Genomic DNA, 57,671 nt, shown 5'->3' with positions numbered 1-57,671 from the left:
AGGGCGTATGAGATGAAACTCGACCGGATCGACGTAAAAATCCTTTACGAACTGCAGAAGAATGGCCGCGTCACGAATGTGGAACTCGCCGAACTGGTCAATCTGTCGCCGAGCCCCTGCCTGATGCGGGTAAAGAAGCTGCAGTCGGAGGGCTATATCGAAGGTTATTCGGCTCAGATCAACGTCAGCAAACTTGGGCAGACGCTGACTGTGTTCACCGAGATCACCCTGAAGAACCATCGGCAGATCGATTTCGCTCGCTTCCTGGCGGCGATCGAAAAAGTTGACCAGGTGATCGAATGCCATCTGGTTTCGGGCGGCTACGATTATCTGCTGAAATTCGTCACCGCCGGGATCGACGAATACCAGACGATCATGGAGCGCCTTACCGATATGGACGTCGGCATCGACAAGTATTTCAGCTTCGTCGTCCTGAAATCGCCGATCATCAAGGCCCACATGCCGCTAACCACCTTGTTTCCGCATTAGGGCTATTTCAGCAAAAGTGAGCAGTTTTTGCGTCACTCATCAGTCCTGCGCGGATACTGCTCTCTCTGTCGCAGGTTGTTCTCCCTATAACTCTAAGCTTCTACCGGTTGGAAGGACTTGCGACAAAATTTCGGCCTTACCTTCCAAAGCCATGTTCGCTGCCACTTGCTGGGCTCCTGCCGCGGAGTCGAGGCTTTCCAGCACGACCTGACCCGGTGGGCGCTTGATCTGGCAAGCGCCCAACTCTGGTTTCGAGGAGGGCAGAGCAGTTTGCTGCCTAATTTCTTGAAGCAAATCCGACCCGAGAAACTTCGCGTTAGAATCGTCGCTCAGTGCCGGCAATAAGCCCGCACCAGTTCCGGATCCTGCTGGAGCCCGTCGAGCCAGGCCGGATCGAGCGTTGGCACCGATGAGAAGAGCAGTTGCGAATAGGGGTGTTGCGGCGCCTTCACCGTCAGGGATGTGATTTCCTCGACCTTCCGGCCTCCATACATCACGACGATCTCGTCGCAGATCGCCTCCACCACCGAGAGGTCGTGGCTGATGAAGATGTAGGAGAGGCCGAGTTCGCGTTGCAATTCCTTGAGCAGGTCGATGACCGCGGCGGCGACCACCGTGTCGAGCGCCGAGGTAATCTCGTCGCAGAGGATCAGCTTCGGATCGGCGGCGAGCGCCCGGGCGAAGTTGACACGTTGCTTCTGGCCGCCCGAGAGTTCGCCCGGCCGGCGATGGCGCAGGTTGCGGGGCAGGCGTACCATGTCGAGCAGTTGATCGATCCGGGCGTTCCGCGCCTTTCGATCCATGCGGTGGTAAAAGACCAGAGGCCTGTCGAGAATGTCCTCGACCGATTTTGCCGGGTTGAGTGCGGTATCGGCATATTGGAAGACGATCTGCATCTCGCGCAACTCATCACGCGAACGCTCGCGCGCGTTGCGATGCAGTTCCGTGCCGTCGAAGACGATCTTGCCGACCGCCGCCGGCAGGATGCCGGCGATTGTGCGGGCGAGCGTCGACTTGCCGCAACCGGATTCGCCGATAATGCCGAGATTGCGGCCTCTTTCCACCTTCAGGCTCACATGCTCGACCGCGCGAACGAGCGGCAGGCCGTCAGCCTGGCGCTGCCCATAGCCTGCGACAAGACCTTCGATGCTCAGCAGGGGAGCCGTCGCGGGTTCGGCGAGGCCAGTTGCGCCGCGCGGTTTCGGTTCGAAGGCTGCGAGCAGCTCCCTGGTATAGGGGTGCTTGGCATTGTTGAGGATTTCGTCGGTGGTGCCGGTTTCCTGCGTCTCTCCGCCTTTCAACACCACGATGCGGTCGGCGATCTGCGCGACGACGGCAAGGTCGTGCGAGACATAGACGCCAGCGATACCACCCTTCTTCATCACCGACTTGAAAGCCCGCAGGACTTCGATCTGGGTCGTCACGTCGAGCGCCGTCGTCGGCTCGTCGAAGATGACGAGGGTCGGGTCGCCGATCAGCGCCATGGCGGCCGCCAGACGTTGCAGCTGGCCGCCGGAAACCTGGTGCGGATAACGGCTGCCGATCGTCTCGGGTTCCGGCAGGGACAGCGCCCGGAAGAGCTCGACTGCCCGGGCACGCGCATCGTCCGGCGACATCAGCTGGTGAATACGCGTGACTTCGATCACCTGGTCCATGATCGATTTGGCCGGGTTGAACGCGGCAGCCGCCGATTGCGGGACATAGGCGACTTCGGTGCCGCGCACCTTGGCGCGCTGCTTCTCGCTGAGCGTGACCATGTCCTTGCCACCGACCGAAACGCTGCCGCCGGAGATGCGACAGCCCGCACGCGTATGGCCCATGAGGGTCAGGGCGATGGTTGTCTTGCCCGAGCCGCTCTCGCCGATCAGCGCGACGATTTCGCCCTCGGCAACATCGAGGCTGACACCCTTGATGATCTCGACGCGACGGCCGGAATCGGTGGTGGCTTCGACCTTCAGGTCACGGATTTCGATGAAATTGCTCATGACACACTCCGGTCGCGGATTTTCTGCGGCAGGTTGTCGATCAGCAGGTTGACGCTGATCGTCAGGCTGGCGATGGCAAACGAGGGAAACATCACCGCCGGCGCACCGAATGGCAGGCCGCCGATATTCTCACGCACCAGCGCACCCCAGTCGGCATAGGGCGGCTGGACGCCAAGGCCGAGGAAGGAAAGCCCGGAGAGCAGCAGAACGATGAAGACGAAGCGGATGCCGAGATCGGCAAGCACCGGTCCGACGATGTTGGGCAGGATTTCCGAGCGAATGAGATAGAGAGTGCTTTCGCCGCGGATGCGCGCAACCGTGATGAAATCCATCGCATTGATGTTGACGGCGAGCGCCCGGGCGAAGCGGTAAGCGCCGGGGATGTAGATCACCGACAGCGTCATGATCAGCACCGGGACCGAGGAGCCGACGGCAGCGACGACCACAAGGCCGAACAGCTTGCTCGGGATGGAGTTGAGCGCGTCGAGGAAGCGGCTGAGGATCGTGTCCAGCCAGCCGCCGGCGACTGCTGCGATCATGCCGAGCACGACGCCGCTGAAGCAGGCGATCGTCACCGCCGCCAGCGAGATACCGACCGTGTAGCGTGCGCCCATCAGAATCCTTGAGAGCATGTCGCGGCCGAGATAATCGGAGCCGAGCCAGAGTTCCCGGCTCATCGGGCCGAAATAGTCGAGATCGATGATCTCGCCGACGGGGTAGGGGATGATCCATGGCGCGAAGATCGCGACGAGCGCCCATAAGAGGATCACAGTGAAGCCGATCGCGCCGACGATGTTGAAGCGATAGCCAAACCGGGTTCCCGACAGCCGGCCGGAGGTGGTTTCGGAACTGGTCATGGTCATCGGAGCCTCGGATTGGAAAGGATGGCGATGATATCGGCGATGGTGATCAGCAGCAGATAGCCCAGGCAGAAAATCATCGCGCAGCTCTGGATCAGCGGCAGGTCGCGGGTGGCGACGGCATCCAGCATCAGTTTGGCGATACCGGGATAGTTGAAAATGGTCTCGACGATGATGACGCCTCCGAGCAGATAGGACAGCGAAAGCGCAACGGCATTGACGATCGGACCCAGCGCATTGGGCAGTGCATGGCGAAAGACGATGCGCGGCCGGGAGGCGCCCTTGAGCAATGCCATCTCGACATAGGGTGTATTGAGCGTCTCGATGACAGCCGCCCGCGTCATGCGGATCATCTGGGCCGAGACGACGAAGGTGAGGGTGATCACCGGCATAGCATAGACGCGCAACAGATCGGTCAGACTGTGGACCTCATTGGCGAAAGAAAGTGCCGGCAGCCATTTCAGATAGACGGCGAAGATGAGCGCTGCTGAGGTCGCGACCATGAACTCCGGCACGGAGATGACGCCGATGGTGATTACCGTGACGATACGATCGTAAAGGGTGCCGCGCAGCATCGCTGCGGTGATCCCGAGCGTCAGCGCAATCGGCACCGAGAACAGCGCGGTGACGCCGGCAAGTTTCAACGTATTGACAAAGCGGCCGGCGATGAGAGCGGCAATCGGCATTTCGTTGGCATAGGACGTGCCGAGGTCGCCTTGCAGCAGCCCGACTAACCAGCGCAGGAAACGAAAGAGCGCCGGTTCGTCGAGATGCATGGCCTTGCGCAGGCCTTCGACGGCTTCCGGCGTGGCGGCTTGACCGAGCAGGATCGTCGCCGTATCTCCAGGCAACAGCGTTGTCGCGAAGAAGACGGCGAAGGAGACGATCACCAAGGTGATCACGGCGACGAGCAATCTGCTCAGTACAAGGGATAAGACCTGGCGGTTCACGGGCGTCTTCCCTTTGCGTTCGAGTTAAGTTCCATCAATGCAGATGGAGGAACTGGCGCGCGGCTGCAGCCCCAGTCTCCTTTGCTGTATCAGGCTTCAAGCCAGACATATTCCGCGAAAGCGTATCCCATCTGGCCGCCGAGCGGGTTGGCCTCCAGGCCCTTGAGCTTGGCAGTCGTGGCATCGACGTTCGAGATATAGGCCGGAATGATTGTACCAGCTTCCTGGGCGACCATGCCCTGCATCTCGTTATAGATCGTCTTGCGCTTGTCTTGATCGAGAGAGCCGCGCGCCTCGATCAGCATCTTGTCGAACTTCTCCGACTTGTAGTGGCTTTCGTTCCACGGAGCGTCCGAGGTGTAGAGCAGGGAGAAGAGGATATCGGGGGTCGGCCGCGGGTTGATATTGCCGAAGTGGATCGGCGCCTTGAGCCAGTAATTGTCCCAGTAGCCGTCGGAAGGTACCCGCTGCACGTCGAGCTTCATGCCGATTTCGGCGCCGGCCGCCTGGATGATCATGGCCATGTCGATCGACGAGCTCGCCGCATCGGAAGCGATGATCGGGATGGATTGGCCAAGCACGCCGGCCTTGTCGAAGTGGAACTTCGCCTTCTCAGGATCAAAGGCTCGCGCTTTCAGCTCTGCGTCATGATAGAAGTTCGCCGGTGAAACGGGTTGATCGTTGCCGACTTCACCGAGACCGCGTAGCGCCGATTTGACGATCTGTTCGCGGTTGACGAGATACTTCATGCCCTCGATGAAGTCCCGCTTGTTGCCGGGCTCCATATCCAGTCGCATGTTGAGATTGGTATAGTTGCCGGACGTCGTCTTCGACAAGGTGAAGCCGTCGCCCTGGGCCTCGACGAGGCGCATAGAGCGCGGATTGATCGTGGCTGCGAGATGGATGTCGCCCGCAAGCAGTGCGTTGACGCGGGCATTATCGTCGCTGATGGCGAAATATTCGAAGGAATCGACATTCGGGCCGGATTTCCAGTAATTCTTGTTCTTGATCCCGACGGACCGGACGCCCGGCTCGAAGACTTCCTTGACGAAAGCGCCGGTGCCGTTGGCCTTGGTGAAATCGGTCGTGCCGTCGGAAACGATCATGAAGTGATGCATCGACAGGATGGTCGGCAGGTCGGCATTCGGGCTGGCGAGTGTGATCTCGACGGTTTGTTTGTCGACCGCTTTGAAGCCGGTCATCTGGGCGGCGATCTTGGCGACCTTCGAGCCGACGGCCGGGTCGAGATGGCGCTTCAGCGAGAAAACCACGTCATCGGCGGTCAGCGGCTTGCCGTCATGGAAAGTAACGCCGTTCTTCAGCTTGACCGTCCAGGTCTTCGCATCCTTGGACTCGATCGCTTCGGCAAGCTCCATCTGCGGCGTGCCTGATTTGTCGAGGAAGGTGAGGCGGTTATAGAAGGAGCAGCACCGGACATAGTCGGTAGAGAGCGACGCCTTGGCGGGGTCGAGCGTATCGGCCGTGGAGGACGACCAGCCGGCCGCCTTGAGCGAGCCGCCGGAAACGGGCGTAGCGGCAAGCGCCTTGCCGGCGCGGCCAAGCACGAGCCCGCCGGCAGACAGGGCCACGCCGCCCGCAAGCATCATATGCAGCAACTCGCGACGAGTGGCGCCACGACGGATGGCGGTTTCGACCATGGCGTCGTCGGACCTGGTCCAATTGGTGATTTTGTCGTTCATCTCATTCCCCTTTTCTTCTGTGGCGGGCTGCCCGTTGCGGGCAGGCCCGATCTGCTTTCAAAGTCAGGCGCGCGCGGCGGCCACGGCATCGGCAAGGCCGGCCATGGAGGTGAAATGGTAATCGGGTTTGGTGAATTCGGCCGGTTCGATCGTGCCGCCGTAACCCTTCACGGCATGGCGCCGCTCGATCCAGCAATTGGTCAGCCCGAGTTTCCTGGATATCCCGATATCGTGGTACTGGCTCTGGGCGACATGCAGGATGTCGTCCTTCGAATGTCCTTGCGAGACGACGTAGTCGAATACCTTCTCGAAGAATGCGGGATCGGGTTTCTCGGTCCCCGTATCATCCGCGGTGAAGGCGGCATAAAAGGGATTGCCGAGTTCCTTCTCGAAGAAATCGAATGCCCAGCGGCGGGCATTGGTCATCGCCACGAGGCGGTAATCCTTCGCAAGACTGGCCAGTGCCGCGGCACTGTCTGCAAAACCCTTCCAGCTCTTCGCCGAGTCCCGCAGTCGTTCGCCATATTTTTGCTCAGTGGGCAGGCCGAGCTTCGGCGCGATCGCAAGGTAGACGCGCACGAGGTCGTCCGGAAAGAGATCGGCATCCTTGGAGTAGCGGGCTGCGCGGTAGAGGCTAAGCGCTTGCTCGCCGTCGACTGTGCTTCCGACCTCGGCCGCGATTTCGGCGAAGCAGGTCTTGAGGCCGCCTTCGAAGTCGATAAGCGTGCCGACGACGTCGAAGGTCATGTATTTGAATTCCGAAAGGCTCTTGCTCACGTGAATTCCCCAGTGTTCGGCTCCGATGGGAGCTCGGCTTCTCGAAGAAGAAAATTCTGTTCCGCTGGCGGGGTCATTGTCCCGCTCTTGTATGGGAAGGCCCGCATCTGCCGGGATCCAGGCCTTTCGTTGTCTTCAGTTTGTCACCTGCACTGCGCCGGATTCGCCGAATAGACGCCATGAGGCGGCACAAAATACCGAATCTGACGGTTTCCCGATATTCTCAGGCCTGCAGCGCCCGACGCACATCCGGGTCCTCCAGCGTCTCGTCCAGTGTCATGCGGGTGCGCTCGACGATCGCGTCGATCTCCGTTTCGGTGCAGCAGAGCGGCGGCGCATAGCCGAGCACACCATTGCCGAAGGCGCGGATGACGAGGCCGTTCTCCCAGGCGCGATCGAAGATACGGCGGGCGGGTTCGGCAGATGCCGGCAACGGCGTTTTGTTCACCTTGTCGACCACGAGCTCGACGGCGGCCAGCATGCCGCGGCCGCGGACATCGCCGACGAGCGGATGATCCCTCAGCGAATCCAGGCCCTGCATCAGCCGCGCACCGGCCCTGACGCCGTTTTCGAGAAGGCCGTTTTCGTAGAGTTTCAGGACTTCGAGGCCGACCGCGGCGCTGACGGGATGGGCCGAATAGGTGTAGCCATGGCCGACGGCGGCGGCACCCGCGCCTTCGGCAATCGTTTCATAGACGTGATCGGCCATCAAGACAGCGCCCATGGGGACGTAGCCGGAGGTGAGGCCCTTGGCGGTCGTCATGAAATCGGGCACGACCTCATCCTCGCTGCAGGCAAAAAGCGGGCCGGTGCGGCCAAAGCCGGTAATCACCTCGTCCGCCACGAAAAGGATGTCCTGCGCGCGGCAGAATTCACGCATGGCTTTCATCCAGCCTTTCGGCGGAACCAGCACGCCGCCCGAGCCCTGGATCGGCTCGACATAGAAAGCGGCAACGCGTTCCGGCCTGATCGCCTCGACCTTGCTTTTCAGCGCCGCAAGCGAGGCTTCGATGATCGCCTGCGGATTGTCGCCCACCGGGTTGCGATAGGCGTAGTGAGACGGAATTTTATGCTGCCAATCGAAGGGAACGCCGAAGCCGGCATGGAATGCAGGCAGCGCGGTCAGGCCCGCACCGACCGTCGAGGAGCCATGATAGCCCTGTTCGACCGAGATGAACTGATCGCGCTGAGGCTGCCCACGGGCATTCCAGTAGTAGCGGATGAAGCGGATCGTGCTGTCCACCGCATCGGAGCCGCCGAGCGTGAAATAGACGTGGTTGAGATCGCCAGGCGCGCGGTCGGCGAGTTCGCCTGCAAGCCGGATCGCGGGCTCGGAGCCGAGGCCGAAATAGGCCGTCGCATAGGGAAGCTCGCGCATCTGCCGGGCCGCCGCCTCGACGATGCTTTCGTGGCCGTAACCGGCATTGACGCACCAGAGGCCGGCGAAGCCGTCGATCAGCTGCTTGCCGGAGGCGTCGGTGACCGTCGCGCCCTTGGCCGAGGCCAGCACGCGCACGCCAAGCTTTTCATGGCCGCGATAGGAGGCGACAGGATGGATGAGGTGGGCGCGATCGAGTTCGATGAGGGAATTGCTGTACATGGAGATCTCCGGATCAGCCGAGTGCCTGGCTGGCGAGGGCAAAGGTGGTGACGGCCGGTTCGGCGGCGTGGTGGACGAAGGGCTTTTTCATGGTGATTCCGCCGCCGACATGGGCGAGCCCGTGTTCGGCGAGCCATGGCGAAAGCCCGGTCTCGGCCGTGGTGTCGACCCTGAGGAACCGTCCGGGCCGTCTGGCGATGAAATGTTCGATGAGTTTCCTGGCCTCGCCGACGTCGGCGGCCACCACGGGTCCGATCACTTCGCCGCGGCCGAAGGGGCGCAGGCAAGCGAAGCCCGAAACGTGGCCGTCTCGGCGAAGGACGGCGAATGCGCCGATCCCGGCCAAATAAGAGAGCAGCCCTTCGCGGTCGGCGCCGAAGGCAAGGCGGTCGAGTGCCGCGATAGCAGGGAGGTCGGCGTCGGTGGCGGCTTGCGTTTCCGCCGGCGCGGCGATGTCTCCGGCAAGGCCCTGATGTTGCGCCACGGTTCCCGTCTCGTGGAAGCCAAGCTTCTGGTAGAGCGGCAGGCCTGCCGTCGTCGCCACCAGCCTCAGCGGCCGGTCTCCGGCGATCAGCAGTGCGGCGTCCATTAGCTTGCGGCCGAGGCCCCTGCCGCGCATCGTCTCGTCGACGATGACCATGTTGATGGTCGCACAATCTTCCTTATACGGCGTGACGAGGACGGTGCCGACGACCTTGCCGTCCTCGACCGCAACCATCCCGTCGCTCAAGGCGAGCGCCAGCTGCCAGTCTTCCGTCCGATGCGGCCACCCCGCCTGTCTTGAGAGCGCGACAGCGGCTTCCAGATGGTCGGGGCCGAACGGGACGATTTCGATCTGACTTGCTTGCATGGGGGCGTCCTTCATATCGTGCCCGCCAGTCTGCCGGAGCGCCGGCGGGCAGATCGTCTGAAGGCCATGGTTCAGGCAGTATCTTATGGCTTTGCTATCATCGGCCACCGCATCTTATGCTAGAACCGACCGATGTTCATCGGATCCAGATCCTGTCAGTGCATCATCGCCAGTGCTGCCGCAAAGAAGTCTTCGCCTCCGAAGTTTCCTGATTTCAACGCCAGAAGCATATCGCCCTGGGCATTGCCGACCGTGCGTAGCACCGGCACGCCGGGCGCAATCTCCGGGCCGATCAGAAATGCCGGAATGGCAAGCCTGTCGACCGCGGCGCCTGAGGTTTCGCCGCCCGCGACCACAAGCCGCCGCACGCCCCTCTCCACCAGTTCGGCTGTGATGATCGACGTCGCGGTCTCGATCGCGTGGCCGGAGGCTTCCCGTCCATAGAGCGATTGCAGCCGGGACACGGTTTCAGGCGAAGCACTCGCAGCGACCACGACGGGGCCGGCGGAGATGCGGTCCCCGGCCCAGGAAATCGCCGCGGCGATCTCATCCGGACCGGCAAGCAGCCGCTCCGGGTCGAGCCGCAGGACGGGCATCGACCGTTCGGCGACGTCGAGCTGGTGGAGCGTCGCCTTCGAGCAACTGCCGGCAACGATCGCGGAAAGCCCGCCCACGGGGCGAATGGCGTCCGTCGTCGGTGCTCCGGCGGAGGATATCCGGCCGGAGCGGACGAGCGCGCGGGCCAGGCCGAGGCCGAGGCCGGACGCACCGGTGGACACCGGTGTTTCCAACGCGACTTCGCCGAGCGTTTCAAGATCGCGTTCGAAAATCGCATCGGCGATAACAGTGGTGATGCCTGCCGTGCGCAGGCCGTCAAGCCTCGCCTTGACGGCATCAGGTCCGGCCGCGATGGCTGTGAGATCGATCAGCCCGACGGCATTGCGCGACTGGCGGGTCAGAACCCGCACGAGATTGGCGTCATGCATCGGATTGAGGGGGTGGTCCTTGAGCGGGCTTTCGTTCAGCGGCTGTCCGCCGACGAAGAGATGGCCGAGATAGACGGTGCGTCCCGTTTCCGGAAAGGCGGGTGTCGCCAGCACGCCGCCGCCGCCGGCCGCCTCGCTCAAGGCCTCGGTGACCGGACCGATATTGCCGGCATCGGTGGAATCGAAGGTCGAGCAAATCTTGTAAAGCACATGGCCGGCACCCCGCTGGCGTAGCCATCGCTCGGCGCTCGCCGCCGCCGTCACGGCGTCCGAGGCGGGGACGGAGCGGATCTTCAGGGAGATGACCACGGCGTCGACATCCGGCAGTGCCAGCGACGGATCAGGGATGCCGACCGTCTGCACCGTGCGCAGACCGTTCTTCGTCAGCGTGTTGGCGAGGTCGGAGGCGCCCGTATAGTCGTCAGCGATTGATCCGAGCAAAATAGCCATCGTCTAGCTCCGTGCAAAAGGTTTGAACCAGCCAAGACCGTCCAGTGTGTGGCCGCGCGGGATGTATTCGCAGCCGACGAAACCGTCATAAGCCAGGCGGTCGATTTCGCCGAACAGATAGGGATAGTTCAGTTCCTCCCCATCCGGTTCGTTGCGTGACGGCACGCTGGCGATCTGGATATGGCCGGTGATCGGCAGCAGGCGTCGCAATGCCATGGTGACGTCGCCATGGATGATCTGACGGTGATAGATGTCGAACTGGAGCTTCAGGTTCGGCAGATCGCATTCGGCAATCAGCCGCTCGGCGGCGCCGAAATCGTTGAGGAAATATCCTGGCATGTTGCGCCCGTTGATCGGCTCGAGCAGCAGATCGATGCCTTTTTCCGCAAGCCGCCCGGCAGCATAGGTGACGGAGCGCCGATAAGCGGAGGAGGCGTCTTCGTCGTGACGGTCGGCGATGCCTGCCATCAGGTGCAACCGCCTGACGCCCGTTGCCGCCGCATAGTCCAGTGCCCGCTCGACATCCTCTTTCAGCGCATCGAACCGTCCTGGAAGAGCGGCGATGCCACGTTCGCCTGCTGCCCAGTCGCCCGGCGGCAGGTTGAACAAGGCCTGCTGCAGATTGTTGCGCGCAAGCCGTTCGGCGATTGCCTCCGGCGTGGCTTCGTAGGGGAAGAGATATTCGACGGCGGCAAACCCGGCATCGGCTGCGGCGTCGAAGCGGTCGAGGAACGCCCATTCGTTGAACATCATCGTCAGGTTGGCGGCGAAAACCGGCATATCTAGCGTTCCTTTTACAGGCTCTGCGGCTCTTTGGTGGAGCTGGGCAATTCAGCGCCGGAAAGCTTGGCATAGAGCCGCGCCAGCGAGGAATCGTCGTCACGGCCCATGCCCGCCCCGGAGGCGGCCAGATACATCTGCAGGGCTGCTGCCGCGAGCGGTACGGGATAACGCTCGGAGCGGGCCATGTCCTGGACGATACCGAGATCCTTGACGAAAATCTCGATGCTGCTGAGCGGAGTATAGTCTCCGGCCAGCACATGCGGCACGCGGTTTTCGAACATCCAGGAATTGCCGGCCGATGCCGTGATCACCTCATAGACCTTGTCGAGGTCGAGGCCCTGCTTGGCGGCAAAGGTTATGGCCTCACAGGCGGCCGCGATGTGCACACCGGCGAGAAGCTGGTTGATCATCTTGAAGGCCGCGCCTTTTCCGGCCTCGTCGCCAAGCTCGTAGACCTTGGCGGCCATGGCGTCGAGACCCGGGCGCGCCGTATCGAAGGCCTGTCTGGAACCGGAAGCCATGATCGTCAGTTCGCCACGCGCCGCCTTGGCCGCGCCGCCCGAAATCGGCGCGTCGAGATAATGCAGGCCGAGGGCCTCCGTCCGCTGTGCCAGACCGCGCGCGACGGCGGGATCCATGGTGGCCGACGAGATGAAGACGGCACCGGGCTTCATCGCACGCGCGACGCCTTCAGGCCCGAACAGCACGGCCTCGGTCTGCGCGCCGTTGACGACCACGGAGACGACGATGTCGGCATCCTTTGCCGCATCGGCGGGGGTCGCCGCGCCCCGTCCGCCGTCGGCGACGAAGCGGTCCACTGCCGCCGGCGTGATGTCATATCCAACGACGTCGAGACCGGCGCGCTTCATCGACCGGGCCATCCCAAGCCCCATCGAACCAAGACCGATGACGGCTGCGACAACGGCCGAGCCCGAGTTTTCAGCAAGCGGTGGCATGAGGAGGTTCTCCAGTCTTGTGAGGAAAGGTCTGCGCCCCTCCGGGTGCCATCCCGGGGGGGCTTTAGAGCGCCGTGCGTCTACAAGACGCGCTAAGGACGCTCTAACATTTTGAATTTGCGCATAATCCTTTCCGAAAATCGATTCCGATTTTCGGGGTTATGCGCGAGTTCAGCGATTGACGCTTTTCGCCGGAACCGTCAACACGGCCAGCGAACCAATGACCAAGGCAGCCGCCAACAGGTACATGCCGGCGCTGTTGGTGCCGGTGACGTCTTTGAGATAGCCTACCAGAAACGGCCCGAGAAACCCGGCGAGATTGCCGACCGAATTGATCCAGGCAATGCCGGCCGCAGCGCCCGTGCCAGCGAGAAAAGCCGTCGGAAGCGACCAGAACAGCGGCGCGCAGCTGATGGCGCCGGCGGCAGCCAGCGAGAGGCAGACAATCGAGACCGTCGTGCTCGTCGCCATCGTCGCCGCGACGAAACCACCGGCGGCGATGAAGGCCGGGACGACGAGGTGCCAGCGGCGTTCGCGCAGCCTGTCGGCGGAACGTCCGAGCGCCAGCATCACGACGAATGTGCAGATATAGGGGATTGCAGAAATCAGGCCGATATTGAGGTTTCCGTTGACGCCCGAGGCCTTGACGATCGTCGGCATCCAGAAATTCAGGCCATATTGCCCGAGCACGAAGCAGAAATAGATCAGGCACATCAGCCAGACGCGGCGGTCGGTCAGCGTTGCGCCGATGCTGTGCGGGCTTGCTGTCTTGGCCCGGTTCTCCGCCTCGATATTGGCCGTCAGCACGCGTTTTTCCTCATCGCTCAGCCATTTCGCGCCCTGGATCGTATCATCAAGGTAGAAGAACGTCGCAACGCCGAAAAGAATAGCCGGAATGGCTTCGATCAGGAACATCCACTGCCAGCCGGAAAGTCCGTGCGTGCCGTGGAAACTGTCCATCAGGAGACCCGAAAGCGGATTGCCGAAAATGGCGGATATCGGGATCGCCGACATGAAGGTGGTGATGATCCTGGCGCGGCGATGGGCTGGATACCAAGTGGTCAGATAAAGAATGATGCCGGGAAAAAATCCGGCTTCGGCAACGCCCAGCAGGAAACGCAGGATATAGAAGACGGTTTCCGACGAGGTGAACATGAAGGCGGCGGAAATGATGCCCCAGGTGACCATGATGCGGGCGATCCACACCCGCGCGCCAACCTTGTTCATGATGATGTTGCTCGGCACTTCAAACAGAAAATAGCCGATGAAGAAAATGCCTGCGCCGATGCCATAGGCGGCTTCCGAGAGGCCGAGTTCGCTCGACATCTGCAGCTTGGCGAAGCCGACATTGACGCGGTCGAGATAGGCGACCACGTAGCACAGCATCAAAAAGGGTACGATGCGCCAGAATACCTTGCCATAGGCACGGTCTTCGAGCGTCTGGGCGGGATGTGCGCCAACAACTGGCGCCTGCGTCTGCAGCGTCATGATTTTCTCCTCCGATTGTTGCCGCCGTCTCCTTGAGATCCTACCGCGGCACGCCATGCCGTTTTTTGGCAGCGCTGCCATTATCATTAATCCATTTTGGCAGCGCTGCCAACGGTAAATTGGTAGCGCTGCCAAAAAAACCTTGCTTCTTGGCGGGAGCGGTGAAAAATGGGGGGCAGAGCGGTGGTCATCGGGCGGGCAGGCCGGGCAACCACCTCAACAGTCGGGTTCAAACGTAACGATGGAATTCAAACATCAGGCGACGGTGACGCTTGCCGAGGTCGCGGAAGCCGCCGGTGTTGGCGAGAGCACGGTGTCGCGCGTACTGCGTAACCACGGTTCGTTTTCCGGCAAGACGCGCGAGCGGGTGATGGCCGCCGTCGAGCGGCTGGGCTATGTGCCGAACCGGATTGCGGGAACGCTGGCCTCCACCGGTTCGCGTCTTGTGGCCTTCGTCATTCCCTCGCTGTCCAACATCGTCTTTCCCGATGTGCTGCGCGGCGCCAGTGCCGTTCTGGAGGAGAACCGGTATCAGGCGGTCTTCTCCGTGACCGACTATGATCCGGGCAAGGAGGAAGCGCTCGCCGCCGCGATGCTTGCCTGGCGGCCGGCGGCGGTCATGCTGGCGGGATGCGAGCATACCGAGGGCACGGTGAAGATGCTGCGCGCCAGCGGGTGCCGGGTCGTCGAACTGCTCGATCTGGACGGCGATGCTCTCGATATCGCGGTCGGTTTCTCGAACCGCGCGGCCGGGCGGGAGAGCGCTGCATTCCTGCTGAAGCGGGGCTATCGCCGGATCGGCTATGTCGGCCACGACCTGAACCGCGATACCCGTGCCGGCAAGCGGTTTTCCAGCTTTTGCGAAACGCTCGCTGCGCATGACGCCCCCCTCGTCGCCCGCGAGATTCTCCCAGGCGCTTCGTCCGTGGAAAATGGCAGGCTGGGGCTGGAGCGGCTGCTTGCCCGGACGACCGATCTCGATGCGGTTTATTTCTCCAATGACGACATGGCGCTGGGCGGCTATTTTCACTGTCTGGCTAAGGGAATCGCGATCCCCTCGAAGCTCGCCATTTTCGGCTATAACGGCCTCGATATCGGCCGGGCAACACCGCAACCACTGTCGACCATCCGAACGCCGCGCGTCGCGACCGGGGAGATCGCCGCGCAACTGGTCGTCACCAATGCGCCGCCACAGGCCGTCGATCTCGGCTTTGAATTGATCGAAGGGGCAACCGCCTAATATTGGAGGAACTGTCATGTCCGACGCGCGCCTGCGTGAGGAAATCTGCCGATACGGCCGCTCGCTGTTCGAACGCGGGCTGACGCCCGGTTCGTCGGGCAACATATCGTTACGGCTGGAGGATGGCGGCTGGCTGGTCACGCCGACCAACGCCTCGCTGGGCTTTCTCGACCCGGCACGGATCTCCAGGCTCGATGCCGAAGGCCGGCTCCTGTCCGGCGACAAGCCGACCAAGGAAATTCCGCTGCACACTGCCCTTTACGATACGCGCGGCAGCGCCCGCGCAATCGTCCATCTTCACTCTACCCACGCGGTGGCACTGACCATGCTGCCGGAGATCGATCCGCGCGCCGCCCTGCCGCCGATGACGCCATATTATCTGATGCGCGCCGGCGAAACCGCGCTGGTGCCTTATTATCGTCCCGGCGATCCGGCGGTGGCCGACGCCATCCGCGGGCTGGCGGGCAAGTATTCGTCGGTGCTGCTGGCCAATCACGGACCTGTTGTCGCCGGCGACAGCCTGGAGGCGGCGGTCTTTGCGACCGAGGAACTGGAGGAAACGGCGAAGCTCTATCTGCTTTTGCGCAACCTCAATCCCCGTTTCCTCAGCCCGGCGCAGGTGGCCGATCTCGTCAACACCTTCGGCCTCGACCTCCCGTCGCATCACGATCACGATCACGACGGCGATTGAATGCGTCATTCCGCCGGCCATTAACCGCGGGCAAGCGCGCAACCTTCTGCCAAACCCTGCTTTCGATACGATAGATTCTGCTTCCGATGGCGGCAATTCAGGCGAGCTGTGGGTGAAGCGGTGCCTATGATTGTGACACGTCCCCAGTTCCGATCGCTCAAGGATACGCAGATGACGACGTTCCGTCCGAAATACATCACCTTCGACTGCTACGGCACGCTGACCAACTTTCAGATGGCGGAAGCGGCGCGCGACCTCTACGGCGAAGAGCTCGACGAGCCACGTATGGCGGAGTTCATCAAGAATTTCGCCGCCTATCGGCTCGACGAGATCCTGGGCGACTGGAAACCCTATGCCGAGGTCGTACACAATTCGCTCGAGCGGACATGCAAGCGCAACGGCGTGACATTTCGCGACGAAGCCGCCCGGATGATCTATGAGCGGGTTCCGACCTGGGGGCCGCATTCGGACGTTCCGGCCGGTCTCGCCAAGGTCGCCAAGGAAATCCCTTTGGTCATCCTCTCCAACGCCATGAATTCGCAGATCATGTCGAACGTCGAAAAACTGGGCGCGCCCTTCCATGCGGTCTATACCGCCGAGCAGGCTCAGTCTTATAAGCCACGCTTCAAGGGCTTTGAATATATGCTCGATATGCTGGGCTGCGGGCCGGAAGACGTGCTGCATTGCTCGTCCTCCTTCCGCTACGACCTGATGTCGGCCCACGATCTCGGCATCAAGAACAAGGTTTGGGTCAATCGTGGCCACGAGCCGGCTAATCCCTATTACGGTTATGTCGAAATCCCTGACATCTCGGGCCTGCCTGGAGTCGTCGGGCTCTGACGGAGACACGCGGATGCAGTTCGAATCCTACTGGCACAACACCGCCCAGCCCTTTGCCGGCGGCGCTCAAGGCCCCGTCGAAGGACATTACGACGTCGCCGTCATCGGCGCCGGCTTTACCGGGCTTGCCGCGGCGCGCCAGCTTGCGAAAACGGGCGTCAAGGTCGTCGTGCTGGAGGCCGAACGGGTCGGCTGGGGGGCATCGGGGCGCAATGGCGGACATCTCAACAACGGGCTCGCCCACAGTTTCCTCTCCGCCAAATCAGCACTCGGCGTGGAGCGAGCCGTCGCCCTCTACAAGGCGTTCGACGATTCCATCGACACGATCGAGGCGATCATCGCCGAAGAGGGGATCGACTGCAATTTCCGCCGCGCCGGAAAGCTAAAGCTTGCCTCCAAGCCGCAGCATTTCGATGCCCTTGCCCGCAATTTCGAGGCTGTTCACAGAGAGGTCGATCCGGACACGGCGCTTCTGACGGCGAGTGACCTGAAAAGCGAGGTTGGGTCGCCCTTCCATGGCGCCATGCTCTCGAAGAAGAGCGCGATGATGCATATGGGCCGCTATGTCGCGGGGCTCGCCGCTGCGGCCACCCGTCACGGTGCCGCCATCTTCGAAAAGGCCTCCGTGACCGCGCACCGGCAGGGCAACGGTCGCCACAGCCTTGAGACCGCACGCGGCACCGTCACCGCAGATCACGTCCTGGTCGCGACAGGCGCCTATACGCCGTCGCTCTTTAATTATTTCCGCCGCCGGATCATTTCCGTCGGCAGCTTTCTGATCGCGACCCGTCCGCTGACCGACGCCGAAATCGCGGCTACGATGCCGGGTAACCGGACCTGCGTCACGTCGATGAACATCGGCAACTATTTCCGGCTGTCGCCGGACAAGCGGCTGATCTTCGGCGGTCGCGCGCGGTTTTCCGCCACATCGGATCAGCGCTCGGACGCAAGGAGCGGCGACATTCTCCGCGCCAGCCTGGCTGAAATCTTCCCGCAGCTTGCTGGCGTCGAAATCGACTACTGCTGGGGCGGGCTCGTCGATATGACCAAGGACCGCTATCCGCGCGCCGGCTATGTCGATGGTGTCTGGTATGCCATGGGTTATTCCGGCCACGGCGCCCAGCTCTCCACCCATCTCGGCATGATCATGGCCGACGCCATCCTCGGCAAGGCCGACCGTAATCCGATCAAGGGGCTCGAATGGCCGGCCGTTCCCGGCCATTTCGGAAAGCCGTGGTTCCTGCCGCTCGTCGGGCTCTATTACAAGACGCTTGATCGCTTCCAGTAACGGACCGGATCAGTCCGATTGCAGCCGAAACGGCTCGATGGGGGCAGGATTGAGATGAGCACCTGCGCGGAGTTCAACTATCTGGCCTCGCTGACTGGATAGATCCTGAGAATCCCAAGGCGGTTATCAGTCGTGATCGCTGCAATACCCGCTTCATATGCGGCGCGGACGATTGCCTCATGCAATTGCTCGGGTTCGCTCTCTCCGGTAAGGACCTCCAAACAGATTCTCACCGCCGTGAGGAATTCCTCACCATCGTCGGTGGGCCATTCCTTCAGCAACAGTTGGGCAGCCTCGTGAGCGGTACGGATCACCTTGCGATCTTTCCCTTCGGCAAAAACAAGAATTATCGTTGGGAACTTTCTCAACATATCGAATCTCATTGCCCCTGAACTCCGCGGGATGGCCAGTGCCAATGCCGGGTCATGGTTCGGACCGAGATTGGCCACACATGCTCGTCAACCATCTTCCGCGTCGTTTCGACAATCACGTGCCTATCCTCCGGTTGGTGGGAAGGAGGATTTCGCTAGATTGGCTTTTAGCTCGCGGGCTGCCGCCTCAAGGAGTCGCTTGAATTCTTCGGAGGTCACGCCATCCGCGCGCATCACGATGGCGATCAGTGGATCACGAAGAGCTTCGGTTATCGTCAGCTCATCGTTCTTTCCGGCAGTTGCGCCAACGGAGCAACAATATTCCGAGGAAAATAGCGCGATCATGGACATACCTTACATTCGGGGTGTTTTAACAGAGTGCAGCTCGGCTTGATCGCCTTTGAGGTCCAATAGCCATTGGCGTCCCCGGGCGACCGAGTGTCTCGAAAGGCAGTTTTGGGCGATCTGCGACACCGCAAGGCCGGCGACCAATAGGTTGTCGACGGTGACCGGCGGGGTGCGAAAGCTGCCGTCGGTTGCGACTTGGGTGGCGCAATGGCAGACGGAACATGCGTCCTCATGCACCAAGACCAAAGGACCTGCCATGCAATAGTTTGCGGAGCGGCCGACATGCAGATGCGGCGGCAGGCCGGCTTTCAATGCTCGGCAGGCCGACAGCAGATCTTGGGCTCGACGAGAATCGTCGCCGGCGAAAATGAAGAACGGGTTATTAGCGTAGTCTGCGATTAACCGCAGCGCCGAGGCGCCTTCCGCAAATTCCGGCAGTACGAAGACATTGGCCGAGAAACCCGCGGCCAGATGGGTCGCCAGCCTGTCCGTCTTCAGCCAGCCGAGATCAGCCTCGCTTGCCCATGGGAGACGGTTCAAGTTGTTCTCATCGATACGATCCGCATCCACGAGAAGGAAATGGCGCGCGCCGAGGGCCGCAAGCTGGATGGCGATCTGTGAGCCCAAGTCGCAGCATCCGATGATGACGAAGTCGATATCGCCAAACCGTGCGATGTCGCGTTGCCGATGGAGAGGCGTCAGGATTGCGTCGTGGTGATCGATTGCGGCGGAGTCATATTCGTCCTCCGCCGGCTCGGAAGCCTTCAACGAGACGACGAATGCAGACCGGGTAACATGGGGGCTCTGTTCCTCGACAGAATCGGCACTATTGCCGGTGAACAGAGCCCCCCGGCCGCCCCGCCCAAGGCTGTGGGTGACGAGGTTTGGGAAGTCGACGGACGCGGTGGCGGTCGCCGATAATCGTTTGGACCGATCATTGACCATCACATCGCCTCCATCTCGCTGGGCGCAACTCCGCGGATCGTCGCGGCGTAGTGACCGTAATCCTCGCCCATCGCATGGTCGGGGGTCTTCACAATCACGTGGAATTTGCCGTCGTACCAGAGGCTGAGATTGTCGCCGCTGTCATCGATCTCTCGCCGGCCCATCCGAGGATCGATCGGCTCCTTGCCGCGCAGCAGCATCTGTCCGATATCCCAGGCTTGGCGATCGAGAACTCGCTGGCGCTCGGCAAGATGCGCCTGCCGGTGCGCAATGGGTTCTTCGGCAAGCAACTGGCTGACGAGGAACAAGATCCGACTGCTCCAGGAAGGAATGGCGGCGATGTCTGGGAGGTCGAGGAGGACATCGCCGCCGAGACGTTCGATACCTTTCCGAGCGATGTCGATAAGCGGCACTTGCCGCGCGGCATAGGCGATTATGAATGCCGCTTTACGGGAGCGGCGCTCAGGATCCGCCTCGGTGGATAGGCATGCCATGCGCAAGGCGCACTCCCAGGGAATGGTGTAGGCCGTATGCAGGATGCTCTCGAGCGTCTGTAAGTCCTTCTTGTATGGGGAAACATATTGGAACTCGCCGGGCAGGGATGCCGCCGCCGAGGTCGTATAGAACCCGAGCAGGATATTCCCCGCCTCATGAAGCAGTTGGGCCGCTGTCGCGGCATGATCGCCGGCGCGCAATCTCTCTCTGGAAAGGACGATGAGCGCGCTGCCCGGCAATTCGTTCGAACTCGAAAAGGAGCACTGCGGTTCGCGCCGCACGCCAACGCAAAGCGTGTGCAGGCCGGCGATCAGACGCTGATGGCCGTACTCGTCCAAGTCCGCGATCAATGCGAAGGCCTTCTCCAGATGGTCGGCGATTCGATCCAATTCCGCATCGTCGGTGATCGGATAGCCGGGCCGGGGATAATCCGGCATGCATTGGCGGAGGAGGGCTTGCATGATACGGCTTCGCGCCGGACTTTCGATGTGCACGAGGCCGATGCCGCAAGAGAGCCGGCACGCTGTCTGACGTTCGAGTTCAAGATCCGATGCGATCAGATCCGGCTGCAGATAGCGGCCGACGACCTGCACATCGGGGCGGGCTGCCTGCCATTCCAGACTGCGCGCGAGCGCACCCATCCAGGCTGCAAGTACGGATGAACGGTAGGGGTCGGCGCCGACCGGTCCGGCAACCGCTGGCGGAAGCTCCGGTAGGCGAGTGTATCCGCCATCTGCAAGGTCGGGGAAATAACCTGACAGTGCCTCTACCCCAGCCGAACAACCGGCGAGCTTCGAAGCCGCCGCAAGCGTGCGGCCATATTGGAAGCGTCGCTTCAAAAGGTTGCGTGTTGCCACGCGCTGCAGGGAGACGGAACTTGCCATCAGGGGATTGCGCTTGAGCAGGAGGCGCGCCTCATCTGCCAACTGTTGTATGCGTGACGCGGACATCGGCAGCCTCCGTGAGTTTGTCTTCGGGCGGATCAAGGTTGCATCTCAGGCAAGAATGCCGGAGTTCGGGCCGGCTTCGTCGAGTATCGGAACGGTATGCGCCGTCCGTTGAGAGGCACTATTGCCCAAGGGCGTCATTCGCCCGCCAGTACCGCGTTAAAAATCCGTAAAAAGGGGGCGTCAACAAAGAAAAAGCCCCCTCGATAGAGGAGGCTTGGAATCTCTCGAAAAGCATCCCCGGGCTTCAGATGGCCAGGGCTGCCTGTACCGCTGCCCGCGCATTTGGCAGGCCCGATCCAAAGAAATAGCCCATCTCGACGGCGTCCTCGCTTTCGGCGTTCATGCAATCCGCCGTCAATTTCCTCGTTCCGGGCGCGACAATGGCGTCCAGGCGGGATGTGGTCTTCAGAATCGATTTCACTTGAGGCCCCGAGAGGCGGTCACCGGGATTATGGCCGCTTTTGTAGGCCCGCTGTATCAGGGCACATAGCCCGCCCACCTGCGCCGCCGCGCCTGATGTGCCCCCGAAGGTGGTGTAGTATCCGCCCCCGATGCCGGGATTGGTTCCGAACGGCACGACGGCCGACCACGGATCGGAGCCATGATCATAGCCGAAAATCCCCGATAGGTCGGTCGTCAGCAGCGAGAAGTGCGAATAGCAGTATTCCCGCGTTCGAAAAGCGCTGTAGTCGTGCTGCGCGGCAAATGGAGAAAGCCGGTCGAGGCGCAACTGATGCCTGTTGAAGACTTCCCCGTCGTCGGAGGGGGAGACAACCGTCAATCCTTCGCCGTAATTGCTGTAGCCCGAACGGAAACCTTCGACGGTAACGGCTCCAACTGCAATGACGCCGTTGTTGTCGGCGGCAAGACTTGCCGGATAGATCAGCTGGCTCTCGCCACTGTTTCCTGCGGCGCAGACGATCGGGATGTGCCGGCTGATGGCGAGGATGAGTTGTTTGAGGACATGCCATGGGCGATCCGGATTGGAGCCTTTCTGCGCAGCCTTCGGCTCCAGTTCAGGCCCACCCTGATCAGCAAGGGCAATGCGCGTGAACAGATTGGCGGCATCCTGGTTTTTCCATAATTCCAGGTCGGCCTTCAGCTCGTTCTTCGGATCAACGATGCTGTGTTTCGGGTCAGGCAGACCGCGCGGCAAGACGATTACGTCTGCTTTCTGAAGATAGGCATAAAGGAAGGCCGCAATGAACTGCCTGACATCGTCTTCGAAGGATGTTCTGATCGAGATGAGCCTTGAGAAAGGGTCAACGCCGAAATAGGGGATGACATTGCGATTGCCGCTCGTACGCAGCTCGTCGCCATTCCCGTAGAAGGCTCCTTCCGGCGGAAGGCTTGGCGTGCCTTCTTCCGCAACAACGGCGGGTTCGCCGACGATCAGCCCTGCGCAGCAGGTACCATGCGACGCAAACAGCGATTCCGGATTGTAGAGCCGCCGGAGGACACCCTCCGACGCGGCGTATTCGGCAACCAGATCACCAAGATAGTCTCGGTCGTCGTTCGAAAGGCCCATATTGCCGAGCGGAGCGATGTCGAGCCCGGCAAAGAAGGGATGTCTTTCCTCACGGTCAAAGGACGTGGTCGTATCGAGAATTTCGAGCACGCGGGCGCCGTAACGATGGGTCGTCAAATCGATTGACGCCTCCCGGTCAAGCCGGGTTGCCAGATTGGGATGATCCGGAGATACGCCGACATCGATCAGCGCGACCCGGGCGGGACGCAGCGGGCCGGCGGATACGATAGCATCCCAGACCGTGCCGGTGATGAGGGGATCGGGGAGCGCGCGTGCGGCGCTCGCATCGGGCGCTGGAGGCGCCGGCGGAGCCGATCCGTATTCCGCGTCGACTACGCCAAGAGCAGTCAGGTGCCAGAGATAGTAGTAGTTGATCGGTGCGGGCTCAGGCATTTTTGTTTGATCCGTCATGGTTTTAACCCTGTTGAGCAGCAGCTGGAGAATTCAGACCCATTCGTCGTGTACGGCCTGGAACAGAGGACCGAACGCGTCGTGGAGGTAGGGAGCGAAGCGTCGGGCGAGATCTCGCCCTGCCTGCGTGTCGCTCGGATAGTGCAGGCCGGCCCATTCGCGATTTTCGGCGACGTTCTGGGCGATGCGGGCAAGCTCGTCGGTGGCCGGATGTTCCGGCAGGATCGTCGAGAACGCAAAGGCGATCGAAAAGCACTGGAACGAATGGTTGCTGGGATAGGACTCGTGGACCGGCACGGCCAGCAACGGCCGCAGCATGGGCTCAAACTGGTTTGGCCGCAGCCGGTTGAACTGGCTCTTGTAGATCAGTCCGACATATTCGCAGGCCGTCAGGATCGCCTGGAAAATCCCTTCCGTCTGCTCGAAACCGCCGAGATCCTCGATATGCAATGCGCGGGTGAATTCCCCCACGGAGATCGTCGACTCGACTTGGATGTCGGGCAGGCGCCGCACACGCTCGCGGTCGCGGCGCTGCATGGAGAGCAGCACCGTCGTTTCGAGGCGGGTATAATCCGGGCCGGGCGGCGGAAGTATATCCAGCATTTCCCAGGTGAAGCGCCGCGCCGCGGTATAGGCGTTGCGTGACGGCTGCTGGTGCAGCCTGCGCAGCTCGAAGGAGGGGATAAGCTGCGACACGCCGAGGCTGGCGCCGTCCATCGTCGACTTGTTCTTGTTCTTGTTCTTGTTCTTATTCTTATTTTTGTTCTTGTTTTTGTTCAGTGACGCCTTGTTGAGCACCGACTTGTTCGCCACGCTCGTGAGGACCGAGGCTACGGCCATCGTCGCCATCATCGGCCCGACCAAAGGCGATGCATCTTCACCCGTGCCGGGGAAAAGCGCAGGTTCGGAGGCTGCATCAGGTGCTGCTGGCGACGCACCGGCGAGAGGATCAGCACCGGCGTCGTCCCTGGGTTCGCATGGAAGGACCGTATCCGGCTCAATCCTGAATTTATAGCTGTTTAGAAATAAAACTAATTTTGATTGCGATTCGTGGGCAGTGTCCGCTTCCATTGCAGCCTCCTTGCGCGATGATGTGAAGAATTGTCCGGGGTTCAGCGCAGCTTGGCGCCGGCCTTGAGCAGGCCGTCGATCAAGATCTGGCCGCCGCCTGTGTCGAGCAGCGGATAGCCGCTGCCGCGGAAGTCGTTGATGGAGAAGCCGCCCTCGACTGCCTCAAGACGCTGCAGGTAATGCCGCGCGCCGCCGAGATCGTTGGAATGGGCATGACTGGAGGCAAGATAGCGCAGCAGACTGTTGAAGTTCGGCCGTGCCCGCAGGGCTTCTTCGCCTGCAACTATGGCTGCGGCATGGTCGCCTGCAAGCGCTGCCGCAATGCATTTGGTCGTATCGAAGTAATATTTATGCGGGCTGTAGACGCCGAGCTCTTGTACCCAACGCGCCATCGCCACCGCCTTGTCGGGCTGGCCTGCATAGCAGTGCAGCATCGCGTAGAGGTCCCAACCGAGCGGCAGGGCCGGATTCAGGCGGATCGATTTTTCGAACAGGTTGGCCGCATAGTCGTATTCGCCGAACAGGAACGAATGGACGTGGCCGACGAGCGCGAGCGACACGGAATTCTGCGGATCGAGTTCCAGCGCCTTGCGTGCATAGGCCTGGGCTTCCTCGATCAGATGCGCGTCCAGCGCGTTGAAACGTTGGCCGACCTGGAAAGTCCGAATGAATGACAGCCAGGCAAAAGTCGATGATCGCGGCTGATACTGGATCTGTGCTTCCAGGCGCCGTTCCGCGTTATCGAGGTCGTCGCGCGACAGCCGAAAGATCGCACTGACGGCGTCGATCAGGAGACCGTCTTGCGACAATCGGCTGTCGGTTGCCTGGAACTCCTGGAAATAGGCCAGCTGATCGACGGCCTGGCTGATCAGCGCAGCGGCGATGCCGAACTCGCCCCGCTCGAACTGCGTGCGGTTGATTGCCTGACTGCCCAGCCAATGAATGCGGTTGTTGATCAGGTGCTTCATCACCAGCTCGATCAGCACCATGTCACCATCAAACGTCAGGCGAAGCTGTAGGCATATGGGAAGGCTGATCTGCTGTTCGTTCTCTTCAGTATCCGGCAAGGTAAAGGAGAGGTCGGTGACGCCAAAGCCCAGCCCATCGATTATGGCTTTTGCAATGAGGTTCTGGAACCGTGTCGCAGCAATTTGTCCGCCCTCTCCGGCACCCACCACGATGGGGGACAGAAGAGCCATCATCCATTGCCAGCCACCGCCGACCCGCCGCCCATATGGGTCGCTGCTGGCGATGTCCACGGGTTTGCCTGTTTCCGACGTATCCGGGGCGCCTGTTAAAGGCAGCAGGGCGGAATGTTTGGCGACATCACGGCTCGGCTGCTGTCGCGGCTCGAATACATCGTGGACTTGTCCTTCATCGAGACGGCGATACCAGTTTTGCCTTTCCAGCGCCAACCAGTCCTCGAATTCGGGATCGCGGATGTCGATACCTTCGAGCAATTCGTCGGTAACTTGATCCGGAGACCGCTCCGTCCGAAGCACCAGGTCGGTATCGAGCACGAGTCGGTCCGTATCCAGCCAAACGGTATTCTTATCCGCAATCAAGAGATCACGTGCCGCCCCCAGACTCTTATGAATGTCCAAAAGCGCCTGGCGTAGACTGGCTGCCGCCTGGTCATCGGAGCGATCGCTCCATAACTTGTCCCTAAGCCAGATTCTCGAGCGCGAGCCCCGGGTGGACAATGCAAGCATTGCCAGAAGAGCCTGTGCCTTTTTGGATTTCGGAGCAACCGACCGCCCCCCGGCGTCCACAAGAGCAAAAGGCCCGAGCAGGAACATCCGAAACGGATCGTGCCCCTTGTTCATGCGATCCACCGGCCCCGCCCCCGTTGCCTCCGATACGCTCGTTTGGCGGCCGAAAAACCTGGCATCCAGGGGCCAGTCTGCCACAACTTCGGCTCCTGGCAAGCAACCGGGAAGGGAAACCGGGATTGCGAAATGTAAATCTATGCTATGACGATGATCGAACTGAAGCATAACCGGTTGAAATCCCTCTGCGTAACTTCGCAAACCGGCCGTAGCATCCTGCCGTCAAAGCAGCGTCAAAGAAATGTTGTTTGGGCACCGTAATTTTGCAGGCATCCGCCAAAGGCCGCGGAGTACTCAAAACGACATGTCGGAGTTGCTCCAGCAGGAGCATCGACAGTCGCTCCGATCATCCAGCGCAGGGATGATGTCCCGGCGCTCTTTTGTTTTCGTGTATTCAGGCGAGCCCGCCGATGTGGAAGCTCTTCATTTCGAGATATTCCTCGATGCCGCACCGCGCGCCCTCCCGGCCAAGACCGGATTGTTTGACGCCGCCGAAGGGAGCCACCTCGGTCGAGATCGCCCCTGTGTTCAGGCCGACCATCCCGAATTCGAGCGCTTCGGCGACACGCCAGGAGCGTTTCAGGCTCTCGGTGTAGAAATAGGCCGCAAGCCCGAAGGGCGTGGCGTTGGCGATGCGGATCGCCTCTTCCTCGTGGTCGAAACGGAAAAGCGGGGCAACGGGTCCGAAGGTCTCTTCGCTGGCAAGCTGCATCTCGGTCGTCGCACCGCCGAGCACCATCGGCACCGCATATTGATCGCCTTCCGGCATGGAACCTGCGGTGGCGAGAATCCTCGCTCCCTTTTCCACCGCATCGTCGACATGACGCTTGATCTTCTCGATCGCCGCCTTGTTGATCATCGGCCCGATATCGGTGCCTGCATCTGTGCCGGCCCCGACTTTCATGGCCGATACGCGCGCGGAAAGTTTGGCGGCAAAGGCCTCATAGACGCCGGACTGGACGAGAAGCCGGTTGGCGCAGACGCAAGTCTGCCCGCCATTGCGGAATTTCGAGGCGATCGCGCCTTCTACGGCCAGATCGAGATCGGCATCGTCGAAGACGATGAAGGGCGCGTTGCCGCCGAGTTCGAGGCTGAGCCGCTTGATGCTGTCGGCCGCACCGCGCATCAGCAGCGAGCCGACGCGGGTCGAGCCGGTGAAAGAGATCTTGCGGACGGTTTGGTTCGCCATCAGTTCGTCGCCGATGCCGGCCGGCATGCCGGTGACGATATTGATCACGCCCTTGGGGATGCCGGCGCGCTCCGCCAATACGCCGAGCGCCAGCGCCGAATAAGGGGTGAGGTCCGATGGCTTGACGACGACGGTGCAGCCTGCGGCGAGCGCCGGCCCGACCTTGCGGGTGATCATCGCATTCGGAAAATTCCACGGCGTGATGATCGCCGACACGCCGACGGGCTCCTTCAGAACGACGATCCGCCGATCTGCCGTCGGCGAGGGAATGGTCGTCCCGCCGATGCGGCGCGCCTCCTCGGAAAACCATTTGATGAACGAGGCGCCATAGCGGATTTCGCCGCGCGCTTCCGTCAGTGGCTTGCCCTGCTCTCGGGTGAGGATCAGCGCCAGATCCTCGATATTGTCGAGCATCAGATCATGCCAGGCTTCCAGCAATGCGCCGCGCTCGGCATTGGTCTTTGCGCGCCATGGACCAAAGGCCTTTTCCGCCGCGGCGATCGCCGTCCTCGTATCGGCTCCGTCCATGTCGGGCACCGTGCCCAGCACATGCTGCGTCGCCGGGTCGATCACCTCGATCGTGCGCCCAGCTTCAGCCCCGCGCCATTCTCCGTCGATCAGCCCCTGCTGGCGAAGCAGACTGCTATCTCTTAATCCGTTCATTCTGTTCTCCATTGATCAGCCGAGTGCCGAAAGCACCGATGCCGTGATCGCGTCGGTCTTGTCCTTGCCGGGAATTGCGCCGATGCCGCGCGCCGTCGTCGCTTCGATTGATGCCATCACCCTTGCGGCAGCAGCCTTTTCTCCCAAATGCTCCAGCATCATCGCGCCCGACCAGATGGCGGCGATCGGATTGGCGATGCCGAGATCAGCGATATCGGGCGCCGAGCCGTGGACCGGTTCGAACATCGATGGCGCTGAGCGATCGGGATTGATGTTGGCGGAGGCGGCAAAACCGAGCCCGCCCTGGATGGCGGCGCCGAGATCGGTCAGGATATCGCCGAACAGGTTGGAGGCGACCACGACGTCGAGGCTATCAGGCGCCATGACCATGCGGGCCGCCATGGCGTCGATATGGTAGCTGGTCACCTCGACATCGGGATATTCCGCAGAAAGCATCTGGGTGATCTCGTCCCAGAAGACCATCGAATATTTCTGCGCATTGGACTTCGTCACCGAGGCAAGCTTGCCGCTGCGCGCATGCGCTTGCTCAAAGCCGAAGCGCAGAATGCGCTCAACCCCCGTGCGGGTGAAAATCGAGGTCTCGACCGCCACCTCATTATCGGTGCCCTGGTGGACGCGGCCACCGGCGCCGGAATATTCGCCCTCGGTATTTTCACGAATGCAGAGGATGTCGAAGCCATCGGACCGCAACGGCCCCTGCACACCCGGCAGCAGCCGGTGCGGGCGGATATTGGCATATTGCACGAAGGCCTTGCGGATCGGCAGCAGCAGCCCATGCAGCGACACCGAATCCGGCACTTTGCGAGGCCAGCCGACGGCGCCGAGCAGGATTGCATCGAAGGATCTGAGCGTTTCGATGCCATCGGCGGGCATCATGCTGCCGTTCTCCAGATAGTAGTCGCAGGACCAGGGATAGCTGGTTGCATCCAGAGAAAATCCGTTCAGGCTAGCTGCTTTTTCGAGCACGGCCCAGGCTGCTGCCGTCACGTCGCGGCCGATGCCGTCTCCGGGCAGAAGGGCGATCTTGTAGGTTTTCATCGCAGATCCTCACAGGCTGATGAGCACACTCTTGCTCTTGCGGTTGGCGAGATAGGCGTCGCGGCCGAGATCCTTGCCGATGCCGGACTGCTTGTAGCCGCCGGTCGGCAGGATATGGTCGCGCGAGCGACCATAGCGGTTGACCCAGACGGTGCCGGCCTGCAGGCGGCGGGTCACGCGGATGGCACGCGAGAGATCGCGGGTGAAGAGGCCTGCGGCGAGCCCATAGGCCGGATGGTCGGCGAGGCTCAGTGCCTCTTCCTCGTCCTCGAAGGTCTGAATGGTCAGGACCGGTCCAAAAATTTCCTCAAGAACTGCCGGCGATGTTGCCGTCACGCCCGAAATCAGGGTCGGTGCGTAGAAATAACCTTCGCGGTCGAGGCGGCGGCCACCGGTGAGGCACTCGGCGCCGTCGTCGATCGCGGCACGGATGATGCCGTCCATGCGGGCGATCTGTCGTTCGGAGATGACGGGCGAATAATCGGTCGCCTCGTCCCAGGTGGGGCCGGGGCGGATAGCCGCCAGCCTCTCGACGAGTGCGGCTGCGAGCGCGTCCGCCACCTTCGCCTCGACGATAAGGCGGGATCCGCAAACGCAGGCCTGACCGGCGTTGGAGAGAATGCTGCCGGCGATTGCGCCTGCCGCAAGATCGAGATCGGCATCGGCGAAGACCAGCTGCGGGCTCTTGCCGCCGAGTTCCAGCGTCATCGGCTTGACGCCGGTGCGGGCGATGTTGGTCATGATCGCCGCGCCGGCTGCGGTCGAGCCGGTGAAACTGACCTTGGAGATGCCGGGATGTCCGGTGATCGCGTTGCCTGTGGTCGGGCCGTCGCCGAGCACGATGTTGACGAGACCGGCCGGCAGGCCGGCGCGCACCGAAAGTTCGGCGAGATAGAGTGTGGAAAACGGCGTCATTTCCGATGGCTTCAGCACCACCGCATTGCCCGCCGCCAGCGCCGGGCCGAGCTTCCAGCCGGCCATGGACAAGGGAAAATTCCAGGGTGTGATGGCGCCGACGACGCCATAGGGTTCCGTCATGATCATGCCGAAGTTCGCATCGTCGGTCGGGACGAGGTCGCCGCCCTCCTTGTCGGCGAATTCGGCAAAGAAGCGGATCTGTTCGGCGGTGACGGCGATGTCGCCGGCGACAAGATGACCAACGGGACGTGTCGAGGAGAGCGCTTCGAGCCTGGCGAGGGTCTCCGCCTCGGCTTCAATCAGATCCGCCCAACGCTGTAGCGCCACAGTGCGCTCGCGTGGTCGTACGCCACCCCAATTGCTCGTCTTCAAGGCGGTCCTGGCGGTTTCGACGGCGTGGTCGACAAGGGCTTCGTCGGCCAGCGGGCAGCCGGCATAGGCCTTGCCGTCGGATGGACGGTGCATGTCGATGACGGCTTCGGCCGGAACCAGTCGGCCGCCGATGAAATGTCCGACGGGCAGGGAAATCGTGTTCGGATCGAAGCTGAGTGTCATCGCATGTCCTCGGGAGGGGCTGAGACAAGCCTAACCGGGGAAGGCGAGCAGCATGCGTCGACCGGCGATGCCGCAGCGGCGAAAAATTGCGTTTTCGCCGCCGCCGCAGTCAAATCTACGGCGTCGGCATCACGACACGGTGACGTAGATCTTGCGCACCGTCTCGATCGTCTTCCAGACGCCAACGAAGCCCGGCTTCATGACGAAGCTGTCGCCGGCCTTGTAGACAACCGGTTCACCGCCTTCCGGGGTGAGTTCGATCAGGCCGGACAGGATATGGCAGAACTCGAACGTCTCCCCCTTGATCGAGCGCGTCTCGCCGGGTGTCGCTTCCCAGACGCCGCTATGAACCGTCTCGCCGCGGGCGACATCCTGCGCCCAGGTCTTGAGGGCCGGATTGCCCGAGATCAGCCGTTCTGGGAGTGGCCCGGACTCCCGCGGCGCGAAGGTCGGGTTGGTGTCGATCGTCTTGAGGAGGGACATGATTTTGCTTTCCTAGGTTGAGAACTCAGTAGCCACGGTTGCGATCGACCAGACCGATCGGATCGACGCCCGCCTGGTGCCGCTTGATGTTGCCGATCACGGCCGCCGCGGCTGTTTCAGGCTGGGTGACGCTCGCAATGTGCGGCGTCAGCAGGATCTTCGGATGGTTCCAGAAGGCGTGATCCGCGGGAAGCGGCTCCGGATCGGTAACGTCGACGACGGCGCCGGAGAGATGCTCGGTGTCGAGCGCGTCGACGAGCGCCTGATGATCGAGCTGAGGACCGCGACCGACATGGACGAGTGCGGCAGCGGCCGGCAGTCTGGCGAAAAGCTCGGCATTCAGGAGGCCCCGCGTCTCGTCCGTCAGCGGCAGCAGGCAGACGAGAATGTCGGTGGTTGCAAGCAGAATGTCGAGGCCGTCCCGGCCGCTCAGGCATCGGACGCCGTCGATCTCGCGCGGGTTGCGGCTCCAGCCCGAAAGCGGAAAGCCGAAGGGCTGTAAACGTTCGAGCACGGCGCTGCCAAGCATGCCGAGCCCGAGCACGCCGATGCGGCGTTCCGAGGCCTGCCTAGGAGCGATAGCCTGCCAGGTCCGGCGCCGCTGCTGGTCGAGATAGGCCGGCAAGTCGCGATGCAGCGCAAGGACTGCCAGCGTCACATATTCCTGCATCATCCTGATGATGCCGTCCTCGACCATGCGCACCACCTTCACCGAAGCAGGCACTGCATCGATACGGAGCTGGTCGATGCCGGCGCCGATCGAAAACAGGATTTCGAGATTGCGATAGCGTGCGAGATCCTCCGGCACCGTCCAGGTGATCAGGTAGCGCACGGCGTCCGGTTCGACCGACTTGGGATCCATGGAGAAAGCAATGTCGGGCAGTTCGCGCGCGAAGGCTTCGGCGAATATGGCGCCGCGCTTCGCATCGGAATTGAAGAGAAAGGTCATGGCGTCGGCTCCTTGATCCGATGTCATCAGGTGCAGCGGCGGCCAAGCGCCTCGACCATCGCCTGGCAGGCGAGCAGTTCGCCGGCGAGGATGAATTCGTCCGGCTTGTGGGCGCGGCCGATGTCGCCCGGTCCGCAGATGATCGCATCGATGCCTGCGCGCTGGAAAAGCCCGGCCTCCGTGCCGTAGCTGACGGCGGCGAGCGGCTCGATGCCGGTCAGTTCGCCGAGCAGAGTTGCAAGCGGCGCATCGGCGGCAAGTGAAAGCGCCGGATAGGCGCTGAGTTCGCGCCATTCAACCTGAAAGCCGAACTGCGACAGCGCCTCGGCCGATGTTCGAAGGGGCGCTAGCAACGCGGCGGGATCGACGCCGGAAATAGCCCGCGCCTCGAACTCGGCCTCGCAGCTGTCGGGAATGATGTTGACCGCCTGGCCGCCTTTCAGCGTGCCGACCTGAAGCGAGGAGTAGGGCGGTTCGAAGACAGGCTCATACGGGCCGCGCGTGAGCCGTTCGGCTTCGGCGCGAGCGCAAGCCAGGACGTCGGTAATGGCATGGATTGCGTTCAGTCCCTGGTCCGGGCGCGAGGAATGGCCGGACCGGCCCCTGACCGTCAGCCGGGCGGCGGCCTTGCCCTTGTGGGCGCGGATCGCCCGCATGCCGCTCGGCTCGCCGATGATCGCGCCAAGCGGAGTTGCACAGAGCTCCGGCAGGCGGGCGATCATGTGCGGCACGCCGCGGCAGCCGGCCTCCTCGTCATAGGAAAAGGCAAGGTGGACGGGGCGGCGAAGCGGTGTTTTCGCCAGCGCGGGGACGGCCGCGAGAACCGCGGCCAGGAAGCCCTTCATATCCGTGGCGCCGCGACCGTAGAGGCGGTCCGCTTCGGCGCGCAGGCGAAACGGGTCGCTGGTCCAACTGCCTTCGGCGGCGGGGACCACGTCCATATGGCCTGAGAGGATATAGCCCGGCTCCCCCTTTGAGCCGATTGTGGCGAAGAGGTTCGAGCGATCGCCCTCCGGGCCGGGAAGCTCCGTGACGACGGCGCCGTGGCTTCGCAGGTAGTGCCGAATCCACGCCACGATCTCGCCGTTCGGCGTGCCGACGACGGAGGGGAAACCGACGAGCCTTTCGAGAATTTCAATGGCCTGCATCGGTGACCTCACAAGCATGCCCTGCTTGCCGAGACGGCGGCCATGCCGCCGACGGAAACGACAATTCGGCCCAGCGGGATGTTAGAGGTGTTTGCAACTGGGCTGAGGGAGGTGACATTTCCGGGCTCTCACAGTGAATGGCGACTCCGGCCGCTGGATCTGTCGATGAGTCTAGAGGGAGGCGCAGGCGTTACTTGCCGAAAGCGCATCGGGATTTGGTCGATTGTTGTGTTTGCGCAGGCTTCACCAGTGAATTGTGTCGAACGATCTGTTTTAGTCTGGGCGGAGAAGTTTCCGGGCGCAGACTTGGCCAGAAAAATGCGGCAGGAGGGCGGGAGTGAGTGAACTGATATCCGAATCCAGGTTCGTCGATAGTTTCGAGACGCATATCGCCGGGATCGACAGCGTTGCCCTTGACCAGTTGCACGCACTTTCGATGACCGTCGCCTGGCCGCATCGCGGTGAGGACTGGCAGTTCCTGCGGGAGTTCGGACAGGGCATCGTGGCGATCGATGAAATCGGCCGTATCCTGGGCTCTGCCATGTGGTTTCCCTATGACGCGCAATTTGCCACGGTCGGTATGGTCATCACCTCGCCGCGTCTTCAAACCAATGGCGCCGGTCAATGGTTGATGGGCCATGCGCTGAATCAGGTCGCTGGGCGCAACCTCGGGCTGAATGCGACGCGCGCAGCGCGCCGTCTTTATCGGTCCCTGAATTTTGTTCGGGAGGCGCTCGTCTTTCAATGCCATGGCGAAGCGATATTGCCGCCGGATGTGGCGCCGCCGTCCGGCGCCGTGATACGGGCCGTCGAGGCTGGCGATCTGGAAGCGATCGCCGAATTGGATTGCGTGGCCTTCGGCACGGATCGCAAACTGCTCCTGGCCCGGCTCCTGGCAAATTCCAAGGGCATCGTGTTGAGCCGCGCCGGCCGGATCGAGGCATTCTCGCTTTGCCGGCGGTTCGGGCGTGGCCATGTCATCGGTCCGGTTGTGGCGCGCAGTGACGCAGACGCGATCGCCGTCGTCCGCCCGCATGCGGCCGAGCATGCAGGGGCGTTCCTGCGCCTCGACACACGCGAGCAGGGCGGGACCTTTTCCGATTTCCTCTCCCGCTGCGGTCTTCCTGTCTACGATATCGTGACGACCATGTCGCTCGGTGGCCCTTGGCTTCCGGTTGCCGGACGCGCGATGGCGCCCGAGCCGAAGACCTATGCGCTCGTCAGCCAAGCACTCGGTTGACACAAGCCTACTGACGATCGTTGTCGGGTTTTAGGCGCCGGGACAGATGGGGAGGCAGGTCAGAGCCTGCTGACGTTCGAATTCGGGCCGGAACGAGCGGTATTGCCAGAAACCCTCCGGGCTTTCCTTGCGGTATACGGTCTCGAGCCAGAACACTGTGTCATCGGTCGGCAAGACAGGATGCCACGCGTACCATTCCGACCAGATTTTTCCTGCCGGGTCGCTGTCCATGATCGCCACTCGCCTCCTCATCATCGGCGCAACTCGAACATCCGTGCGGCACGGGAGCCGTTGCGGTCCCGGCGTGCCTCGGCAAATGTTCTATTGTGGAGAATAACAGCGAGAGAATATTCTTCAATGGAGATCATTTTCCCGTATTGCGCGAAGTCTTTCTTGTCCGCGGTCGGTGGATGTTTCAGGTTGTAAGATGTGGCTCTGTTGACGAATAATTTCGTCGGTAGATGCAACGCCTCGATTGGGCTTCGACACTTGCGATGAGCTGCGGTGTTCAATCACCACTGATCTGTTTGCGTGATGGTTGGATGGCTTAGCTAATCGAACGCAGCCCGAGATAGGCCGCCAAACTGACGGCGGAGAGGGCAATCGTCAGCCTGGGTCTCGCATCGTCGAACATCGCCGCCAGCGAAAGGCCGAGCATCAGGATGATGGATTTTGCCCAAAGCTCCTGATCGGAGACGGTGAAAGCGATTGCCGCCAGAAAGACGGCGCTTGCGACGATCGTCACAGGGGCGGATTTCTCAGCGAGATCGCCGCCTGGGAAATACGGCAGGAGAAAACGGCGCATGCTCAAGCCTGAAGCGACGCTCAGAAGAAGACAGGTCAAGACAAGTTGCAACATTAAGGTCGTCGCCGATCGATCTGCAGATGGCCTTGCGGATGCAAACCGCATGCCAGCCTCAAACCCGCAAATCCTCATCCGACAGAGGCAATGCCGCCGCCTGCATGGCTATTTCCTCGGCGTCGCGATCCTTTTTTCGGCAATCGCTTGCCTGTTCGGTCCGCGGATGGCGTTTTTTCGCCCAATGCCGAAATCGGCTTGAGCCTGCGCAATGATTTTTATATAGAGAATTATCTGTCGTCTTAATTCCGGAAACGAGATCTTTTCATTGGACCTTTCATCGATCGAGATATTCCTCGCTGTCGCCAGCGACCGCAGCGTGACGAAGGCTGCCAAGGCTGTAGGGCGGGTACCGTCGAATGTGACGACGCGCATCCAGCAGTTGGAAGAGGACCTCGGGGTTTCCCTCTTCAGCCGTGACGGCAAGAAGATGACGTTGACACGCGAGGGCGAGACGTTTCTCGCCTATGCCAACCGGCTTATGGCGCTTGCGCTCGAAGCGCGCCAGGCCGTGCGGCCTCTCGCCCCATCGGGGACATTGCGGGTCGGCACCATGGAGAGCACGGCGGCAAGCAGGCTGCCGGCGGCGCTGACGCAATTCAATCAGATGTGGCCGGAGGTGTCGCTTCATCTGACGATGGGGGCGTCTCGCGATCTGACCCGCGACGTTCTCTCTGATGCGCTGGATTGTGCGCTGATTGCCCGCCTGCCGAAGACGATGCGCGAGGAAGACTCGAGCTTCGATGCCGAACTCAAGGCGCTCGAGATCGAGCCGGTCTTTGTCGAGGACCTGTTGATCGTGTTGCCGTCCGGGCATCCCTCCATCAAATCCGCCGCCGACCTGCGTGTCGGGTCGCTCGCCGCTTTGGAGCCCGGTTGCACCTATCGCCGGATCGCCGAAAACTGGGCGCGCAAATCGAGCGCCCTGCCGACGAGCGAACTCGGCTCCTACCACGCGATCCTGGCGAGCGTTGCGACCGGCAACACGGCGGGTGTCATGCCGCGATCCGTCCTTGACCTCATGCACTGGCCGACGCCTGTCCAGACCCACCAGCTAGGCCCCGTCGAGACGCTGCTCGTCTATCGCAAGAATGATCGCCCCAGCGCCTTCAACGCATTCCACGAAGTCCTCAGCGCGACAAAAGGCAGAGATGTCAGGCTGGCGACAAACTAGTCCGCACGTCTTCCTCTTTGGTCCGCTAGATAATCCTCGCTTAAAATTGGTCTTGTCATGCAGTATCCCGTTTCCCCGAAAGTGGGACCGAGCCGCTTCCGCCGCTTCCGCTTGTTCTCACCTATATTGGCCGGTGCGACCTTACGAGAGCGATTGATTGCATGTCTCGGCGCTTTGCTGGCCATCGGTCTCACCGGCGTCATCAGCGGCTATATGTTCGGGCAGGGGCCACATCTTCCGCTGATCGTCGCGCCGATGGGCGCGTCCGCGGTGCTGCTTTTTGCGGTGCCGGCAAGCCCGCTTGCACAGCCTTGGTCGATCATCGGCGGCAATACCATTTCCGCCCTGATGGGGATTATTGCTGCCTATTTCATCCGCGATCCGATCATCGCGACCGGCGTCGGCGTTTCGCTTGCCATCGGCGCGATGTCCTTCACGCGCTGCCTTCATCCGCCAGGAGGAGCGGCTGCGCTGACCGCCGTGCTCGGCGGTCCTGTCGTTGCCGGCTGGGGATTCCTTTTTCCCTTCGTGCCCGTCGCTTTAAACTCCTGCATTCTCGTCGGCCTTGGCCTGCTGTTCCACAAGCTTTCCAAGCGGAATTATCCGCACGTCGTTCCAAAGCCGGCGGAGAACACCCATCAGACGATCGACCTGCCATCAGCCGTGCGGGTGGGTTTTCGCGAGGAGGATGTCGATGCGGCCCTTGAGGCGCTCGACGAAACCTTCGATATCGACCGGGCAGACCTTAGCCGGCTGCTGCAGCAGGTCGAGCTGCAAGCGGCCATCCGCTCAAACGGCAAGATCAACTGTGCCGATATCATGTCGCGCGACGTGATCGCCATTGGCGAAGCTTCGGAACCGGATGCCGCACGGCATCTTCTTTTGAAGCACAATATCCGTACGCTGCCGGTGAAGGACCCGGAGGGCCGTCTCGTCGGCGCTGTCGGCTTGCGGGAGTTGTCGATGAGCACCGAGACCATCGGGCATGCGATCTCGAGGCCAGCAGTGGCGAGACCTTCGGATCCTGCTCTGTCGCTGTTGCCCGTCCTGACAGACGGGCGCACGCATGCCGTCATCATCGTCGACGACGATTACCGCATCCTTGGCCTGATATCTCAGACGGATCTGCTGAGCGCAGTAGCGCGGCTGCTGCCAAAGGAGGACAATGCGATTCCGGCGGTGGCCTGAGCCGTGAGCGTGGAACTTAGCTGGAGAAAAAATCGGTGCTGATTGAGCGCGATTCAAATGGCGATTTTATCCTGGAATCATCGGAGCTGGCGAAACGGTTCGGATTGTCGCTGGCCGATCTTCGCCGCCACATGCGCCATGGTTCCGTCGTCAGTTCCGTGGAAATCGGGACTGCCGAACATGAGGGGACAAAACGCGTGTCGCTTCGGCTCGGCAACAGGCTTTGGCAAGCCGTTCTGAACGATGAAAATGAAGTGCAGCAGGAACAGATGACCGTTCTTCGGGGTAAATCCTCCGGACGGCATCCGCGCTAAATCGACGCCAGCTGTCGGCAGATTGGCCATGCCGGCTGGAAGCCCCTTGTTCAGTGCAGTCCGAGATAGGCTTTGCGGACCTCTTGGTTATCGAGCAGGGCGGCGCTGTCGCCGGAAAGGTGGACGCGGCCGTTGACCATGACATAGGCCCGCTGCGACAGCTTCAGTGCATGGTTGGCGTTCTGCTCGACGAGAAATATCGTTTTGCCCATCGCAGCGATCTCCCGCAAAACTTCGAAAACGCGCTTGACGATCAGCGGCGCCAAGCCGAGCGACGGTTCATCGAACAGGATCAGCTCGGGCCGCGCCATCATGGCGCGGGCGATGGCGAGCATCTGCTGTTCGCCGCCCGACATGGTGCCGGCGGTCTGATTTCGGCGCTCCTTGAGGCGCGGGAAGAGCTCGAACATGGTGTTCCGGTCTTCTTCGAAGCGGGCCATGCCGATTGGCGTCGTGCCCATCATCATATTCTCTTCGACGGACATCTCCTGAAAGATCTGACGACCTTCCGGAACGAGCGCGATGCCGCGCCGGGAAATCCTGCTGGTCGGCATCTGGGAGATATCTTCGCCGCGATGCAGGATCTTGCCGGATGAGGCGCGCGGCGCGCCGAAGATGGAGGAAAGCAGCGTGGTCTTGCCGGCGCCGTTTGCGCCGATCAGGCTGACGATCTCACCGGCTGAGATATGGACGTTTACCGCCTTCAGCGCTTCTACCGGGCCGTAATGGGCGTGAACGCCGGCGAATTCGAGAAGCGGTACCTGCGTGTCGGACGACTGGCTCATGCTGGTACCTCTTCTTCGCTGACCCCGAGATAAGCGGCGACGACGGCCGGGTCGTTGGCGACATACTCAGGCGTGCCGTCGGAGATCACCTCGCCATGATCGAGCACGACGATGTGGTTCGAAATGCGCATGACGAGACCCATGTCGTGCTCGATGACGAGAACCGTCTGCTTGTGATCGGTACAGAGCCGTTGGATGACCTCCGCCAGATCGAGCGTTTCGGAGGGGTTGAGGCCGGCGGCCGGTTCGTCGAGGCATATGAGGCTCGGACCCGTGCACATGGCGCGGGCAATCTCGACGCGACGCTGCCGGCCGTAGGGCAGTTCGCCGGCCAGGCGGTTGGCGTCGTCGGCAAGCTTCATCTGCCCAAGCCAGTGATAGGCGCGGTCGATGGCCTCTGCCTCGGCCTTGCGGAACGCCCCGGTTCGGAAAACGCCGCTGAGAATATTGTTGCGGGTGGCAAGGTGTTGGGCGACCAGAAGGTTCTCGATGACCGACATTTCCTTGAACAGGCGGATGTTCTGGAACGTCCTGGCAATCCCGGCGCGCGTCACGAGATGCGAGCCGCCGGTCATCGGTTTCGTCACCAACTGGCCGATATCCGTCGGACCGTCGCGCCCGTTCAGCATGATGCGGCCTTCACTGGAGCGATAGAATCCGGTGATGCAGTTGAACATCGTCGTCTTGCCGGCGCCGTTGGGACCGATCAGGGCGGTGACCGCGCCGCGTTCGACCGAGAAGCTGACGTCCCGGTTGGCGACGATGCCGCCGAAACGCATGGTGACATTCTGTACTTCGAGGATGGGGCTCATCGTCCCGCCTCCGCCTTGCCCTCGAAGGACAGTTCGGTGCCGATGCCTTCTTTCATCGAGCTCGGAAAGAATGCCGGGCGCTTGATGCGGACCAGGCCGCGCGGTTTCCAGATCATCATCACCACCATCAGGATACCGAAGACCAGGACGCGGTATTCGGCAAACTCACGCAGAAGTTCCGGAAGAATGGTGAGAACCAGAGCCGCCGATATGACGCCCGCCGTCGATCCGAGGCCGCCAAGGACGACGATCGCCAGGATGAGAGCGGATTCGAAGAAGGTGAAAGAGGTCGGGTTCACGAAGCCCTGTTGTGCGGCGAAGAAGACGCCGGCGAGGCCGCCCGTGGAGGCGCCGAGCATGAAGGCCGTCAACTTTGTGAAGACGTGATTGACGCCGAGCGAACGGCAGGCGATCTCGTCTTCCCGCAGCGCTTCCCACATCCGGCCGAGAGGGATGACGCGCAGTCGCTCCACGGCGTAAATGACGAAGCACACGACAAGAAACAGCACGAAATAGAGAAACCAGAACCGGTAGTCCGCACTGTAGGCGATGCCCAGATATTCATGAATGGGAACGCCGCCCTGTTTGGCGGTGCGGGTGAATTCGAGGCCGAGAAAGGTGGGGGCCGGGACCGGAGCGCCGTTCGGCCCGCCGGTGAAATCAAGCCAGTTGTTCAGCACCAGACGAATGATCTCGCCGAATCCCAGCGTCACAATGGCAAGATAGTCGCCATGCATCTTGAGAACGGGGAAGGCGAGGATCATGCCGAAGAGACCGGCCAGAAAAGGCGCAAGGACCAGAGCGCCCCAGAACCCGATGCCGAGATATTCCGACCCGAGCGCCAGGAGATAGGCGCCGACGGCGTAGAAGGCGACGTAGCCAAGGTCCAGCAGACCCGCAAGCCCGACGACGATGTTGAGCCCCAGGCCGAGCAGGCAATATATCAAGGCGAGGATCGCAATGCCCAGGAAGTATTTGTCGGCAAAGAACGGCAGGCTCAACCCGGCGAAAAACAACAGGGCAAGGACCAGCATCGGCGACCGTTCCTTGCCGGTCATGACGGTCACACCGGCGCCGTTGCCTGCCATGCCCCGGGTGAGCTTTCGGCCGAGGCTGCTCATCTGGAACAGCGAGAGTGCCGATCGGCCTGCCGTGACGACGGCCGCCAACAACACCGCGCGCATCAATTCGTTCGTGAACGAAAATCCGTCGAGCACCAGCCCCGAGATCGGGCCGAACAGGATGAGGGAGACCGTAAAAGTGAGGAGTGCTTGCTTGAAGAGTGCGCGAAGGCGGTTGGATTCCATGGTTCGTGCTCCTCTTCAGACTTTTTGGATTTCCGCCCGGCCAAGCAGGCCATACGGTCGGAAAAACAGGAGAGTGATGAGCAATGCGAAGGCGAAGACGTCCTTGTAGTCGGTGCTGACATAGCCGGCGAACAGAGCCTCGGTCAGGCCGAGGACGATGCCGCCGAGTACGGCGCCGGGCAGCGAGCCGATCCCGCCGAGAACCGCGGCCGTGAAGGCCTTGATGCCCATGACAAAGCCGATGAAAAAGTTGAAGGAGCCGTAGTTGAAGGTAACGAGCGTGCCGCCGACGGCGGCAGTGGCCGCGCCCATGACGAACACCGCCGAAATGATCCGGTCGGTATTGACCCCGAGTATCGCGGAGATCCGGATATTCTGCTGGGTGGCGCGGCATTCGCGGCCGATCCTGGTGTAGTTGATCACATAGGTCAGCACGCCCATGGCGATCAGCGACGCGAACAGGATCACCGTCTGCATGTAGGTGATCTGCGCGAAGTGGGTATCGTTTCCGATGCGAAACGCCCCCTGGATGAGCGTCGGCACACCCTGGTCGCGTGCGCCCTGGGCGATCTGGACGTAGCTCTGCAGCATCAGCGAGATGCCGATGGCCGATATCAGCGGAGCAAGCTTGGTCGAGCCGCGAAGCGGACGATAGGCGACGCGCTCGATCACCCAGCCATAGACGGCGGTGATCGCGCAGCTGATCACCAGCACTGATATCAGGGCGAAGGGAACCGACTGAACACCGAAATAGCCAAGGACGGCAAGCGTGATGGCGGCGATATAGGCCGATACCATATAGACGTCGCCATGGGCGAAGTTGATCATCCGGATGACGCCGTAGACCATGGTGTATCCAACCGCGATCAGGCCGTAGATCGTCCCCAGCGTGATGCCATTGAACAATTGTTGAACCAGGATGTAAAAGTCCATGGTGAACCCCTCTTATGGTTTTCGGGGATGGATAAGCCGGCCGAACCTAAAGCGCGTCGCGATCTTTCAGAGTCTCTGGTCGCGCTTTAGGTCCTTAGTTTTCCGCATGTCGTTACCGCAAAACCGCTGCACAGTTTTCCGTGACAAGCTTCAGGTCCGGCCGGCTCGGGCAAAATGCCTTACTTCACCAAGACAGGGGTTCCCTTGTCGTCGAAGTTGTAGAAGACGAACTTGAAGTCCTTGATGTCGCCCTTGGCGTCCCAGGTGATCTTGCCGATGGCGGAATCGACGGTGTTGTTGCGAAGATAGTCGGCCTGGGCCTTCAACTCGTCGCCGGCCTTCAGCGCGGCAATGACGGCCTGCGCATTGGCATAGCCATAGAGCACGTAGTTGGCCGGCGTGATGTTGGCTTTCTTCAGCGAGTTCTGGACGCCCTGCGTCGAGGGATCGGCCAGCGGATCGGGCGTTGCCGAATAATAGACGTTCTTCAGGTTTTGCGCGCCGCCGGCTGCCGCGATGAGTTCCGTCTGGGCGAAGGCGTCGCCGCTGACGACGACCACGTCGACACCCTGCTCCTTCAGCTGGCGGATCAGCGGACCGCCTTCGGGGATGAGGCCGCCGAAGTAAACGGCGTTGGCGCCGGAGCTCTTGATCTTGGTGACGAGCGCGTTGAAGTCGCGTTCGCCGCGGGTCAGGCCCTCGTACATCACAGGCTTGATTCCGCGCGCTTCGATCGTCTTCTTGACGGCGTCCACCAAGCCCTGGCCATAGGTGTCCTTGTCGTGGATGAGGGCGATCTTGTCCCGCTTCAGCGTATCCAGAATGAAGCTGCCGGCAACGACGGCCTGCTGGTCGTCACGGCCGCAGCCACGGAACAGATTGTCGAAACCGCGATCGGTGACGGTCGGATTGGTCGAGGATGGCGTCATTTCGAGTATGCCGGCATCATTGTAGATTTCGGAAGCGGGAATCGTGTTGGACGAGCAGAAATGTCCGATCACGGCCTGGACCTTGTCCTGGTCGACGAAACGATTGGCGACGGAAACGGCTTGCTTCGGTTCGCAGGCGTCGTCCCCCTTCACCAGTTCAATCTTCTTGCCATTGATGCCGCCCGACGCATTGACGTCGGTGACGTAGGCGGACACGCCGCTGAACACCTGCTCGCCGAAGGTCGCATTGGCGCCGGTATAGGGGCCGGCGACGCCGATCTTGATCGTGTCGGCCGCCAATGCGTTGGAAAACAGCAGGACGGAGGCGACGGCGGTGGCGCTAAGAAGTGTCGAGATGGATTTCATGTGTTTTTCCCTCTGGTTGAAGCCATTCGATTTTTAGTCGTTCTCGACGCGGTTCAAGTCCGCGTTCATGCTTCGTCGTTCGGCGAAGCTATTATTTTTGCTGTGTAATTCGTTCTCGTTGAAAACGCCGAGAAGGGCGAGTTTCGAGATTTTCGGGCCTTTTCTTAATTGACACTTATATGATAAGTGACATATACGAAGACCGTCAAGCGGAAATGTTGCAGTGTCGTTTGCAACAGTGAAGAATGGCGGGATGCATGGCCGCGCAGCGCGGTCTCGAAGGTTAAGAAAGCGGGGAACAAGACGGTGAGCAGCACGCCACGAAACTGCCGGGTGGGCGTCGATATCGGCGGCACCTTTACGGATATCGCTCTCGACCTCGATGGGGCGCTTCACTCGACGAAGATCCTGACGGACTATACGGCGCCGGAGCGGGCGATCCTCAAGGGTGTGAAGACCGTTGCCGACATGGCGGGCATCGCTCTTTCAGAGATCGGCATCCTCATCCATGGCACGACGCTTGCCACCAACGCACTCATCGAGCGGCGCGGCGCCAAGACCGCCTTCGTGACGACGGAAGGTTTTCGCGATGTGCTCGAGATGCGCACTGAGAACCGTTTCGAACAATATGATCTCAATATTTCCCTGCCGCCGGCTCTCATCGCGCGCGCCGACCGCTTCGTCGTGCGTGAGCGTATCGATGCGACGGGCAAGGTTCTGCTTGATCTGGATGATGCTTCGGTCGCAGCCGTCGTCGAGAAGGTCGCGGCAGGCGGCTATGAAAGTGTCGCGATCGGTTTCATCCATGCCTATGCCAATGGCGCCCACGAGATCGCCGTCCGCGACGCGATCCTGAAGCGCCTTCCTGGCCTCTCCGTTTCGATCTCGTCGGAGGTTTCTCCGCAGATGCGCGAATTCGAGCGCTTCAACACGGTCTGCGCCAATGCCTATGTCAAGCCGGCGATCAAATCCTATCTCGACCGTCTCGTCGTGTCGCTGAAGGAGATCGGCGTCGGCTGCCCGGTCTTCATGATCCATTCCGGCGGCGGGATCGTCTCGGTCGAGAGCGCCTCCGAGTTTCCGGTCCGCCTGGTCGAATCCGGTCCGGCGGGCGGCGCGATCTTCGCGGCCGACATCGCCCGTCAATATGGTCTCGACACGGTTCTTTCCTTCGACATGGGCGGCACCACCGCCAAGATCTGCCTGATCGAAAACCAGGTGCCGAAGACGGCCAAGACTTTCGAGGTCGCGCGCACCTATCGATTCCGCAAGGGATCAGGCATGCCGATTTCCATCCCTGTTGTCGAGATGGTCGAAATCGGCGCGGGCGGTGGTTCGATCGCTTCGGTCGACGCAATGCGTCAGATCCGCGTAGGGCCGCATTCGGCGGCCTCGGAGCCCGGCCCGGCCTGTTATCAGCGCGGCGGCAAGAACCCCACCGTGACCGATGCGGACCTGATCCTCGGCAAGCTCGATCCTGCCAATTTCGCCGGTGGCGCAATCCCGCTTTCCGTCGAGGCGAGCCACCAGGCGATGAGCGACGATATCGGCTCGGTCATCGGTCTCGATCCGGAAGCTTCCGCTTACGGCGCCTGCGAAATGGTTGACGAGAACATGGCCAATGCCGGCCGCGTTCACACCGTCGAGAACGGCAAGAACATTTCCGATTTCACCATGATCACCTTCGGCGGCGCAGGGCCGCTGCATGCCGCACGCCTCTGCGAAAAGATGGGTATCTCGACCTTCCTCGTTCCGCCAGGCGCCGGCGTCGGTTCGGCGATCGGTTTCCTCAAGGCGCCCTTCGGCTACGAATCCGTCCGCAGCGCCGTCTTCAACCTGTCGAATTTCGAATATGCAGAGGCTAACCGGCTCCTGGTAGCGATGAAGGCCGAAGCACTCGGCTTTGTGGAAGGTGGGCTCGACGCCGGCTCCCCGGTGGTCGAGCGCACGCTCTTCATGCGCTATGCCGGGCAGGGCTGGGATATTCCGGTCCCGCTTGCCGACGACAATTTCGATGCCGCGAGTGCTGAGACGATCGCGGCCTTGTTCGAGAGGGAATATGAGCGCTTCTTCGGTCGCGCCATCGAGGGTCTCGACATCGAGATCGTCAGTTGGTCGGTCAAGGCGAGTTCGCCGCTGCCGCCGGTCGAGCGCATCGCCTCCATCGCCGAAGGCAATGTCGTGCAGCCGGGCAAGACCCGCCGCCTGTTCGAGGCTTCGCAAGGCGCCTATCTCGAAGCCGGCATTCACGAGCGTACCGGTTTGAAGCCCGGCGACGTGATCAAGGGTCCTGCGGTCATCGTCGAGCGTGAGACCTCAGCCGTTCTCACCTCTTTCTTCAAGGCCATCGTTCAGCGCGACGGCAGCCTTCTCGCAACCCGGATCTGAGGATAGTCACATGAACCAATCCATGATCGATATCCATATGCAGGTCATGTGGAACCGGCTGATCTCCGTCGTCGAGGAGCAGGCGCAGACCCTGATCCGCACGGCCTTCTCCACCTCGGTGCGCGAGGCGGGCGATCTGTCGGCCGGCGTCTTCGACCTGGAAGGCCGCATGCTGGCGCAGGCGGTCACCGGCACGCCCGGCCACGTCAACGCCATGGCGGAATCCGTCGCGCATTTCATTCGCGACATCGGGCCGGACAATATCTTCGAAGGCGACGTCTACATCACCAATGACCCGTGGAAGGGGACGGGCCACCTGCACGACATCACCGTCGTCACGCCCTCCTTCCATCACGGCAAGCTGGTCGGTTATTTCGCCTCGACCGCGCATGTCGTCGATGTCGGCGGTCGCGGTTTCGGCCCGGATGCCCGCGAAGTCTATGAAGAGGGCATCTTCATTCCGATCATGAAGTTCTTCGAGCGCGGCGAGCTGAACCGCACGCTGATCCATATCGTCCGAAACAATGTTCGCGAAAACGACAAGGTTGTCGGTGACTTCTATGCGCTTGCCGCCTGCAACGAAACGGGCCAGCGCCGGCTGGTCGACATGCTGACGGAATTCAATCTCCCTGATCTTTCAACGATCGGCGGCTTCATCCTCAAGCATAGCCGCGAGGCAACGCTGGAGCGGCTGAAAAACCTTCCGCATGGCTCCTGGAACTATAGCCTCGACCTCGACGGCTATGACGAGCCGGTGCATCTCGCCGCCAAGCTGAGCATCGGCCCCGATGGCGTCGTGGTCGATTTCGACGGCACCTCAGGCATGAGCAAGTTCGGCATCAATGTGCCGCTCGTCTATGCCAAGGCCTATGCCTGCTACGGCATCAAATGCGTCGTGGCGCCGGAAATTCCAAACAATGCGGCCTCGCTTGAGCCCTTCGAGGTGGTGGCGCCGGAAGGCTGCATCCTCAATGCCAAACGGCCGGCGCCGGTCGCCGTCCGCCACGTTCTCGGCCATTTCGTCCCGGATCTCGTGCTGGGCGCGCTGCATCAGGCGCTTCCAGGCCAGGTCCCGGCTGAGGGTGCGAGCGCGCTCTGGAACCTGCATATGAGCGTGCGCCCCGTCTCCGATCAGATCGGCGGCAAGGGCGCGGAAATCCTGATGTTCAATTCCGGCGGCACCGGCGCCCGCGCCACTCTCGACGGCTTGAACGCCACTGCCTTTCCGAGCGGCGTGCACACGATGCCGATCGAGGCGACGGAGAATGTCGGTCCCGTCATCATCTGGCGCAAGGAATTGCGCGAGGGGTCCGGAGGGGCCGGCGCGCAGCGCGGCGGTCTCGGCCAGATGATCGAGATCGAAGCGGCCGAGGGCTTCAGCTTCCGCTTCTCCGCCATGTTCGACAGGCTTGGCCACCCCGCGCGTGGCCGCGAAGGCGGACTGAGCGGCACGGCCGGCGCAGTTGCGCTCGACGACGGTACGGTTCTCAAGGGCAAGGGGCTGCAATTCGTGCCGGAAGGCCGGCGCCTGGTTCTGTCGCTTCCGGGCGGCGGCGGTTACGGCGATCCGGCACACCGCCCGGCTGACGCGATCGAGCACGATCTGAAACATGGATACATCACAGAAGAACAGGCTGAAGCCTACGGCAGGAGCCGGACCAAGGGAGGCGAGGCATGAATATGATTGCATTCGAAAGTACACGCGTTGCGACGATCAAGTCCTCACCGTCCATGGCGGTATCGGTCGCCGCCAAGGCGATGCGGGCCAAAGGAGAGCATGTCGTCGACCTTTCGCTCGGCGAGCCTGATTTCGAGACGCCGGATCATATCGTTCAGGCGGCGATCGAGGCCATGCGCAAGGGGCTTACCCGCTATACTGCGCCGGACGGCCTGGTGGAGCTGCGCGAAGCGATCGTCGCCAAGTTCAAACGTGAGAACGGCCTCGACTACGCCATGGATGAGATCTCCATCGGCAACGGCGCCAAGCAGATACTCTTCAATGCATTTCTGGCCACGCTGGAGCCCGGCGACGAAGTGGTCGTGCCGGCGCCTTACTGGGTCTCCTATACCGACATCGTCATCCTGCATGGCGGCATTCCCAAAACCGTGTCTTGCGGTGTCGAGGACGCCTTCAAGATCACAGCCGAGCGGCTGGAAGCAGCCATCACGCCGAAGACGCGTTGGTTCCTGTTCAATTCTCCCTCGAACCCGACGGGGGCGATCTATACGGCGGACGAACTGAAAGCGCTTGGCGCGGTGCTGGCGCGCCACCCCCACGTGGCGATCATGTCGGATGAGATCTACGAACATATCGTCTGCGGCGACGTGCCCTTCACGTCGTTCGTCGTCGCGTGCCCGGAGCTGAAGGACCGCACGCTCATCATCAACGGCGTATCCAAGGCCTATGCCATGACAGGATGGCGCCTCGGCTATGCGGCCGGTCCGCGGGAACTGACCCGGGCCTTGAACAAGCTTCAGTCCCAGAGCACGACCTGCCCGTCCTCCATCACCCAGTTTGCGGCCGCCGCAGCGCTCAACGGTCCCCAGGACTTCGTCAGGACGGCGGTTGCCGAATACAAGGCGCGCGGCGAACTGGTCGCAAGGGGCTTCAGCGCGATACCCGATCTCGATGTGCGAGCTCCTGAAGGGGCCTTCTACCTCTTTCCGAAATGCGCCCACTATATCGGCAAGACGGCGCCCGACGGCGCCAGGATTTCCAACGATACGGAACTGGCCTCCTATCTCCTCAGGGAAGGCAAGGTCGCAACCGTTCCCGGCGCCGCTTTCGGTGTCGAACCCTATATTCGCCTTTCCTTCGCGACATCGCGTGACAATCTTGCCATTGCCATCGAGCGCACCGCCGATGCACTGGCCAAACTTCGCTAAAGGGAAAATTCGATGACTGATTATCAGCGTACGCTTCTGACTGGCGCGGCCGGCGCTCTGGGAACCCAGCTGCGCAAGTCAGGAACAAGGCTTGGCAAGATCGTCAGGCTGTCTGCACGCAGGCCCTGCGAGAACGTCAAGCCACACGAGGAAGATGTTCCGGCGGACCTTTCCGACTTCGACGCCGTTTCGAAAGCCGTGGAGGGTTGCGACGCCATCATTCATATGGGCGGTCAGGGGCTGGAAGCCCCCTGGAACACCATCCTCAACGCCAACATCGTCGGCAGCTACAACATCTATGAGGCGGCCAGGCAGCATGGCGTCAAGCGCATCGTCTATGCCAGCTCCGTTCACGCCATCGGTTTTTACGAGCGCACCGAGACGATCGACGGCGACGTTCCGACCCGCCCCGACAGTCTCTACGGCGTGTCGAAGACCTTTGTCGAAAACCTCGGCCGTTACTATTTCGACAAGTTCGGGATCGAGACAGTGAGCCTGCGCATCGGCTCGTCCTTCCCTGCGCCGACGGACCGGCGCCACCTCATCACCTGGCTTTCCTATCGCGATTGCCGCCAACTCGTCGAAAAGAGCCTGTCGGCCGAACGCGTCGGCTTCATGGTCGCCTATGGCATGTCCAACAACAGCCGGGCGTTTTGGGACAACCGCACGGCGGCATCGCTTGGATACAAGCCGGAAGACAGCGCCGACGACTACGCGGACAAGGTCTTCGGCAAGACGAAACAGGGCGATCCCAACGATCCGGCGGTGCGCTTCCAGGGCGGCAGCTTTGCCGCCGCCGGCCACTATGAAGACGAGAAAAGTGAGACGCCCTGATGCAAGCTTCCAAGTCATCCTATGACGTGGTGATCGTCGGTGGAGCAGTGGTCGGCAGTTCGACGGCATATTTTCTGGCGACCAATCCCGACTTCAACGGATCGGTCCTGGTGATCGAGAAGGACTGGACCTATCAGCGTTCGGCGACGGCGCTGTCTTCCAGCTCTATCCGTCATCAGTTCTCGAATGCGATCAATGTCAAAGTCTCGCAGTTCGGGACGGAGTTCATCCGCAACTTCAAGGAAAATGTCGCCGTTGATGACGACACGGCGGAGATCGGCTTTCATGAGGCCGGTTATCTGTTCCTCGCCGAGGACGAACGCGGCGATCAGGTTCTCAGGCGCAATCACGAAACCCAGATCTCGTGCGGCGCGGAAGTCACGCTGCTCGATCCTGATGGTCTCGGCCGGCGGTTTCCCTGGCTGAACCTCGAAGGACTGACACTCGGCAGCACCGGCGAGCGGGGCGAGGGCTGGTTCGACAGCGTCGGTCTGCTGCAGGGCTTTCGCAAGAAAGCGCGCGCGCTCGGCGTCGAATACATCGAAGACGAAGTTTTTGCCGTCAATAGAGAGGGAGACCGCATCGTTTCCGTGTCGACGAAGAGCGGCCAGACGATCGCCTGCGGCACGATGGTCAATACATCAGGAACCAACGGCAAGAAAATCGCTGGGATGGCCGGGCTCGACGTTCCCGTGGAGCCGCGCCGACGCTCGCTGTTCGTCGTCGATTGCCGCACGCCTCTGGAAGGAAAAGTGGGCCTGACGATCGATCCTACCGGCGTCTTCTTCCGGCCCGAGGGCAAGTTCTACCTGATGGGCACCTATCCCAAACATGACCCTGAGGTAGACCCCAACGATTTCGATGTCATGCACGACGAATTCGATGAGGAAATCTGGCCGATCATGGCGAACCGGGTTCCGGCATTCGAGGCAATCAAGGTCGTCAACTCCTGGGCCGGCCACTATGACTATTGCACCCTCGATCACAATGTCGTCCTCGGACCGCATACCGAGGTCGGCAATTTCCTGTTCGCAAACGGCTTCTCGGGGCACGGTCTCCAGCAGTCGCCGGCGATGGGACGGGGTCTCTCGGAACTGATTACCTATGGCGGCTTCAAGACCCTTGATCTTTCGCCATTCGGCTACGAGCGGGTAGTAGCACAGCGCCCCTTCCTCGAAGACGCCGTCATTTAACGAACAGCAGAGGGGCTCCCCGATGAAAAACGAAACATTGAAGCGCAGCGGCGGCCAGGTGCTCGTCGATGCCTTGCGCATCCATGGTGTCGAGCGCGTGTTCGGCGTGCCGGGCGAAAGCTATCTTGCTGCCCTCGACGCCCTTCACGACGTGGAAGACGCCATCGAATTCATCGTCTGTCGGCAGGAAGGCGGCGCTGCCTACATGGCGGAAGCCTACGGCAAGATGACCGGCAAACCCGGCATCTGCTTCGTGACCCGCGGGCCGGGCGCGACGAACGCGTCCGTGGGCGTGCATACGGCCTTCCAGGATTCGACACCGATGATCCTGTTCATCGGGCAGGTGGCGCGCGATCAGATGGAGCGCGAAGCGTTCCAGGAGATCGATTATCGCCGCATGTTCGGCCAGATGGCGAAGTGGGTCGTCGAGATCGAGGATGCCGCCCGCATTCCCGAGCTCATCAGCCAGGCATTCCACCGAGCGGTCAACGGCCGGCCCGGGCCGGTGGTCGTCGCCCTTCCCGAAGACATGCTGACCGATATGGTCGATGTCGCCGACACCCCGCCCTACAAGCGGGTCGAGGGCTTTGCCGGCCCGCAGCAATTCGAGGAATTGCTCGGCCTTCTCTCCGAGGCGAAGCGCCCGATGGTCGTCGTCGGCGGCGGCGGCTGGACGCAGCAGGCCGTTGCCAACCTGAAGGTATTTTCGGAAGCCTTCGGCCTGCCCGTCGCCGCTTCTTTCCGCTGCCAGGACCTGTTCGACAATACGCACGAAAACTATGCCGGCGACCTCGGCCTTGCGGCAGGGCCGAAGCTGATCCGTCATGTGAAGGATTGCGACCTGCTGATCTCCATCGGCGCCCGCCTTGGGGAGATGACGACAGGCGCCTATACGCTGATCGACATTCCGGTTCCGAAGCATTTGCTCGTTCACATCCATCCGGGCGCGGAGGAACTGGGGCGCGTCTATCACGCGCGATTGCCGATCAATGCCAGCGTCGCTGGTTTCCTGTCGCAGGCGGCAAAGCTGAAGCCATTAGCTGCCCCGGTATGGAAGGATTGGACCAGGACGGCCCATGCCGACTACCTCGAAAACCTCGATCATCCCAAGGTGCCGGGTCCGGTGCAGATGGGCGATATCATGGAATGGCTGCGCGGACATCTCAAACCGGATGCCATCCTGACCACCGGCGCCGGCAATTATTCCGCCTGGGCGCATCGCTTCTATCAGTATCGCACCTTTCGCACCCAGCTCGGACCGACGAACGGTTCCATGGGCTACGGCGTGCCGGCGGCGATCGCTGCCAAGATCACCGATCCCGCGCGCACGGTCGTTGCCTTCGCCGGCGACGGATGTTTCCTGATGAACGGTCAGGAACTCGCAACCGCCATGCAGTATGACGCTCGCGTCATCTTTCTCGTCATCAACAACGGCATGTATGGCACGATCCGCATGCATCAGGAGCGTGAGTATCCCGGCCGCGTCTCCGGCACCCGCCTGACGAATCCGGATTTTGCCTCGCTGGCGCGATCTTATGGCCTCCACGGTGAGACGGTGGAAAAGACCGAGGATTTCGCCGGCGCCTTCGAACGCTGCGAGTTATCCGGCAAGCCGGGTCTCATCGAAATCCGGATCGACCCGGAAGCGCTGACACCGAAAATGAGCCTGACGCAAATTCGCGACCAGGCGATCGCCCAGGGAAAGTGATCGCAGCAAAAGGCGCCGCCTCAAAAAGCCGGGCGGCGCCTCAGCAGACCAGCGGAAAGTGAAGCCGCTTGAGGGGCGTGGAAAAGGGCGAGATAGGAGCGCAGGATGTGTCGCAGCAGGCGGATCATCCTTTCCTTCCCCCTGACTTAATCCTCGGTTTCGCTACTCGTCGGCTCATTGAGCATCGTGCGGTAACGATGGAGGCTTTCCTCCAGATGGACGATCAGCGCGGCCTTCGCAGCCTTGGCATCACCCTGGGTGATGGCGGCCAGGATAGCGGCATGTTCCTTGTTGATTTTCTTCAGGTAGGTGCTGTAGCCGCGCGCCGATTGGCGATGCTTGAGCACGAGGTCGAAATTGATGCTCTCTATCACCGCTTCCAGAAAACTCGGGAAGTGGGGATTGCGGGTGGCGCGGGCGATCGCGAGATGGAATTCGAAATCGGCGCGTGCCTCGACCTCGGCATCCTCAGTCACCAGGTTTTCGAGGTTGTCGTAGGCGCGGGCAATTTCAGCCAGCGCCTCCGGCGTGCGCCTCGACGCGGCAAGGGCGACGGATTGGATCTCGACGCCGAGCCGCAATTCCAGGATCTGCATCGCGGAACGAATATCCTCGATGCGGCTGATTTCGAAATTGAGGGTCTTTGCGTCCTTGTCGCTCACATAGACGCCGGCACCCTGTCGCGTCGTGACCCTTCCGCCCACCTTAAGAGAGGTGAGCGCCTCGCGAATGACGGTTCGGGACACGCCGAACTCTTCGCACAGCTGGGCGCTTGACGGAATTTTCTCGCCGGGAGCATAAAGGCCGGAGTCGATCCGTTCCATCAGCTTCGCAACGACGATTTCCGCAAGATTGCCTCGTTGCGTGATGATTGACACTGGTTTGCTCCGATTTTCACGATAAAATTTAGCACATATCACATATCATGCCACGTCTGATTGCGGAACGTCGGCCTTTTCAGACATTATCTTATCGATCACCTGAAAGGGATGCGGGATGCGCTTGTTGTCGATTTCCTTCACCTGCGAGCGGCATGAATATCCGGTGGCCATGAGACTGTCGGTGTCGCCGGCGGCATCGATCTCCCGCTTCCAACTCATCGCATAGAGGCGCTCGGAGATCGGCCGATTGCGGGCCTCGTGGCCAAAGGTGCCGGCCATTCCGCAGCACCCCGTTTCTGCTGCCTGAAGGTCGATGCCGAGGCTTCCGAATACGCTTTTCCATTGTGCGATGGAGGCGGGCGCATTGGTGCGTTCGGTGCAATGGGCCATCAACCGGAAGCTCCTGCCTTTGCTGGCGGAGGGGGAAGCGGCGAGCCTGTCGAGCTTGGCGATCAGCCATTCCTGCGGAAGGAGAATGGTTGCCTGCAGCCTCCCTTTGTATTCGCTGCGAAAGGCGAGCGTCATCGACGGATCGAGCCCGACCAGCGCCACACCCGCTTCATCCAGCTGTTGGAGATAGCTCGCGGTCCGCCCGGCCGCAGCCTCGAAACGTCCGAGATAGCCATGAACGTGCAGGGCTTTGCCGTTGACGTGGGACGCGGCGAGGAAGGGCGAAAGCCCCATTTTTCGCGCAAGCCCGATCGCGGCGAGGGCGACCTCAGGATCGAAATAGGCCGTAAACGCATCGGCGACGAAGATGACGCTCCGCTCCCTCTCACGCGGCGACAAGGCCTCGATCCGCCGAGGGGTCGCCAGCGGCACGCCAAGGCGGGCGGCTTCCTTCGCCAGAGAGATCCGCGGCAGGCGAGGCAGGGACGTCAAGCCGGCGACGCGCATCATCATCCTGCCGGCTCGCGTGCCGACGACCAGGTTGTAGGCAGGTCGTATCCGGTGAACTAGGGGCAGGGTGGTCTCGATGGCTGCGACCAGCGGATCCTTCAGCGGACGGAGGTAGCGCCCGTAATAAAGTTCTAGGAATTTGGAGCGGAAGGCCGGGACGCTGACTTTCACGGGACATTGCCCCGCGCAGGCCTTGCACGCCAGGCAGGTGTCCATCGAAGCGCGGACCTCGTGGGAAAAGTCGTCGCGATTTTGAGGGTTCAGCGAATTGAAGGCGCGCCGAACGAAGCTCGCGAGCGGAACGCTCTGCCGCAGGCGTTTTGCCTCCTGGCGAGGATCGATGCCTTTCTCGGCAAGCAGCCTCAGCCATTCCCGCATCAGAGCGGCGCGGCCTTTGGGCGAAAAACGCCGGTCGCGTGTCGCCTTGTAGGAGGGGCACATCGGGCTCGTTTCGTCGAAATCGAAACAGGCGCCGTTGCCGTTGCAATAGGCGGCGTTGTCGAAGGCTGCGCGGATCTCGTTACCGATGATGCGGTCGACGTCTCCCCGCAGCGGAACGTCGTCGATCTTCAGCAGCGCTTGGCCGGAAGGGGTTGCGATCTTGCCCGGGTTGAGACGGTTTTCCGGATCGAAAGCCCGTTTGATCTCCTGCAGGCTGGGATAGAGATCGCCGAAGAATTCCGGCACATATTCGGAACGCACCCCCTTGCCGTGCTCCCCCCAGAGCACGCCGCCATATCTGCGCGTCAGCGCCACGACGGCGTCGCTGACCTCCCGGACCAGCCGGACATGGTCATTGCGAGTGAGATCGAGGGCAGGCCGCACGTGCAGGACGCCGGCATCGACATGGCCGAACATGCCGTAGGAAAGGCCCGCGCCATCAAGCAATGCGCGGAACTCGCGGATATAGGCCGCAAGGTTTTCCGGCGGCACGGCGGTGTCCTCGACGAAGGCGACAGGCCTGACCGGTCCGTCCACATTGCCGAGCAGGCCGACCGCCCGTTTGCGCATCGACCAGATCGCCTCGACATCGGCATGATCCCGCGCAATCGCATAACCCAGGTGACGGGCATCTGCGCCCGTGGCAAGCGCGGCGGTCACCTCGGCCAGTTTGCGTTCGAGTTCGGCTTCATCGTCGGCGAGCACTTCCGCAATATTGATGCCGTTCGTGGTTCGGCCTGCATCGTCGGGAAAAAAGCGGGCAATGCCCGTCCAGACGATGTCGCCCCTGGCGAGGCCTAGAACTTTCTCATCGACCGTTTCCACCGAGGCGACATTCAGCACGACAAGCGTGCGGGCATCCTCCAATGCCGTGTTGAAGTCCCCGTAACGAATGTTGATCAGCGCCGCATGGGCTGGAATCGGTAGAAGGTTAAGTTCCGCTTCGGCGATCATCGCCAGCGTTCCCTCCGAGCCGCAGAGAATGGCATTGAGGTCAAAGCGTCCGTCGCTGCGCCGGATGTGAGCGAGATCGTAACCGGTCATATAGCGATTGAGTTTCGGAAAAATCTCGGCGATCCGGTCGCGTTTTTCACGCGCGATTCGGTCGACCGTCCTGTGGATCTCACCGACGCTGTCCTCACGCGCGACGATCTCTTCGAGCGCCGCTTCATCGAGCGGGCGCGACCACCAGTCGGTTCCATCCGCGAGCACGATGCGCAATCCCAGCACATGGTTGCTGGTCTTGCCGTAGAGGCATGAACCCTGGCCGCAGGCATCGGTGGAGACCATGCCGCCGATGGTAGCGCGATTGGAGGTGGAGAGTTCAGGCGCAAAAAACAGGCCGTAGGGCTTCAACGCTTGGTTCAGCTGATCCTTGACCACGCCCGCCTGGACCCGAGCAATTCTCCTGATCGGGTCGATTTCGAGAATGGAATTCATATGTCGCGAACAGTCGACGACGATGCCTGAGGTGAGGGATTGACCGTTCGTGCCGGTTCCGCCGCCGCGCGGCGCGACGGTGATCCCCAGAAAAGCCGGCTCCGACAGCACGGCCGCCGTAATCTGCAGGTCTTCGACGCCTCTGGGGAAAAGGATACCGGCCGGCTCGACCTGATAAATGGAATTGTCGGTCGAAAAAACGGTCCGGCTCGCCGCGCCGCTTTCGATGTCGCCACCGAACCCCGCCTCGATGAGCCGCTGGAAGAATCCCGCAGCGGGAAGGGGGATTGAACCGTTCGGCCGGAGGCGTGGAATCATGTCGAGACCTTCAGAATGCACTTGAGCTTTATCGAAGTTGGCATATAAGTGATAACATACAATGCCAGCGGTGCAACGCAAAACACTGAGGTGGAACTTTGAAGAACCAGACCGCAATCATCGTCGGCGGCGCTTCCGGGCTCGGATTGACGACGGCCAAACTGATGATCTCGCATGGGGCGACCAGGATCGGGCTCATCGATCGTAATGAGCAGTTGCTTGCCTCTTCGGCCGAGGCGCTTGCCGCGCTCGGCGCCGAGGTCGCAACCGCGGTTGCTGACATTTCCCGGGCGGAAACGGCTCATCGCGGGTTTAACGAGATCGCCGGCAAGCTCGGTCGGATCCACGTGCTCGTCAACAGCGCTGCCATCTATCCGAGACGCCCTATCCTCGAGATCACCGACGAGGAATGGGACCTCGAAAATGCGATCAACGTGAAGGGTACCTATCATATGATGGTGGCCGCCGTTCTTCATATGCGCCAGCACGTGAACGCGCCTGCGGTTACCGGGCGGATCGTCAACGTGACCTCGGTCGATGCTTTCAAGGCCCATCCCCAGAATGCGCATTATGCCGCAACCAAGGCGGCTGTCGTCAGCCTGACGAAATCCTTTGCCCAGGAATGCGCCAAGGACCAGATCCTTGTCAATTCCGTCGCTCCTGCCGGCTTCGCCACGGATCGCGCCAAGGAGCTGGGATTCCTTCCGGAACTGGCCAAGGCCAGCGCGCTTGGCCGCGCGGCCGAGCCGGTCGAAATGGCGGAGTGGATCGTCATGATGGCATCGAGCCGCAACACCTATGCCACCGGCGAAAACGTCGTCGTCAGCGGAGGCTATATCTATGTCTGAGCCGCTGCCCTATCGGGTCGCCGTGGTCACCGGTGCGACGAGCGGCATCGGTCGCGCCACCGTCAGCAAGCTGCGCGAGATGGGGCTGACGGTCTATGCCGTTGGCCGAAACGCCGAGGCTCTTGAGGAACTCGCGCGGGAAAGCGGGGCGAAGCCGGTCCGTGCCGATGTACGCGATACCGCGGAAATCGTCAGGCAGCTTCACGGAACAGACGTCGATATCCTGATCAACAATGCCGGCATTCTCTCGACACGGGCGACATTCAACGAGATCGAACCGTCCGAGATCGATGCCATGATCGACATCAATCTCAAGGCGCCGATGCATCTGACCCGCGCATTCCTGCCTGCTATGGTCGAGCGAAAGCGCGGCCACCTGATCTATATCGGTTCGAGCGGCGGTCAGGCGCCCTATCCGAACATGGCCGCCTACGGCCCCTCGAAGGCCGGGCTCAGCCTGTTTTGCGACAATTTGCGCTGCGACCTGCTCGGGACCTCGGTGCGTGTGACGGAGGTGGTGCCGGGCCGCGTCCAGACGGAGCTTTATCGAACTGCAATAGCAGGTAACCAGGCGCGGTCACTGCTATATGACGGCTACCGTCCGATCCAGCCTTCTCACATCGCCTCGATCATCTCCAACGCCATCGAGCTTCCCGTCTTCGTCGACGTCGCCCGAATTGAAGTCTTCCCGACGGACCAGGCAACCGGCGGCGGCACCATGGTCAAATTCCCGGAGCAGTAGGCGGGCGCTCGGTCGTTTCGAAGAGGCCGCGGGCCGCCTCGACCATCGACTGCAGGTGATTGGGGTCGCGCACGCCCTGCCGGTAAAGCTCGATGATGATGCTCGCCGTTCGTTCGGCTTCGTCGCTGTCCTTTTCCACCTGGTATTCGGATCTGATCTTGTCGAAGACCCGCTGGCAGATTTCAAGATCGCGGGAGTCCAGCGGTACCTGCGATCGGTTTCTGATCGTTTGAACCATCTCTATTCCCTCAGATAAGGCCCGCCCAGCGAGGCCGGCGGGCCGGCAAACGCCTTAGAAGTCCATGCCGGGGCCGGCGGGCATTGGCGGCGGCGCGTCCTT

52 protein-coding genes (1 of these 52 only partly in view) are annotated in these 57,671 nt (G+C 61.6%); 17 read left to right on the top strand and 35 right to left on the bottom strand.

The window, feature by feature from the left end; all coding sequences use genetic code 11:
• Positions 1-12: 12 nt before the first annotated feature.
• On the top strand, positions 13-489 hold the full coding sequence (locus tag G9X67_RS31950; protein WP_003549758.1) for an Lrp/AsnC family transcriptional regulator: 477 nt from the start codon (positions 13-15) through the stop codon (positions 487-489).
• 329 nt (positions 490-818) lie between these two features.
• Here the strand turns inward: G9X67_RS31950 and G9X67_RS31945 are convergent, their stop codons facing one another.
• The 11 genes from G9X67_RS31945 to G9X67_RS31895 all read right to left on the bottom strand — a co-directional run bounded on the left by G9X67_RS31945 (position 819) and on the right by G9X67_RS31895 (position 13,874).
• A complete protein-coding gene (locus tag G9X67_RS31945) occupies positions 819-2,474 on the bottom strand; it encodes an ABC transporter ATP-binding protein (protein WP_171600544.1) in 1,656 nt (551 codons plus the stop codon).
• On the bottom strand, positions 2,471-3,337 hold the full coding sequence (locus G9X67_RS31940; RefSeq protein WP_131620223.1) for an ABC transporter permease: 867 nt from the start codon (positions 3,335-3,337) through the stop codon (positions 2,471-2,473). The genes G9X67_RS31945 and G9X67_RS31940 overlap by 4 nt, the downstream gene beginning before the upstream one ends.
• Positions 3,334-4,284: an ABC transporter permease subunit gene (locus G9X67_RS31935; protein WP_171600543.1), complete on the bottom strand. Its 951-nt coding sequence runs from the start codon at positions 4,282-4,284 to the stop codon at positions 3,334-3,336. Before G9X67_RS31935 ends, G9X67_RS31940 begins: the two co-directional genes overlap by 4 nt.
• 89 nt (positions 4,285-4,373) lie before the next feature.
• Positions 4,374-5,984, bottom strand: a complete 1,611-nt coding sequence (locus tag G9X67_RS31930) for an ABC transporter substrate-binding protein (protein WP_164068519.1) — start codon at positions 5,982-5,984, stop codon at positions 4,374-4,376.
• Positions 5,985-6,047: 63 nt separating this feature from the next.
• On the bottom strand, positions 6,048-6,761 hold the full coding sequence (locus G9X67_RS31925; protein ID WP_171600542.1) for an HAD-IA family hydrolase: 714 nt from the start codon (positions 6,759-6,761) through the stop codon (positions 6,048-6,050).
• A 223-nt stretch (positions 6,762-6,984) separates the two neighbouring features.
• Complete coding sequence (locus G9X67_RS31920) at positions 6,985-8,361, bottom strand: aspartate aminotransferase family protein (RefSeq protein ID WP_171600541.1); 1,377 nt, start codon at positions 8,359-8,361, stop codon at positions 6,985-6,987.
• A 13-nt stretch (positions 8,362-8,374) separates the two neighbouring features.
• Positions 8,375-9,211 carry a GNAT family N-acetyltransferase gene (locus tag G9X67_RS31915; RefSeq protein WP_171600540.1) on the bottom strand — a complete coding sequence of 279 codons (837 nt, stop codon included), beginning with the start codon at positions 9,209-9,211 and terminating at the stop codon, positions 8,375-8,377.
• 155 nt (positions 9,212-9,366) lie between these two features.
• Complete coding sequence (gene otnK, locus G9X67_RS31910; RefSeq protein ID WP_171600539.1) at positions 9,367-10,647, bottom strand: 3-oxo-tetronate kinase; 1,281 nt, start codon at positions 10,645-10,647, stop codon at positions 9,367-9,369.
• Positions 10,648-10,650: 3 nt separating this feature from the next.
• Positions 10,651-11,427 carry a 2-oxo-tetronate isomerase gene (gene otnI, locus G9X67_RS31905; protein WP_171600538.1) on the bottom strand — a complete coding sequence of 259 codons (777 nt, stop codon included), beginning with the start codon at positions 11,425-11,427 and terminating at the stop codon, positions 10,651-10,653.
• Positions 11,428-11,441: 14 nt separating this feature from the next.
• A complete protein-coding gene (gene ltnD, locus G9X67_RS31900; protein WP_171600537.1) occupies positions 11,442-12,386 on the bottom strand; it encodes an L-threonate dehydrogenase in 945 nt (314 codons plus the stop codon).
• 171 nt (positions 12,387-12,557) lie between these two features.
• Entirely contained in the window at positions 12,558-13,874 is a 1,317-nt protein-coding gene (locus G9X67_RS31895; protein ID WP_171600536.1) for an MFS transporter, read from the bottom strand.
• Between the two features lie 241 nt (positions 13,875-14,115).
• Between G9X67_RS31895 and G9X67_RS31890 the strand changes: the two genes are divergently transcribed.
• The 4 genes from G9X67_RS31890 to G9X67_RS31875 all read left to right on the top strand — a co-directional run bounded on the left by G9X67_RS31890 (position 14,116) and on the right by G9X67_RS31875 (position 17,933).
• Entirely contained in the window at positions 14,116-15,114 is a 999-nt protein-coding gene (locus G9X67_RS31890) for a LacI family DNA-binding transcriptional regulator (RefSeq protein ID WP_138332534.1), read from the top strand.
• A gap of 16 nt (positions 15,115-15,130) precedes the next feature.
• A complete protein-coding gene (locus tag G9X67_RS31885; protein ID WP_017956779.1) occupies positions 15,131-15,805 on the top strand; it encodes an aldolase in 675 nt (224 codons plus the stop codon).
• Between the two features lie 171 nt (positions 15,806-15,976).
• On the top strand, positions 15,977-16,645 hold the full coding sequence (locus G9X67_RS31880) for a haloacid dehalogenase type II (RefSeq protein WP_024319620.1): 669 nt from the start codon (positions 15,977-15,979) through the stop codon (positions 16,643-16,645).
• A gap of 13 nt (positions 16,646-16,658) precedes the next feature.
• Positions 16,659-17,933 (top strand): FAD-binding oxidoreductase, encoded by a 1,275-nt coding sequence (locus G9X67_RS31875; protein WP_171600535.1) that lies wholly within the window; start codon positions 16,659-16,661, stop codon positions 17,931-17,933.
• 77 nt (positions 17,934-18,010) lie between these two features.
• Here the strand turns inward: G9X67_RS31875 and G9X67_RS31870 are convergent, their stop codons facing one another.
• From G9X67_RS31870 to argE, 13 genes are all read right to left on the bottom strand, one after another.
• Positions 18,011-18,316: a DUF982 domain-containing protein gene (locus G9X67_RS31870; protein WP_138332541.1), complete on the bottom strand. Its 306-nt coding sequence runs from the start codon at positions 18,314-18,316 to the stop codon at positions 18,011-18,013.
• Positions 18,317-18,427: 111 nt separating this feature from the next.
• The gene (locus tag G9X67_RS31865; protein ID WP_171600588.1) at positions 18,428-18,649 is read right to left on the bottom strand and encodes a hypothetical protein; all 222 of its coding nucleotides are present in this window, start codon (positions 18,647-18,649) and stop codon (positions 18,428-18,430) included.
• 9 nt (positions 18,650-18,658) lie between these two features.
• Positions 18,659-19,600 carry a ThiF family adenylyltransferase gene (locus G9X67_RS31860; protein WP_171600534.1) on the bottom strand — a complete coding sequence of 314 codons (942 nt, stop codon included), beginning with the start codon at positions 19,598-19,600 and terminating at the stop codon, positions 18,659-18,661.
• Positions 19,597-21,078: an HEXXH motif-containing putative peptide modification protein gene (locus G9X67_RS35470; RefSeq protein ID WP_348649132.1), complete on the bottom strand. Its 1,482-nt coding sequence runs from the start codon at positions 21,076-21,078 to the stop codon at positions 19,597-19,599. The genes G9X67_RS31860 and G9X67_RS35470 overlap by 4 nt, the downstream gene beginning before the upstream one ends.
• A 208-nt stretch (positions 21,079-21,286) precedes the next feature.
• Positions 21,287-22,981 (bottom strand): S8 family serine peptidase, encoded by a 1,695-nt coding sequence (locus G9X67_RS31850; RefSeq protein WP_138388687.1) that lies wholly within the window; start codon positions 22,979-22,981, stop codon positions 21,287-21,289.
• Positions 22,982-23,014: 33 nt separating this feature from the next.
• On the bottom strand, positions 23,015-24,052 hold the full coding sequence (locus G9X67_RS31845) for a phosphatase PAP2 family protein (RefSeq protein ID WP_171600532.1): 1,038 nt from the start codon (positions 24,050-24,052) through the stop codon (positions 23,015-23,017).
• Between the two features lie 41 nt (positions 24,053-24,093).
• Positions 24,094-26,049 carry an SARP family transcriptional regulator gene (locus G9X67_RS31840; RefSeq protein WP_171600531.1) on the bottom strand — a complete coding sequence of 652 codons (1,956 nt, stop codon included), beginning with the start codon at positions 26,047-26,049 and terminating at the stop codon, positions 24,094-24,096.
• Between the two features lie 226 nt (positions 26,050-26,275).
• Entirely contained in the window at positions 26,276-27,733 is a 1,458-nt protein-coding gene (locus tag G9X67_RS31835; protein ID WP_171600530.1) for an NAD-dependent succinate-semialdehyde dehydrogenase, read from the bottom strand.
• Between the two features lie 15 nt (positions 27,734-27,748).
• On the bottom strand, positions 27,749-28,792 hold the full coding sequence (locus G9X67_RS31830) for a tartrate dehydrogenase (protein ID WP_171600529.1): 1,044 nt from the start codon (positions 28,790-28,792) through the stop codon (positions 27,749-27,751).
• A gap of 9 nt (positions 28,793-28,801) precedes the next feature.
• The gene (locus tag G9X67_RS31825; RefSeq protein WP_138332558.1) at positions 28,802-30,265 is read right to left on the bottom strand and encodes an aldehyde dehydrogenase family protein; all 1,464 of its coding nucleotides are present in this window, start codon (positions 30,263-30,265) and stop codon (positions 28,802-28,804) included.
• Between the two features lie 129 nt (positions 30,266-30,394).
• Complete coding sequence (locus G9X67_RS31820) at positions 30,395-30,748, bottom strand: cupin domain-containing protein (RefSeq protein WP_171600528.1); 354 nt, start codon at positions 30,746-30,748, stop codon at positions 30,395-30,397.
• 25 nt (positions 30,749-30,773) lie between these two features.
• Complete coding sequence (locus G9X67_RS31815) at positions 30,774-31,697, bottom strand: glyoxylate/hydroxypyruvate reductase A (protein WP_171600527.1); 924 nt, start codon at positions 31,695-31,697, stop codon at positions 30,774-30,776.
• Between the two features lie 26 nt (positions 31,698-31,723).
• Entirely contained in the window at positions 31,724-32,845 is a 1,122-nt protein-coding gene (argE, locus tag G9X67_RS31810) for an acetylornithine deacetylase (protein WP_171600526.1), read from the bottom strand.
• Between the two features lie 337 nt (positions 32,846-33,182).
• Here argE and G9X67_RS31805 point away from each other — a divergent pair, with 337 nt between their 5' ends.
• Complete coding sequence (locus G9X67_RS31805) at positions 33,183-34,085, top strand: GNAT family N-acetyltransferase (RefSeq protein ID WP_171600525.1); 903 nt, start codon at positions 33,183-33,185, stop codon at positions 34,083-34,085.
• A 30-nt stretch (positions 34,086-34,115) separates the two neighbouring features.
• Here G9X67_RS31805 and G9X67_RS31800 read toward each other — a convergent pair whose 3' ends face one another.
• Together G9X67_RS31800 and G9X67_RS31795 are read right to left on the bottom strand one after the other, a co-directional pair.
• Positions 34,116-34,340: a hypothetical protein gene (locus G9X67_RS31800; protein WP_171600524.1), complete on the bottom strand. Its 225-nt coding sequence runs from the start codon at positions 34,338-34,340 to the stop codon at positions 34,116-34,118.
• Positions 34,341-34,632: 292 nt separating this feature from the next.
• Complete coding sequence (locus G9X67_RS31795; protein WP_138332568.1) at positions 34,633-34,944, bottom strand: hypothetical protein; 312 nt, start codon at positions 34,942-34,944, stop codon at positions 34,633-34,635.
• Positions 34,945-35,212: 268 nt separating this feature from the next.
• Between G9X67_RS31795 and G9X67_RS31790 the strand changes: the two genes are divergently transcribed.
• The 3 genes from G9X67_RS31790 to G9X67_RS31780 are packed head-to-tail and all read left to right on the top strand — an operon-like array spanning position 35,213 to position 37,620.
• Complete coding sequence (locus G9X67_RS31790; RefSeq protein ID WP_171600523.1) at positions 35,213-36,118, top strand: LysR family transcriptional regulator; 906 nt, start codon at positions 35,213-35,215, stop codon at positions 36,116-36,118.
• 57 nt (positions 36,119-36,175) lie between these two features.
• Complete coding sequence (locus G9X67_RS31785) at positions 36,176-37,306, top strand: HPP family protein (protein WP_171600522.1); 1,131 nt, start codon at positions 36,176-36,178, stop codon at positions 37,304-37,306.
• A 35-nt stretch (positions 37,307-37,341) separates the two neighbouring features.
• A complete protein-coding gene (locus tag G9X67_RS31780) occupies positions 37,342-37,620 on the top strand; it encodes a DUF6522 family protein (protein WP_018445068.1) in 279 nt (92 codons plus the stop codon).
• A gap of 50 nt (positions 37,621-37,670) precedes the next feature.
• Here the strand turns inward: G9X67_RS31780 and G9X67_RS31775 are convergent, their stop codons facing one another.
• The 5 genes from G9X67_RS31775 to G9X67_RS31755 form a co-directional block, all read right to left on the bottom strand.
• Positions 37,671-38,405, bottom strand: coding sequence for an ABC transporter ATP-binding protein (locus tag G9X67_RS31775; protein WP_171600521.1), 735 nt, complete (start codon positions 38,403-38,405; stop codon positions 37,671-37,673).
• Positions 38,402-39,217, bottom strand: coding sequence for an ABC transporter ATP-binding protein (locus tag G9X67_RS31770; protein WP_171600520.1), 816 nt, complete (start codon positions 39,215-39,217; stop codon positions 38,402-38,404). The genes G9X67_RS31775 and G9X67_RS31770 overlap by 4 nt, the downstream gene beginning before the upstream one ends.
• Entirely contained in the window at positions 39,214-40,524 is a 1,311-nt protein-coding gene (gene livM / locus G9X67_RS31765; RefSeq protein ID WP_171600519.1) for a high-affinity branched-chain amino acid ABC transporter permease LivM, read from the bottom strand. Before livM ends, G9X67_RS31770 begins: the two co-directional genes overlap by 4 nt.
• A gap of 15 nt (positions 40,525-40,539) precedes the next feature.
• A complete protein-coding gene (locus G9X67_RS31760) occupies positions 40,540-41,457 on the bottom strand; it encodes a branched-chain amino acid ABC transporter permease LivH (protein WP_138388703.1) in 918 nt (305 codons plus the stop codon).
• A 179-nt stretch (positions 41,458-41,636) separates the two neighbouring features.
• Positions 41,637-42,752, bottom strand: a complete 1,116-nt coding sequence (locus G9X67_RS31755) for an ABC transporter substrate-binding protein (protein ID WP_138388704.1) — start codon at positions 42,750-42,752, stop codon at positions 41,637-41,639.
• A 306-nt stretch (positions 42,753-43,058) separates the two neighbouring features.
• Here G9X67_RS31755 and G9X67_RS31750 point away from each other — a divergent pair, with 306 nt between their 5' ends.
• Genes G9X67_RS31750 through G9X67_RS31725 form a run of 6 tightly spaced genes read left to right on the top strand, consistent with a single transcriptional unit; the run spans position 43,059 to position 51,761 of the window.
• Positions 43,059-45,140 carry a hydantoinase/oxoprolinase family protein gene (locus G9X67_RS31750; RefSeq protein WP_171600518.1) on the top strand — a complete coding sequence of 694 codons (2,082 nt, stop codon included), beginning with the start codon at positions 43,059-43,061 and terminating at the stop codon, positions 45,138-45,140.
• Positions 45,141-45,150: 10 nt separating this feature from the next.
• The gene (locus tag G9X67_RS31745) at positions 45,151-46,818 is read left to right on the top strand and encodes a hydantoinase B/oxoprolinase family protein (protein ID WP_171600517.1); all 1,668 of its coding nucleotides are present in this window, start codon (positions 45,151-45,153) and stop codon (positions 46,816-46,818) included.
• On the top strand, positions 46,815-48,026 hold the full coding sequence (locus tag G9X67_RS31740) for a pyridoxal phosphate-dependent aminotransferase (protein ID WP_171600516.1): 1,212 nt from the start codon (positions 46,815-46,817) through the stop codon (positions 48,024-48,026). The genes G9X67_RS31745 and G9X67_RS31740 overlap by 4 nt, the downstream gene beginning before the upstream one ends.
• A gap of 12 nt (positions 48,027-48,038) precedes the next feature.
• Positions 48,039-48,860, top strand: a complete 822-nt coding sequence (locus G9X67_RS31735) for an NAD(P)-dependent oxidoreductase (RefSeq protein WP_171600515.1) — start codon at positions 48,039-48,041, stop codon at positions 48,858-48,860.
• The gene (locus G9X67_RS31730) at positions 48,860-50,053 is read left to right on the top strand and encodes an FAD-binding oxidoreductase (RefSeq protein WP_171600514.1); all 1,194 of its coding nucleotides are present in this window, start codon (positions 48,860-48,862) and stop codon (positions 50,051-50,053) included. The genes G9X67_RS31735 and G9X67_RS31730 overlap by 1 nt, the downstream gene beginning before the upstream one ends.
• A 22-nt stretch (positions 50,054-50,075) precedes the next feature.
• Positions 50,076-51,761 (top strand): thiamine pyrophosphate-binding protein, encoded by a 1,686-nt coding sequence (locus G9X67_RS31725; RefSeq protein ID WP_138388709.1) that lies wholly within the window; start codon positions 50,076-50,078, stop codon positions 51,759-51,761.
• A gap of 146 nt (positions 51,762-51,907) precedes the next feature.
• Here G9X67_RS31725 and G9X67_RS31720 read toward each other — a convergent pair whose 3' ends face one another.
• Together G9X67_RS31720 and G9X67_RS31715 are read right to left on the bottom strand one after the other, a co-directional pair.
• Positions 51,908-52,639 (bottom strand): FadR/GntR family transcriptional regulator, encoded by a 732-nt coding sequence (locus tag G9X67_RS31720; protein ID WP_138388710.1) that lies wholly within the window; start codon positions 52,637-52,639, stop codon positions 51,908-51,910.
• 45 nt (positions 52,640-52,684) lie between these two features.
• Complete coding sequence (locus tag G9X67_RS31715; RefSeq protein WP_171600513.1) at positions 52,685-55,741, bottom strand: FAD-binding and (Fe-S)-binding domain-containing protein; 3,057 nt, start codon at positions 55,739-55,741, stop codon at positions 52,685-52,687.
• 98 nt (positions 55,742-55,839) lie between these two features.
• Between G9X67_RS31715 and G9X67_RS31710 the strand changes: the two genes are divergently transcribed.
• Entirely contained in the window at positions 55,840-56,589 is a 750-nt protein-coding gene (locus G9X67_RS31710) for an SDR family oxidoreductase (RefSeq protein ID WP_171600512.1), read from the top strand.
• Positions 56,582-57,331: an SDR family oxidoreductase gene (locus G9X67_RS31705; RefSeq protein ID WP_171600511.1), complete on the top strand. Its 750-nt coding sequence runs from the start codon at positions 56,582-56,584 to the stop codon at positions 57,329-57,331. The genes G9X67_RS31710 and G9X67_RS31705 overlap by 8 nt, the downstream gene beginning before the upstream one ends.
• Here G9X67_RS31705 and G9X67_RS31700 read toward each other — a convergent pair.
• Together G9X67_RS31700 and groL are read right to left on the bottom strand one after the other, a co-directional pair.
• Positions 57,312-57,569, bottom strand: a complete 258-nt coding sequence (locus G9X67_RS31700; protein WP_138388714.1) for a hypothetical protein — start codon at positions 57,567-57,569, stop codon at positions 57,312-57,314. The genes G9X67_RS31705 and G9X67_RS31700 overlap by 20 nt on opposite strands.
• A 54-nt stretch (positions 57,570-57,623) precedes the next feature.
• Positions 57,624-57,671, bottom strand: partial view of a chaperonin GroEL gene (gene groL, locus G9X67_RS31695; RefSeq protein ID WP_171600510.1) — the final stretch only. It continues 1,581 nt past the right edge of the window; the window shows 48 of its 1,629 coding nt (coding positions 1,582-1,629); its start codon lies off the right edge, out of view; the stop codon is at positions 57,624-57,626.

The sequence above is a fragment of the Rhizobium sp. WYCCWR 11152 genome, assembly GCF_013087615.1.
GTDB lineage: Bacteria > Pseudomonadota > Alphaproteobacteria > Rhizobiales > Rhizobiaceae > Rhizobium > Rhizobium indicum.
The sequence above is the reverse complement of the archived record's forward strand: the minus strand, read 5'-3'. Positions and strand labels throughout refer to the sequence as shown.

What these genes read in the sequence shown, in the direction of transcription:
- G9X67_RS31950 (WP_003549758.1), top strand. Translation starts at nt 13, where the DNA reads ATGAAACTCGACCGGATCGACGTAAAAATCCTTTACGAACTGCAGAAG.
- G9X67_RS31945 (WP_171600544.1), bottom strand. Translation starts at nt 2,474, where the DNA reads ATGAGCAATTTCATCGAAATCCGTGACCTGAAGGTCGAAGCCACCACC.
- G9X67_RS31940 (WP_131620223.1), bottom strand. Translation starts at nt 3,337, where the DNA reads ATGACCATGACCAGTTCCGAAACCACCTCCGGCCGGCTGTCGGGAACC.
- G9X67_RS31930 (WP_164068519.1), bottom strand. Translation starts at nt 5,984, where the DNA reads ATGAACGACAAAATCACCAATTGGACCAGGTCCGACGACGCCATGGTC.
- G9X67_RS31920 (WP_171600541.1), bottom strand. Translation starts at nt 8,361, where the DNA reads ATGTACAGCAATTCCCTCATCGAACTCGATCGCGCCCACCTCATCCAT.
- G9X67_RS31915 (WP_171600540.1), bottom strand. Translation starts at nt 9,211, where the DNA reads ATGCAAGCAAGTCAGATCGAAATCGTCCCGTTCGGCCCCGACCATCTG.
- otnK (WP_171600539.1), bottom strand. Translation starts at nt 10,647, where the DNA reads ATGGCTATTTTGCTCGGATCAATCGCTGACGACTATACGGGCGCCTCC.
- otnI (WP_171600538.1), bottom strand. Translation starts at nt 11,427, where the DNA reads ATGCCGGTTTTCGCCGCCAACCTGACGATGATGTTCAACGAATGGGCG.
- ltnD (WP_171600537.1), bottom strand. Translation starts at nt 12,386, where the DNA reads ATGCCACCGCTTGCTGAAAACTCGGGCTCGGCCGTTGTCGCAGCCGTC.
- G9X67_RS31895 (WP_171600536.1), bottom strand. Translation starts at nt 13,874, where the DNA reads ATGACGCTGCAGACGCAGGCGCCAGTTGTTGGCGCACATCCCGCCCAG.
- G9X67_RS31890 (WP_138332534.1), top strand. Translation starts at nt 14,116, where the DNA reads ATGGAATTCAAACATCAGGCGACGGTGACGCTTGCCGAGGTCGCGGAA.
- G9X67_RS31885 (WP_017956779.1), top strand. Translation starts at nt 15,131, where the DNA reads ATGTCCGACGCGCGCCTGCGTGAGGAAATCTGCCGATACGGCCGCTCG.
- G9X67_RS31880 (WP_024319620.1), top strand. Translation starts at nt 15,977, where the DNA reads ATGACGACGTTCCGTCCGAAATACATCACCTTCGACTGCTACGGCACG.
- G9X67_RS31875 (WP_171600535.1), top strand. Translation starts at nt 16,659, where the DNA reads ATGCAGTTCGAATCCTACTGGCACAACACCGCCCAGCCCTTTGCCGGC.
- G9X67_RS31870 (WP_138332541.1), bottom strand. Translation starts at nt 18,316, where the DNA reads ATGAGATTCGATATGTTGAGAAAGTTCCCAACGATAATTCTTGTTTTT.
- G9X67_RS31865 (WP_171600588.1), bottom strand. Translation starts at nt 18,649, where the DNA reads ATGATCGCGCTATTTTCCTCGGAATATTGTTGCTCCGTTGGCGCAACT.
- G9X67_RS31850 (WP_138388687.1), bottom strand. Translation starts at nt 22,981, where the DNA reads ATGACGGATCAAACAAAAATGCCTGAGCCCGCACCGATCAACTACTAC.
- G9X67_RS31845 (WP_171600532.1), bottom strand. Translation starts at nt 24,052, where the DNA reads ATGGAAGCGGACACTGCCCACGAATCGCAATCAAAATTAGTTTTATTT.
- G9X67_RS31840 (WP_171600531.1), bottom strand. Translation starts at nt 26,049, where the DNA reads ATGCTTCAGTTCGATCATCGTCATAGCATAGATTTACATTTCGCAATC.
- G9X67_RS31835 (WP_171600530.1), bottom strand. Translation starts at nt 27,733, where the DNA reads ATGAACGGATTAAGAGATAGCAGTCTGCTTCGCCAGCAGGGGCTGATC.
- G9X67_RS31830 (WP_171600529.1), bottom strand. Translation starts at nt 28,792, where the DNA reads ATGAAAACCTACAAGATCGCCCTTCTGCCCGGAGACGGCATCGGCCGC.
- G9X67_RS31825 (WP_138332558.1), bottom strand. Translation starts at nt 30,265, where the DNA reads ATGACACTCAGCTTCGATCCGAACACGATTTCCCTGCCCGTCGGACAT.
- G9X67_RS31820 (WP_171600528.1), bottom strand. Translation starts at nt 30,748, where the DNA reads ATGTCCCTCCTCAAGACGATCGACACCAACCCGACCTTCGCGCCGCGG.
- G9X67_RS31815 (WP_171600527.1), bottom strand. Translation starts at nt 31,697, where the DNA reads ATGACCTTTCTCTTCAATTCCGATGCGAAGCGCGGCGCCATATTCGCC.
- argE (WP_171600526.1), bottom strand. Translation starts at nt 32,845, where the DNA reads ATGCAGGCCATTGAAATTCTCGAAAGGCTCGTCGGTTTCCCCTCCGTC.
- G9X67_RS31800 (WP_171600524.1), bottom strand. Translation starts at nt 34,340, where the DNA reads ATGATGAGGAGGCGAGTGGCGATCATGGACAGCGACCCGGCAGGAAAA.
- G9X67_RS31795 (WP_138332568.1), bottom strand. Translation starts at nt 34,944, where the DNA reads ATGTTGCAACTTGTCTTGACCTGTCTTCTTCTGAGCGTCGCTTCAGGC.
- G9X67_RS31785 (WP_171600522.1), top strand. Translation starts at nt 36,176, where the DNA reads ATGCAGTATCCCGTTTCCCCGAAAGTGGGACCGAGCCGCTTCCGCCGC.
- G9X67_RS31775 (WP_171600521.1), bottom strand. Translation starts at nt 38,405, where the DNA reads ATGAGCCAGTCGTCCGACACGCAGGTACCGCTTCTCGAATTCGCCGGC.
- G9X67_RS31770 (WP_171600520.1), bottom strand. Translation starts at nt 39,217, where the DNA reads ATGAGCCCCATCCTCGAAGTACAGAATGTCACCATGCGTTTCGGCGGC.
- livM (WP_171600519.1), bottom strand. Translation starts at nt 40,524, where the DNA reads ATGGAATCCAACCGCCTTCGCGCACTCTTCAAGCAAGCACTCCTCACT.
- G9X67_RS31760 (WP_138388703.1), bottom strand. Translation starts at nt 41,457, where the DNA reads ATGGACTTTTACATCCTGGTTCAACAATTGTTCAATGGCATCACGCTG.
- G9X67_RS31755 (WP_138388704.1), bottom strand. Translation starts at nt 42,752, where the DNA reads ATGAAATCCATCTCGACACTTCTTAGCGCCACCGCCGTCGCCTCCGTC.
- G9X67_RS31745 (WP_171600517.1), top strand. Translation starts at nt 45,151, where the DNA reads ATGAACCAATCCATGATCGATATCCATATGCAGGTCATGTGGAACCGG.
- G9X67_RS31740 (WP_171600516.1), top strand. Translation starts at nt 46,815, where the DNA reads ATGAATATGATTGCATTCGAAAGTACACGCGTTGCGACGATCAAGTCC.
- G9X67_RS31735 (WP_171600515.1), top strand. Translation starts at nt 48,039, where the DNA reads ATGACTGATTATCAGCGTACGCTTCTGACTGGCGCGGCCGGCGCTCTG.
- G9X67_RS31730 (WP_171600514.1), top strand. Translation starts at nt 48,860, where the DNA reads ATGCAAGCTTCCAAGTCATCCTATGACGTGGTGATCGTCGGTGGAGCA.
- G9X67_RS31725 (WP_138388709.1), top strand. Translation starts at nt 50,076, where the DNA reads ATGAAAAACGAAACATTGAAGCGCAGCGGCGGCCAGGTGCTCGTCGAT.
- G9X67_RS31715 (WP_171600513.1), bottom strand. Translation starts at nt 55,741, where the DNA reads ATGATTCCACGCCTCCGGCCGAACGGTTCAATCCCCCTTCCCGCTGCG.
- G9X67_RS31705 (WP_171600511.1), top strand. Translation starts at nt 56,582, where the DNA reads ATGTCTGAGCCGCTGCCCTATCGGGTCGCCGTGGTCACCGGTGCGACG.
- G9X67_RS31700 (WP_138388714.1), bottom strand. Translation starts at nt 57,569, where the DNA reads ATGGTTCAAACGATCAGAAACCGATCGCAGGTACCGCTGGACTCCCGC.